Source organism: Pseudomonas sp. P39-UII1 (genome assembly GCF_039672635.1).
Lineage (GTDB): Bacteria > Pseudomonadota > Gammaproteobacteria > Pseudomonadales > Pseudomonadaceae > Aquipseudomonas.
Genome location: NZ_JBDFPP010000030.1, coordinates 1 through 52,993, shown reverse-complemented (window position 1 = coordinate 52,993; position 52,993 = coordinate 1). Strand labels below are relative to the sequence as shown.

Sequence of the window (52,993 nt, the reverse complement as noted above, 5' to 3'; positions counted from 1 at the left end):
TCAAGAACCATGCTGGCAGCACGTTGCTTGAACTCGCGGGTATAGGTCTTTCGTTCTTGCATGGAACCTCCTGATTGGGCGAATCATATCGCCCTTAAGAGGTGTCCGGGATCATTAAGCCAGTTCAGCTTGCCCGCGAACACGGGCATAGCCCGTGCCATCCCCAACCCCTCCTGAACAATCGAAAATTCAAACATCACGTATTACCCTGTCCTCTTTTTACCCCCGAGCACAGGCCCCACCTTGACCAGAGACCAACTCGAAACCCGGCAGATCCCGATCTACTTCGCCGCGATACTCGCCGCCATCGCCTTCGGCCTGCTGGCCGCGGACACCGCGCGCCATCTCGAAGCCCTGGTCACACCCGCCATCGCCGTGTTGATGTACGCGATGTTCCTGCAGATTCCCTTCCTCGACCTGCGCCAGAGCTGGGGCAACCGCCGCTTCATCGCCGCACTGCTGCTCGCCAATTTCGTCCTCGTCCCCATGCTGGTGTGGGCGGCCACCCGAGGCCTGGTCGACCACCCGGCCATCCTCATCGGCGCACTGCTGGTGCTGCTGACGCCCTGCATCGACTACGTGGTGGTGTTCACCCACATCGGCAAAGGCGACTCCCGCCTGACTCTCGCTGCCACACCTGTGCTGCTGCTGGTGCAATTGGTGCTGTTGCCGGTTTACCTGGCATTGATACTCGGCGATGACAGCCAGGTAACGATGGCCATTGCCCCGTTCGTGGAAGCCTTCGTGCTGCTGATCGTAGTGCCGCTGAGCCTCGCCGTGCTCACCTCGGCAGGCGCTCGTCGCTCGCGGTTGGTTTCGGGGTGGAACGACGCTTGGGCGTGGATGCCGGTGCCAGCGATGGCAGCGGTGCTGGTGGCGGTGATCGGTTCGCAGATTGGCGTGGTATCACGCGATTTCGGCCGCTTGCTGCCGGTGATTCCGGTGTACATCGGCTTCATGTTGTTGGCCCCGATGCTCGGGGTTGTTTCGGCGCGACTGTTTCGTTTGCCGGTGGCAGAAGCACGCGCCGTGACCTTCAGCGCCGCCACACGCAATTCGCTGGTGGTGTTGCCGCTGGCGCTGGCGCTGCCGGAAGACATGCGCACACTGGCCGCCGCTGCGGTCATCACCCAGACGTTGGTGGAGTTGGTCTTCGAGTTGATCTACGTGCGCGCCGTACCCGCACTACTACGCACGTAACACCACCCCACCACCACAAGCGGCCTTGCGTCGCGAAAGGGCTGCGCAGCAGCCCCAAAATCCCACAGATACCCACCGAGCCTAGCCGCCTTCCCACACTGCTCGGTAGCCTGTTTCTAGCCTACACACCGCTTCACCCGCTTCGTTTTTCATCGCCAGTTTCGCCCTGCAACAGGCTTGTTTTCCCACACTGCTCACTGGCGAGTCGACTGATGATCCGGATCGCCTGATGGATACCCGCCGTGTTTCGGAAACTCAACTGGGGGTTGTGTTCGCACATGAGACTCCAAGTTTTAGTTGGAGCTGCCACGATCCTTCCTACGGGATTGGGTGGCAGCTGTGCATGGGGTAGGAATACCGGGAAACTTGGAAACCCGGCCAGGCCGAAGCCTGCCCACACACAGCCGCCATGACACAGCACGGCTGGCACAAAAAAAGCGCCAGCTGCGGTGCAGGGGGCGCCTAATGCGTGCGCCAAGTTTACCAACGGCTTCCTACGCCCGGTCACGGAATTTGCCGCGACTCGGGAAATTTGTCCCCACAGCTCATACAGAGCAAGGTTCATCGCCGTAGGAAACGTCCTCAAATTTCGTATGAACTAACAGAAGTGCCCGATACCGTCAGGGGAACTGACTCCCAATCTCAGCAATATCAAGCACAACCTGATCGGCTGAATGATCGAACATCGCCTGCTCATGCGCATCCAGCGGCAACTCTATCACCCGCGCAATCCCCTCCTGCGCCAGCACGCAGGGGACGCCCATGGCAATACCGGTTCGCCCGTATTCGCCCTCCAGCACCGCGACCGCTGGCAGAATGCGGTTTCGCCCATGGGCGATAGCATCCACCATCTGCGCAATCGCGACGCCCGGCGCATCGCAGGCACTGCCTATCTTCTTCAACCCGAGAATCTCACCGCCACCCTTGCGCGTGCGCTCCACGATTCGCTCAATCTGCTCATCGGACAGGAAGTGCGACAGCGGCACCGAGCCGATCTGGCAGTAGCGCATGAGCGGCACCATGCTGTCGCCATGCCCGCCCAGCACCAACGCCGTGATATCCCGTGCAGAAAACCCGGTTTGCTCGGCGATGAAACACTTCATCCGCGCCGTATCCAGCACCCCCGCCTGCCCGAAGACCTTGTCGCGCCCTAGCCCGCTGACGCGCCAAGCGCGGTAGGTGAGCACATCGACCGGGTTGGACACCACCAGCACCGTCGCTGTCGGCGCGTGGTGTTTGATATCCGCCATGATGCTGTCGAGGATTGGCAGGTTGGTGCTCAATACATCCTGCCGCGACTGGCCGGGCTTGCGCGGCACGCCCGCCGTGATCACCACCAGCTCGGAACCCTCCAGCATCTCGGCTTTGGCCCCGCCGTGAACATGGGTATCGGAACCTGAATCCACAGCCGCCTGCCAAACGTCCAGCGCCTTGCCCTGCGCCAGTTCACCCTGCACGTCCATCAACACCAACTCACGGCACAACTCATCCCGGGCGATGATCTGCGCCGCCGCCTCGCCGACCAGGCCGGCACCCACAATCGTTAATTTGTTCACCAGACACCTCCCAGCGGCGCGCGCCACCAGGAACACGCCTGCGTATAGAGAGAAGTATTGCCTGCCGGGGCTAAATGGCCACCCAAGACGATGCGACGACCTTCACTTGACAGTATTCCACGCCAGCGCAAATACTTTGGCCAGATTCATATAGATGACCATACAACAAGGTGAATCAACCGATGACTACACTGCCCAAGTGCCCCGTCGCCACACCTCCGCCCGTCGGCCTCAGCGCCACGCCTCCCTGCTGCCCATCTTCCGTTACCAGGCGACCGCCAGTGAGCGGCAGCTAGCGCAAAGCCGCGTTCCCTTCCTCGAAACCGTAGCAGCAGCCCCAACGGCAGCCACCTGGGCATGCCCCGTGGAAACGCCCGTTACGCCTTCAAACCCTGAGTGCAGCCCGAGCGCCAGCCCAACCGAGACTCCTTGAATGACCCCCTTGGATATACAGCTATTACTGACGGCACTGGCCAGTGTTCTGGTGCTGGTGGCGCTCATCGTTTCGCGCCTGAAAATGCACCCGCTACTGGCCTTGCTGGTGGTGTCCATAGGCGTGGGCTTCGCGACGCATATGGCGCCAGGCAGCATCGTCGCCCACCTACTCACCGGCGCCGGCAAGACACTGGGCGCAGTGGGGGTGGTGATTGCGCTGGGTGCGATGCTCGGCAAGATCCTGGCTGACGCTGGCGTCACGGAACAGGTCGCGGATGTCATCCTCAAGCGCACCTCCGACCGCATGATCCCTTGGGCCATGATGCTGGTTGCCTTCGTCATTGGCATCCCCATGTTTTTCGAAGTCGGCCTGGTGATCATGCTGCCGCTGATATTCAGCGTGGCGCGCAAACTGGAAAGCAAGGCGCGCTTCAAAGGCTCGGCGTATGTGTATGTAGGTGTGCCGGTCATTTCGGCGCTTGCCGCCATGCACGGCATGGTACCGCCGCACCCAGGCCCCCTGACCGCCATCGCCGTGCTCAAGACCTCGGTTGGGCCCACCATGCTCTATGGCTTCCTTGCGGCTATGCCGGCAATGATCCTGGGCGGCCCGCTGTATGGCATGTTCATTGCGCCGCGCATGAGCACGCGGCCCGACCAGGCTCTACTCGACCAGTTCACCCTGACTGAAAAAGCCGACGGCCAACCCTGCCCCGGCGTATTGATCGGCATGCTGGCCGCGTTGCTACCGGCGATCCTGATGCTGGTGCACGCGGTCGCCGAGATGGTGCTGCCCAAGGGCAATGCGATTCTGGAAATGGCCAGCTTCCTAGGCAACCCGCTGATCGCCATGTTGCTGGGCGTGCTGTTCGCCGGTGCGAGCCTGGTACTGGCGCGCGGCGGCGACGCAGATCAGCTGCGCGATGCGCTGGGCAAAAGCCTCAAGCCTATCGCCTCCATCATCATGATCATCGCCGGCGGCGGCGCCTTCCAGGAGATGCTGACCAGCGCCAAGGTTGGCGATGCCATTGTGCACCTGACCCAGCAATCTGCCTTCCCTCCCCTGATCCTGGGGTGGCTGATCGCGATGTTGCTCTCGGTGTCTACCGGTTCCGCCACGGTGGGTATCGTCGGGGCTGCCGGCCTGCTGGCGCCGCTTGCAGGTGCAGACCCTAGCCTCAACCTGCCTTTGCTGGCCTTGTCCATCGGCTGCGGTTCGCTGTTCTTCAACTATGCCAACCATGCAGGCTTCTGGATGGTGAAGGAGTCCTTCGGCATGACCATGGGCGAAGCGACCAAGACCATCTCGGTGGTTCAGTCCATCGTGGCAGTGGTTGGCTTGATCGTGGTGTTGGTGTTGAACGCGGCGATTACAGTGGGTTGAACCGGATGCCCGGCGGGAGCTGGCTTGCCGGCGATGGGCTGCATAGCAGCCCCCTGCCGCCTCACAGTTTCTCTGCTACCAGGGCGTAACACATGGGTATCTGCGCCTCTCCCTGCGTGTAGACGTCGTAAAGATCCTCCCGATTGGAATGCGCGTATTCATTGAATGCGCAAAGCCTCAGCCCCGCACCAACGACACCCATGAGCTGATCGCTCAGCCGGTGCACATGCCAGTAAGACTGCTGCCCGTTCGCCTCGCCCTTGCCTTCGTAGACAATGGCGACGGACTCGACCAGCGGCTCGGCCTGGAAGTAGGACGTGCTGATGCGCCAAGGGTCGCTGGCTTCGGGATCGAGCATTTCCAGAAACGGGTGCGTCTCGTATATCACCAACTTCCCGCCCGGTTTCAGCGTCCTGGCAACGTGGCTGAAGAACAGACCGAGGTCGGGCATCCAGTTCACAACACCGATGGTGATCAAGGCGACATCGAAGCGTTCGTTGAGCGTTGCCGGCAACTCGTGAATATCTGCCTCGACGAACTCGGGTGAATACTGGGATCTCTCGGCCAGCTCATGCGCCTGCTTGAGAAATTCCGAAGACTGATCGACACCCATCACTTCCAGTGCGCCGAGGGCAAACAGCGATAGTGCTTCGCGGCCATTGTTGCAGCCCAACTGGATGACGGCCTTTCCCGTCAGGCCTACTTGGTTCAACTGTTCAGTAAGGGTCGAATCGAGGCAGGAAAAGCCCTTGTCCGCCACTGCGTCGGTTAGTCGAGCCCACTCAGCGCTGCGCCGGTGATGGTCGGCGGAGGCATTCCACGCGTCACGGTTGCTGGCGATGACATCCTTGTGCGAAACCATCTTGAACCTCAGCTTTGATTGTTGAGGTGTCTGACATTAGCAGCTGCGCCAGCGCTTGGCTGGCGGCAGCGGTGCCTGCTTCAATCGGCTGGATCACACACGTCGTTGGGATCGATCATCTTGCCGCATTGCTCACTGGCCAGCCGGCTGATGATGCGGATCGCCTGGTGAATACCTGCAGTGTTGCGGAAGCTCAGGTGCGGGTTATGTTCGCACTCGAGCATTTCGTCGTGCTGTACCAAGGCCTCGCCGAGCAACTCTAGGGTCCACGCGTAGCTCTGGATTGTGGATAAGCGTTCGAGGTCAGTCATGGGGCACCTGCTTCGGTGGGCAGGTGGGACGGGATGGATCGTAAATGGGATAGAAACGGTGAGGCTTGGGCGCCGGCGCGGGACGGCGGCGGAGAACGGATGCGAGGATCCTTGATAGCCTTACGATAAGCATGCATGAGGTCCTTTTCGGTTAAAGCACCACGCTGACCGTCGCCAAACGGTTAGGGTGGCAGCTGTACGCAGGTTGGCGAACCGAGGAAAAGGAACCCGGCAGACCCGAAGGTCTCCCACGCACAGCCGCCATTACACGAAACTGCGGACGCAAAAAAAGCGCCTGCAATCGTGATCGGGGCGCCGTTGCGCCTTTTCGTACGGATCGCCAAACCCGGTCGCAGAATTAGTTGCGACCTGGAGAATTTATTCCTCTGAGCCTCATTCCGCAAGTTTCTCCGCCGTCCGAAAGAACATCACGTGCCGTAGGATTGATGCCAAGGTGGCCAGTGGTCACGACGGTAGGTTCATTTGGGCAACAAGCCCACGATGCAGGCCATGTGATAGCATCTGCGATGCCCCAGGAGGGGTAATTATCGACATCCGCAAGGAATAAGCCCTGTGAAAGACTTCGTCATCAGCGTCAACAACACCGTCCTCTACGTCTCCCTGGCCGTGATCTGGCTTTTCGCTTTCATCGCCCTGTTCACCAGCGGGTTCCTACCTGCTTTGGGGATTTTCGTAGTGGGCAGCTTGAGTTGGTGCATCGTTTCGGGCTTCTGGTTTGTCCAGTCGGCCACCTATGAAGAGCTACGCAAGCTTAACGCCAACAAAGGCTGAACCATCAGGGGCGGTGCCGGAAATGCGCCGCCTTTTCTGAACGCTTGGCTTCGTAGCCTTCGTAGTCACATTGAAACAGCTCGCTTCCTCCCGGGCTTCGCGCAAAACAGGGAAGTCATTATCTGGAAAAATTTTGGCTTCCCCCCCCGTAAACGTTAGCCAAAACCGAATCAACAGATAACCACTATCTAAAAACCGCGCAACATTAAGTGGAAAACCTGGTTCCTTTGAGTCAAAAGCACGCAGATGAGCGGGGAAAAAACAGGTACAAAAAAACCCGCACAAGGCGGGTTTCTCTGTGGAGCCAGCAAGCGAGAAATAACCCGCTGGCCAATCTGTATGGTGCGGAGACAGGAATCGAATCGACACGAAAGGCTCTGAATTCAATAGGTATTATTCTTCAGGATACAGCTCTTTATCTCTAATATTATCCTCAGCCTATTTTCAGACTCCCGAGCATCGTGAAAAAAACCGACAAGATGTTGGGAGGTGTTGAGCCATACACTCGCCAAAGTCAGCCTATGGCTCTTCTGGAAGATGGCAGCTATCCACCCATACCGGACTTCACGGATGCCTGCTTTCAGCCAAAAGGGGCCAGTCGAAGGTATCCTGGAAATCAGGGGCAATTCATTCTGGTGAAGTCGTTGAGGCCAAGGGCGGCAACCAAAAAATACGAACAGACTGGAAAGCCCAGTCCGAGGCACAGGAAGTCGAGAGCTGGCTGGCTCAGTGCGACCTTCGAGTGCAAACGAAGGGCTCCTCACGGGGCCTTTTTATGCAACAGTGGCAGCAGGGAGCTAGATAGTCGAAATGACACATAAAGTTTTGGATTGGCGCAACCGACGCGCCTGGTTACAACACGTCCGGTCATACGCAAAGCCTTTGCTGACGCCGAGTCTGGCAAAGGTGTTGGAGCAGTGCAGCCCTCAGTGCTGGTCGGACGTCATGGACTGGCTCCCGAATCACGATGACCTGGTACCAGAGTTCTGTGATCGGATGTCCGCGTTCTATACCCATTTCAAAGCATTTCACGGCTGCCGACCTGAGTCGCTTTCGAGCTACTACGAACATGGGCTTCGGGGACAGAACGCCGACTCTATAATTAAGAAATTTCGACAGCTTTTTGCGGATCTACCACCGACCAGTCTCGACCAGGCCATCGAGAAGATGAAGCACCGTGAGTCAAGTGAACGGGGCAAGATTTGGCTGTCCGTGGATGACCGCCAGATGGTAAGGGAATTCGGTCACTACATCATCAACGGCAGCGAATACCTCCTGGCACTGGCAGCGAAGCTGGGCGGGGGACGTTACGACGAGGATTACAGGCTCCGGCTGCGGACAATTGGCATTCCGACCGTACTGGAAGTGGATGTTCCGATCGAGCTCATTACACCTGCACAGAAGCTGGATGTAGCGAAAATTATCCTGTCGGAATGGGGGCAGCTTCGAACAAAACGCCCTTTGGGCATATCGTCGTCACCGAGCTACGTGGTTCGCTCAGACATTCCTGCAGAGTGCATCAAAGCGCACTACCATCCGGCAAAAATTCGGGACTTCCATCACGACATCCCTACCTATATCAACAAGGCTGTGCGATGTGATCACTGCCCGCCAGCCCCCGAGCCTGCCTAGACCGGGACCCCAATCCGCTCACAGATCCTGGCCCCAGTACCCTGGCAGGATTTCAGAGCCTACTTAGCTGAGTAGGCCTGATCGTGAAGGAACACGATAGCTGAGGCCGTCAGGTTCATCGCATACCTAGCGATATGCTCAGGCACAACCTTCGCATTTTCTCCTGCGCCATGGGCTGAACTCAGCTTGTTGCGAAGCGTGCCCACAAGCATCAGCGGTGTCTCCCAAAAGCCCTCCATCTGTGTCTGAGCCATGATGGTTCTCAAAAGTTTTCCAGTGCTATCGCCCTCGCTGTAGCCGAAACGCTTCTGGCCGCAGATCACTTTCATGACGCTCTCATAACTGGCGTTGCACTTGGTGATACAGTCACCGAATTTCAGGTGCCTGTAGTCCTCAAGCGCGGCCATGAACTCGGTGTTGGCGTAGCGAAATGCGGGCTGCCGGAGCAACTCAAGTGCTGGCTCAATTGCCGTTTCATGGATCACCTGGCTGTCCTTGGGGATCACCTTTGATTCTTCGAGAAGCCTTATTGTCTGGCTACCGCGAAAATCCTCGCCCTGCCAAGGCTCCCAGACCTGCTTGGTGACAAAGTAAGGCAGGTCATCGACGCTCAAGAACTCGTTCAGTCGAGTCACGACGTCCTCTTGCCGCCCGCCCAAGCACATATGTGCGTCTGACTGCAGGATGTACTCCACTGCATCGAGAAAGTGGGCATCGCTGCACGTGGTAAGGAAATGCAAAGTATCGTCCTGAGGAGACTGGCCCTGACGTTGGCTCAAAGAGACTCGGCCCACCAAGTAGGTCAGTTTTCCATGAAGGTGCTCAAGAGCCGGAAGAAGGCTCCCACCACCAGCGTCGCGCAGCAGCATGAGCGTCCGTTGCCTGAACCCTGGCGTCAGCGGCTTTCTGACTGCTGCCTGGTTTTCCTTCCTGCGGGAAAAAACGTTGAAAATGTTCCCTATCACATCATCTTCCTGTTACTAGTTAACTGAAGAACGTACTTCTCGCCCGGTAGCCGTACCTCAAAGGCAATTAGGTCAGCCAGGAATCACGCGACGGATGCAGCACCGTCCACCGACCGCCGCTACGCGATCAACTGAACTCCCATCCACCTGGCTCTCATCGCGGCGGTCACTTCACGATAAGCGTCTCTTTCCCTGTCTCAGGATCACGAGACCACTTAATGTCACAAGGGTCGTCATTCCCGACCTGGCAAAATAACGAAATTACCTCGTCGATACTGATGAAGTAGAGGCATTTATCTTTGTCGAGATCTGAGCTGAAGAATGCACCGATCAGTCCGCCACCCTCCGACATACAGGGAGCGAATACGAAGCTATGAATGATCCGCCCGCACACAAACATCACGTCTCGCCCTTCCTGGCCGGCCTTGGAGAGGTCGTAGAGCTCATCTAGGCGATGGTTGTTACGCCATGTCACCCGCTTCAGGTTTGGGTGCTTATGAAGAGGGATAGAACGGTGGCGGATCTTGTCGGTGATCTTGGCAGGAGCCTCTAGGAGCTTCCTGACCGAGTAGAAGCCAATAAAAATGTCGCGCTCGACCTGAGCAAGCTCTTCATCAGACAGTGCACTGGACGTTTTGAGGTGCTCAAGACGATCTGCCATCTCTAGCAGCGGTTGTTTCCAATACCAGCTCTCCCAGATCATCTTGTGAGCCTTCTTAAGTCACTTCGATTTCTTGATCAAATAGCTGCTGACCGAGGCGCATAGGCCAACTACGAGCTCTGCGTCTTCGAAAGAAGGCTCACGCCATTCCTGGATGTGCCGCCCGAACTCCGAGGCATACGCCCAGGTTTTGATGACAGCCTGATCCAATGGCGCTGGGATCAGTGCTCGGGAATCATTCATGATCTTCCCGAGGGTCGCTTGTTGGTCGCCAGTGACCTGCCGAGCGACGCACTCCAGCGAAGCCATGGCATGCTGTATCGCCCCTGTCGGGTCTGGAGACGGTCGGCGTGAGAGATCAGCAATCGCCTGGTGCAATTCCTTGCTGGCCGTGACGTGCCCATGTTGATGCTCTGTTTCTTTCGCCGAGGTCAAAACCTGCTCAAAGGATTCAGAGCCACGCATTTCAATGCGGCCACCCAGCAGTTTCCAGCCGATGCCGTGCTCGATGAAGAACTCGTTCAGCTCAGTCGCAAAATGCTCGTACACGTCGCCGTCGTAATTGCGGTTGCCGAAGTAATCATCGAGCCGCTCAATGACGTCATACACCTTGAACCACTTGCACTGCTCAAGCCGCTGAACGTTTTCCTCGTGAATATTGGGCCTCTCACTCCAGTTCTGTTTGTCGGGCAAGACCTTCAATGTCTGGCAGATGATTTGGCGCAGTTCTGAGGGCTTGAGACCACAGTCGTAGCTCATTTGAATCAGGTATTCCCGCAGTGCTTGCGGTGCATCTTCTCGTACGGTGATTTCGGCTTCATCGACCTGCGAGAAACCGTGACGCCTTGAAAACGAATCCTTCATCCTGACTCTCCGCCTCACCTAGGCAACTGGCAAATCGCCATAGCGATCCGGCTCGATAATGCCTGACATTCTGGGCTTGGGATAGGGAAAGAGAATCGACGCTCGACCTGACCTGAAGACTGCGCATTCAGTTCCGTCAAACGGGTCGTAGCAGCCGGCCCGGAGGCCGTGGGTGACCACCATGCCTCCTGCGCGCGCCTAGGCGATCAGGCAGTTGGCCAGGCTGTTCGCTCGGTCGATATCCTGCAGGCGCCTGAGCAGCGCCGCCTCATAAGCCGCCGGCAATAACAGCCTGGCCGGCAGGTCGATGCCGTTACGCATAACGCTCGCCCGCGTCACCGTGCAAGCCGACGGCCACAGCCTCGAAATAGTCGCCGGTTGCGGAAATTTCCTGCACCGCACCTTCCAGCACCGTGCCGTCCGGCAGCGCGACCACCGCGCTGGTCAGGTCAACGCCCATGGGCAGGTCCACGCCAAGGTAGCGACCGACCAGCTCCCGAGTTCCACTATGGGCCTCGGTCATTAAAGGCTGACTTACAGGCTCGCTATTGGCTAAACCCCAGGCGCATAAGGCAACACTCCTTCGTGCAGGCTTGTTTCCATTGACGCCAGATGACACAGCGAAGTTTGTGCCTGCCTCTGGCTAACACTTCCCCTTGCCGGGTGTGTAGAGGGCTTCCACCTCCAAGTCACCAACGAGGCCACCACAGCCAAGCTGGTTGCACTAACGCGCAACGCGCCATGCCTGGCGCACCACAAAAAGGCCCCGCATCTGTCGATACGGGAGCCTTGAGTGAACATAAATCATCTTATCGACAGGATCCCGGCAGCGGGACTCACCCGATCGGCTTCGGATCGACGGGTGCACCGTCCTGCGTCCAGCCCAGGGTATGCAGCGGCCACGGCGAGCCATCTTCGGTAGTACCCGGCGTGGTTCAAGCAGACCCCGCTGGCTTGTAAGAACCAACTAAATCCTATCAATTCACTCAACTATTAAAGTTGACAAGTGGACATTTCTTAATCAGTACGAACTATTTATGACAAGCGCAGCGGAATTAAGTTGCGCGAGTTATCAGTTTTTGTAAGAATGACTATAGGTACGTGCCTTCACGTACCTGACTAATCGCCCGGCGAACGTTCACCGGGCAATTAATTAATCAGCCTAAGAGGCATGAGTGATGAAAACCCTACTGCAATTCCTAATCCAATATGAGGTGCCTAATGGCCAAGACGCAGAACGCTACACCCGAAACCGCCGCTAAAACCCCGCTGAAAATCGAGTTCCACCCCCAGCGCGCTTTCAAAGAGCTGGAGAAGGTCCCCGAACGCCACCGCGAACGGTTCGTCAACAGCTTGTACCTGATGATGAACCACCTCGACCCCGCGTGCGATGTGAAGCACCTGGGTGAGTCGCTGGGGCACGGCACGTACGAGCTGATCATCAATGGCAGCCCGGCGTGGCGCGTGATCTACACCACCACAGTGAAAGGCAAGATCGTGGTGCTGCACGCGACCGAGAAGACCACCAACGGAAGCGATCGCCAAATCGCCAACGTGGTGAGAGAACGCTTGAAGACCTTGCGCCAGGCGGACGCAAAGGAGAAGAAGCAACAGTAATAAGGCTACTTTCAGGCGATGGCTTTTACAGCATCGCCTTTTTTAGTGTCATGCGCAGGGGCTGCTCGGGCTGGTCCGGCACGAAGTCCGTTTCCAGCTTGTATCCGATGCGCACGAGCATTTCTAGTAGTGTATCGATGGAGAATTTCTCCAGATAACCCTTGAATAGGTTGCTCATGCGTGGCGCGCTAACGTGCAGCTCCCTGGCTGCGTCAGCTTGTGACCACCCTTTTTGCCTGATCAATGCGATTAACGACATGAACAACTGAGTTTTCAGGTGCTTCATGTTGTATTCAACTGGATCGGTTGTGAATAGTTCGAATAGGTTCTGATTCATAGCTTGACGTCCCTCTGCGAGGCGGAGGTTACGAACGTGTAATGATACGGGAAGCACTACGCTTCACTAACGGGAAAACCGATGATCCCTATGGGGCATGCATCCGGCTTTGAAGCCTACAGAAAAGAGGTTATCAGTTTTTGTAACCAATGCAAGCGTTTACTCCGATCTTTTCCACCACCTATCGGGTTGATGTTTCGGTGGACCACTACAGATTGTGGTTCGCTTCGGTCATAGCAGGGCTTCTTCTTCATCTTTACCAACCTCTCCTTCGGCGCCTGCAAACACGATCCTAAGCTCGTTGATTTGGCCGTGTAGCTTCCCATATCGATAGCGTCGCACACCTGGCTGAACGTTGGCCCGTCCCAGATCCCCGTTCGGAGCGGCGCCACTTAACGAATTCCTGCCACCGATCACAGTGTGCCTTCACCGTGCCGTAGTGACCGCCGCCGAACATGTCTTCCAGCGCCTGCGGACCTGCGTAGCTCAATCGCCTGCCATAGCCGAAATTACGGCCATCGCGTCTACCCACCAATGCCATGTCGAATCACCTCATCTACCGTTCTCCAATCCTCGCCCCACGTCATCCCGCCAAGAATGCTGAGTGTTTTCAGGGATCAAGGCCCCTGCGACCTGTGGGGAATGTCCACTACGCGGGACTGGCGGCTCCTTACATCCGGGAGCAAGGGCATCTCATGATCAGGCCTCCTGAACACCGTTGCCGGTGGGCGGGTGGAGGCAGTGCTGGCTGACTAAACCAGCGCCTGAAGATCCTGAGCCGGGTGAACGCAGCACTGCGATGACCGGGGCATGCCTGACTGTCAGTCAGGTGCAGTCCATTCCTTGGTCTGCGGCACCATCATCTACATGGCTGTTGCTGGTGAAATCGGCGTTTGTCAGGCCGATTGTCACGAGGGGGATTGCCGCAAAGCCATGTGCGATCAGGGCTGCAGCAGTGGTAGAAGTGCCCGTCTCTTTCCAGAGAAAGAGACGGGCACAGGTTGGCGCAAAAGTCGGCCAAGCGGATAGGTTGCTGCAGGGCAGCTGGGTACGGTGTATTGGCGCACGAGCGCCGTATGTGTAAGAGCATCCATCACATGGGTAGTGACCGGGCGAGCTGCCGGATGCGAATCGCCCTTGGGGAAAACCACCGCGGGAGCGGCGTGACCTTGAAGGCTCGGGTCACCTGGGGTGCTGTCAACGACAGCCTTTGCACTGTCTTTTCTACGCCCGCAATCCGAGAGGGTCAAGCGACTCGCCCGCAGGATTCTGTGGTTGAAAATGGCATTGGGCGTGTACGGAATCCCGTGGTTTCCAGTAGCCGATTGGGTGCTTTTGATTTTTTAGGTGAGGTCCATCCAAACAGGGCGGCTTTGCAGCCCTGTTTGGATGGACCCGTATGGAAAACGGATCACCGAAGCTTCAAAGCCGTGCGCTCACTCGACCGCGCCACACCTTGCTCTTAGGCTAGAAACGTTTGCCCCGGCCTGATTCGCGAACTCATGCGGCGAGATATGCTCCTGCCGGTTTGCTTCGAGGTAACGGCTCCACCAACTCATGATCATTCGCCGTTCCTCCAGGAACTCAGCCTTGTGGATATACGCCGCCCGAACGTTGTTGCGCTCCCTGTGGCTCATCTGCCGCTCAATAGCCGTCTCTGACCACAGCCCGGATTCGACCAAAGCACTGCACGCCATGGAGCGAAAGCCATGCCCGCAGATTTCGGTCTTGGTGTCGTAGCCCATGTTCCGCAAAGCGCTATTGACCGTGTTCTCGGACATAGGCTTCCACGAGCGAGCGTCACTGGTGAACACCAGATCGAAGTACCCCGTGATCGCGTGAATCTGTTCGAGCAACGCCACCGCTTGCGGTGACAGAGGGACCAGATGGATGTCGCCCGCCATCTTCGTCCCTCTGGTCGAATACGGAACGCCGTCCAACGCGGGCCGCGTGTCAGGTATCTCCCAGATACCCCGCTTCAGGTCGAACTCACTCCAGCGCGCGAAGCGCAATTCGCTGGAGCGGACGAACACATGCAGCGAGAGCATGACGGTCAGCCGAGTGAGCGTGCGTCCCTTGTAGTGCTCGATGCGGTCCATCAACTCGGGCAAACGAGAGAGCGGGAGTGCAGGCCGGTGCGTAACCCGTGGCGCGCTGATGAAGCCCTCAAGGTCATATGCAGGGTTCACCGTGATCAGCCGCAGCCGCTTCGCCTCACGCATGATGCTCTGAAGGTAGTTTTGTACCCTCAACGCCACATCAATCGTGCCGCGTTTTTTGATCTCTTCCAACGGCTGCATGAGGTCGAAGGTATCCAGATCAACAATGGCGCGTGCGCCGAGCAGCGGGAATACGTGAGTCTTCAAACGACTCAGCACGGTCCTCGAATGGCCAGGCGCCCACTTCACGGACATTTCCTTATGCCAGTCCAAAGCAACGCGTTCGAATGTGTGGCCTCTGACAACCGCCTCGGCCTTGGCCTGCTGCTTGGACGCAATCGGATCAACGCCTTCAGCCAGCATCCGCTTAGTCTCCAGACGCTTCTGCCGAGCATCTGCGAGGCCGATAACGGGATAGTTGCCAAACGAGGTCAGCCCCTCCCGCCCATCCGGTTTCACATACCGGAAGCGCCAGCCTTTGCGGCCATTGGGGTAAACGAGGAGGTAAAGACCGTCGCCATCGAAAAGCTTGTAGGGGCGGTCAGTAGGTTTGGCCGAACGGCAGGCGGTGTCGGTCAAGGGAGCAGTAGTACGAGCCATAAGGGTAAACCCCTTTATCGAATCGACTTTATCCCAAACGTTACCCCTAAATCGGCTGGCAGCTGTCGGAATCCGACGGAACGCCATAACGAAAAAACCCGCCAGAAGGCGGGTTTTACGGGGGTTCCAGAGATTTTTCTGGCCTTCGCTGGAACCTGAACTGGTGCCGGAGACAGGAATCGAACCTGCGACCTTCGCGTTACGAGTGCGCTGCTCTACCGACTGAGCTACACCGGCGTGTAGCGCAACGTACCACTGCCGCACCCGTTACGCAAACCCCTGTTTCGCTTGCTTATTGCCCTACCCTCACGCCCCTTTGCAACCGCTCGGGGCCAGGTCTTCTTCGATCGTGGTGGTGCAGCTCCAGCCGGTTGCCGAACGGGTGAGGGTTACGGCTTTGCCGACCACGTTGGCGGGGGCGTCGACCAGGGTGCAGACGATGCTGCCGGTGCCGCTGGCCGCTGTGCCTTGGGCAGTGATCGCGCAGTGGGTGGTCGCGGGTTGGCCGCCGAGGACCGCTACATCCGCCACGTCCTTGCCTTCGTTCAAGCGCAGGTCCATCGCTGTCTTCAGCGCGGTAATTTCCAGCAAACCGGCAGCCGCTTTGGTGCGTGACTGGTGGTTGGTGTACATCGGTATGGCGATGGTCGCCAGGATGCCGATGATCGCGACGACGATCATCAGTTCGATCAGGGTGATACCGCGTTGCCCTTTCATGAACGGTTCCTTTTTCACACGTATTCGTTGAGGTCGCTTCGACCCCGGCTGGCAGCGGCGCAGTAGGCCTGAACAGACACCTTTTGTCACCCCTGCCCGTCAGGGCGTCATCATCGCTGAACTACTCTAGTGAGCATCAGCAACGCGCGCCCCTTCATGGGCACGGCAAGCTGTTTCCAGGCTTGTCGCACGGGCAAAAAAGGACCTTTGCATGAACCCTTCGAAACACCTCTATGCCTGGCACGGCACCGATGCCAATGGCGCGGCGGTCAGCGGGCAGGTGGCTGGGCGTAGCCCGGCTTATGTACGTGCAGGCTTGCAGCGCCAGGGCATACGGGTTGCCGGGTTGCGGCCTGCCCGCGGGATGGCGTGGCGGCTACCCACAGTGCGCGAGAAGAGCGACCCTGCAGGTTTCAGCCGGCAGTTGGCGACGTTGCTCAAGGCCGGTGTGCCGTTGCTGCAGGCGTTCGACGTGATGGGGCGCAGTGGTTGCAGCGCTGGGCAGGCGGCGTTGCTGGCGCGATTGAAACAGGATGTGGCGGCGGGCCTGGGGCTGGCGGATGCGTTGCAGCGCCATCCGCTGTGGTTTGATGGGTTGTACTGCAACCTGGTGCGGGTGGGGGAGCAGTCGGGCACGCTGGACCGGCAGCTTGAACAGCTGGCGGGCATGCTGGAGCAGGGGCAGGCGCTGCGCAAGCGGGTGCGCAAGGCGATGCTTTATCCCCTGCTGCTGTTGCTGACCGGGTTGGGGGTGTCGGCGATCTTGTTGCTGGAAGTGATCCCGCGCTTTCAAAGCTTGTTTGCGGGGTTTGATGCGGCATTGCCCGCGTTCACTCAATGGGTCATCGACTTGTCCACAGGGCTGGGTCGGCATGCGCCAGCTTTGTTGATAACTGCCATTGTGCTGGTTTTGGGTGTGCGGGAGCTTTATCGGAAGCATGAACCTGCGCGCCTGTGGATATCTTGCCAGGTGTTGCGTTTGCCGGTGTTCGGCAAGCTGCTGGGGCAGGCAGCGTTGGCACGTTTTGCCCGTAGCCTGGCCACAGCGTACGCCGCCGGGGTGCCGTTGCTCGATGCGTTGGGTACGGTAGCGAAGGCCAGTGGTAGCGACTTGCACGAGCAGGCCATTGTGCGGCTGCGCCAGGGCATGGCCAATGGGCAGGGGCTTAACCAGGCGATGGCGGTGGAGCCGTTGTTTCCGCCGTTGCTGGTGCAGCTGACGGCCATCGGCGAATCGAGCGGTACACTGGACCAGATGCTGGAAAAATCCGCCAGCCATTACGAGGAACAGGTCAGCCAGGCGCTGGACCAGTTGACCAGCCTGCTGGAGCCGGCCATCGTGCTGATCCTGGGCTTGCTGGTTGGTGGCCTGGTGGTGGCGATGTACCTGCCGATCTTCCAGTTGGGTAGTTTGATCTGAACATGAATTCATGGACTTTGCTGGCCGAGCAGCCGGCGTACTTCACCGCCTTGGCGGCAGTGCTTGGTTTGTTGTTTGGCAGCTTCATCAATGTGGTGGTGTACCGCCTGCCAATCATGCTGGAGCGCCAATGGCAGCGTGAGGCCCAAGAGGTACTGGGCCTGCCAACCACCGAGCACGAGCGTTTTGACCTGTGCTTGCCCGCTTCCCGTTGCCCGCACTGCGGCCACGCGATTCGCGCCTGGGAGAATATCCCGGTGTTGAGTTACCTGGCGCTGCGCGGGCGCTGCTCGGCTTGCAAGCAGCCGATCAGCGCGCGTTACCCACTGGTGGAATTGGCCTGTGCGCTGTTGTCGGTGGCCGTTGCCTGGCATTCGGGGCCGGGGATGGCAGCCATGGCGCTGCTGCTGTTCACCTGGAGCCTGCTGGCGCTGAGCCTGATCGACCACGATCAGCAGCTGTTGCCCGATGTGTTGGTGCTGCCGATGCTCTGGCTGGGCTTGATCGTCAATGCCTTCGACACGGTGGTGCCTTTAGCCCATGCCATCTGGGGGGCAGTCGCCGGGTATCTCAGCCTGTGGGCAGTTTATTGGGTGTTCAAACTGATCACCGGCAAGGAAGGCATGGGCTATGGCGACTTCAAGCTGCTGGCGCTGATCGGTGCCTGGGGCGGCTGGCAGGTGGTGCCGCTGACCTTGATGCTGTCATCAGTGGTCGGCGCGGTTGTCGGCGTGTGTTTGTTGAGGCTGCGCAAGCATTCGGTCGGCACCGCCATACCTTTTGGCCCTTATCTGGCCATTGCGGGGTGGATTGCTGTGCTCTGGGGTGATGAAATATACGCCTCATACCTGCAACTGCTTGGATACTGATGACCACTGCGGCCTTCACCCCCTGGATTCTCGGCCTTACCGGCGGCATCGGCAGCGGCAAGAGTGCCGCCGCCGAGCGCTTTGTCGAGCTTGGCGTGCACCTGGTCGATGCCGACCAGGCGGCGCGCTGGGTTGTAGAGCCGGGCCGCCCGGCGCTGGCAAGCATCGTCGAGCGCTTTGGCGCTGGCGTATTGCAGGAAGACGGCCAGCTCGATCGCGCGGCGTTGCGCCAGCTGATCTTTGCCGACCCGGCCCAGCGCAAATGGCTGGAACAACTGCTGCACCCGCTGATCGGGCAGGAGATTTTCAGCTACTTGGCCAAGGCCGAATCGCCCTATGCGGTGTATGTGTCGCCGCTGCTGATCGAGTCTGGCCAGTATCAGAAAACCCAGCGTGTGCTGGTGATCGATGCACCGCAGGCGCTGCAGGTGGCGCGCACTCTGCTGCGTGACAACACCAGTGCCGAGCAGGTGCAGGCGATTCTCAAGGCTCAGTTGGCCCGCGATGAACGTTTGCGCCACGCCGATGATGTGGTGGTCAACGACAGTGACCTTGCCACGCTGCATGCGCAGATCGACCGACTGCACCACTTTTACCTGACTTTACGAGGAGGCCAGCCATGAGCCAGCCATTGACCGTCGACTGCCCGACCTGTGGCGCACCTGTGGAATGGAGCGAGAAGAGCGCGTTCCGGCCGTTCTGTTCTGACCGTTGCAAATTGATCGATCTGGGGGCGTGGGCGGCAGAGGAGCACAAGATTGCGGGGTCGGAAGAATCCGAAGATGAGCTGTATTCGGGGGATCTGGAGCCGCGGCATTGAGTTGAGTGCGTTTGGGCCTGCTTTGCAGGCCATCGCCGGCAAGCCAGCTCCTACAAGGGCTGGTGCAACGATTACGGCTAGCGCGGTACTTGTGGGAGCCGGCTTGCCGGCGATGAGGCCGACACAAATTACCGCTCATCATCCTTCCACGGCGCCTGCAAATACCGTGTGCGATTGAAGGTTTCCAGCCATTCCGGGCTGAACACCACCAGGGCACTGATCACCATGCCGTTGATAAACGCCTCCGGGAACATCATCAGCCACAGGTAGCCGACAAAGTCGCTGAGCCACTCCGGCATGGCGAAACGCCCATCGAGCCACAGCAACCCTAACCCGGCCAGCAGGCACACCAGCACGGTCAGTGCCGCGGGAAAGAAGCCCGAGCAGAAGATGTAGACGAACAGGTTACGCGGCTGCGCGCGTTCAACCAGGATCGCGCACACTTCGGTGATCAGCACCGGCAGGCCGATCAGCAGCATGCCGTTGACCCCAAGGGCTGCGAGGTCTTGCCGCCCAAGCGCCAGCAAACCGAGCTGGGCGAGAAAGCCGCCGAGTACCGCCAGTGGCCAGTCCAGCAGCAAGGTCACGGCGGTCATGCCGATGAAGTGGTACGACACGCCGGTGTCAAAATCGCGCCTGACCAGCCACAACGCAAACAGGCAGAACACCGTGCCGAACAGCAGGTGCTGCCGGCGGCTGTCGGCAAACAGTTCCACCCAGCGAGTACGGCTAACCGCCCACAGCAATAAAGGGACATAACCCAGCCAACCCAGTGTGAGGCTGGTGCTGGACAAGACGTGCGCGCTGATCACCTGACGAATGCCCCTGGCTACCCTGTGGACATACCTGAGTCTACACCCATTGGAAAACAGCATCTTATCGTCATGGTTTAGCGTCTAAGCTTGTGTGCATGGATGACTCAGACTACCTGCGCCTGCTCACCATCCAGGCCGAACAAGCCAACGCCTTCCTCTCCAATGCACGCAAATGGGAGCGGGAGCGTTGGGTATGCCAGCGCCTGCTGCAGGGGCTGAACATCCCCTATCGCGGCGAAGAATTTACCCCGGCCGGCCAGGAGCCGCCGGATGTGCTGTTTCGCGATGCGTCGTTCGAGGTGTTTTTCGTGCTCGATGAAGGCCGCCGCCTCAATGATGAGTGGCGTGAAGAGCTGCAGCGTCGGCGCAGTGCCTTTTCCCTGGCTCAGCTGGTGCGCCGCGAGGCCCGGCCCAGGCGCATCGCCGCCACCGAATTGCTGGCGCGGCTGGCGCCGACCTTGCGCAAGAAGGCACACAACTACCGGGAACGCGGGCTGGACCTGAGCGAGCTGGACATCATTGCCTTCGCCAGCCTCAAGCGCGAAGTGCTCGACCTCAATACCCACTTCCCGCCGCCCACCGAATACCTGCGCCAGGGCTGGCGCTCGCTGTCGCTGGTGGGGCCGACCTTTGCCCGGGTGCTGTTCGCCCACCCCGACGCGCCGGATTTCTTGCGCGGCAACCTGGGGCGTAGCATCGTTTTCGACGTGGGCATCAGTCTTTGATCCAGTGCCGAGAGTCTTTGCGATGGCGTACACTCGGCGCCAGGGATAGAAAGCTTTATCATTTGTCTCAAGTACTTGCCCGAACCCTGTAGCGTTCGCGCAGTCACATACGTCTACCTGACGAGGCCCTGCCATGACCAGCCGACTGAACCCGGAAGATCAGCGTCGTGTCGATGAGTACCTGCAAGCCCCTCAGCACCAAGTCGAGCGCAAGCCCTTCCGGCCGTGGCTGCTCCTTGTGCTGGTGCTGGCGGTGACCATCGGGTTGGGCCTCATCAGCCGCCTGTTGAGTGGACTGGTGCTATGAGCTGCCCCGCGCTCGCCCTCCCCTCATGCAGTTTGCGGCCGGCCCCCAGGGCCACGAATTCCGTAAACCTTATGAGATATCCCCATGACTCATCGCATCGTGATTGTCGGCGGCGGCGCCGGCGGCCTGGAACTGGCGACCCGCCTGGGTAAAACCCTGGGCAAGCGCAAGCAGGCCGAGATTACCCTGGTCGACGCCAACCTCACGCACATCTGGAAGCCACTGCTGCATGAAGTGGCCGCCGGCTCGCTCAACTCCTCGGAAGACGAACTGAACTACGTGGCCCAGGCCAAGTGGAACCACTTCAACTTCCAGCTGGGGCGCATGAGCGGCCTGGACCGTGAAGGCAAGCAGATTCAACTGGCTGCCACCCTCGACGAAGAGGGCCGCGAGCTGGTGCCTGCGCGCACCCTGCGCTACGACACCCTGGTAATCGCCGTGGGCAGCAATACCAACGACTTCGGCACCTTGGGCGCGGCGCAGCACTGCCTGTTCCTGGACACCCGCAAGCAGGCCGAGCGCTTCCACCAGCAGCTGCTCAACCACTACCTGCGCGCCCACGCGGGCGACCAGGCCAGTGAAAAGATCAGCGTGGCCATCGTCGGCGCCGGTGCCACCGGTGTCGAGCTGGCGGCAGAGCTGCACCACGCCGCCCACGAGCTGGCTGCCTATGGCCTGGACCGCATCCAGCCCAAAGACATGCACATCACCGTGATCGAAGCGGGCCCGCGGGTGCTGCCGGCACTGCCGGAGCGCATCAGTGTGCCGGTGCACAAGACGCTGGAAAAACTCGGCGTGACGGTGATGACCAACGCCTCGGTCAGCGAAGTGACCGCGGATGGCCTGAAAACCGCCAATGGCGACGTGATCCAGGCGAGCCTGAAGGTGTGGGCGGCCGGTATTCGTGCGCCGGGCTTCCTCAAGGACATCGATGGCCTGGAAACCAACCGCATCAACCAGCTTGTCGTGCGCCCTACCCTGCAGACCACCCGCGACGATGACATCTTTGCCTTCGGCGACTGCGCCGCCTGCCCGCAACCAGGCAGTGACCGCAACGTGCCGCCACGCGCCCAGGCGGCGCACCAGCAAGCGGAAATGTTGGCCAAGAGCCTGAAGGCGCGCCTCGAGAACAAGCCGCTGCCCACTTACGCCTACAAGGACTACGGGTCGTTGGTGTCGCTGTCGCGCTTCTCGGCGGTGGGTAACCTGATGGGTAACCTGATGGGCAGCGTGAAGCTTGAGGGCTGGCTGGCGCGGATGTTCTATGTGTCGCTGTACCGCATGCACCAGATGGCGCTGTATGGGTTCTTCCGTACGGCGATGATGATGCTGGGTAGCAAGATTGGCCGGGGCACTGAGCCGCGGCTTAAGCTGCACTGATTGTTAAAAGCCCAGCTCAGTGAGCTGGGCTTTTTTTTGGGTGTGGCAACTGTGGCAGCTTACTGATGTGGGAGCGGGCTGCGGACTCCGTGGTTTTTTCGAGACAAAAGAAAAAGGGCATCTCTGTCGAGATGCCCTCTTTACATGGTGGGTCGTGTAGGATTCGAACCTACGACCAATTGGTTAAAAGCCAACTGCTCTACCAACTGAGCTAACGACCCTGAAAATGGTCGGGGTGAGGGGATTCGAACTCCTGACATCCTGCTCCCAAAGCAGGCGCGCTACCGGACTGCGCTACACCCCGAGATTGGCTCCGCGACCTGGACTCGAACCAGGGACCCAATGATTAACAGTCATTTGCTCTACCGACTGAGCTATCGCGGAACTGAACTTCGGTACATCTTTACTGCTTCGAAGTCTGTGTTAGCTTCGATCTCTTCAGCTTCTTGGCTTTCGCTTTGTCGCTGCTGAGGCCGGCTATTCTACATTCTTCGTTTTGCTTGTCAACCACTTTTTTTCATTCAACTTACTGATTTCTAAGTTGTTTTGCTAACACCGATGTTCCTGGTGATTCGCTTAGTGCCTGACAACGCGGCGTATATTAGGGGCACTCTTGAAACCGTGCAAGCGTTTTTTTCAAAAATTTCAGCAAGTTATGAAAAAAACTGGCGAGGGCCTGATTTTGCGGGGTTTGGCTGGCCCTCTTCGCCGGCAAGCCGGCTCCCACAAGGGGCCGCGTTGGCTTCAGACACACAGCGGCCATAAAAAAGCCCCGCAGGTGCGGGGCTGATTTTTGCAGCGGATGGATCAGGCAAACACGATTTCTTCGCCTTCTACCTTGGCGGTGATCGCCGAGCCCGGCAAGAATTTGCCAGCCAGGATCATCTGCGCCAGCGGGTTCTCGATCCAGCGCTGGATCGCCCGCTTCAGCGGCCGTGCGCCATACACCGGGTCGTAACCCACCGCGATCAGCTTGTCCAAGGCTTCCGGGCTGAGGTTCAGCGCCAGTTCGCGCTCGGCCAGGCGGCTGCGCAGGCGGCCAAGCTGGATTTCGGTGATACCAGCGATCTGCTCGCGGCCCAGGGGCTCGAACACCACCACTTCGTCGACCCGGTTGATGAACTCCGGACGGAAGTGCGAACCCAATGCGTCCATCACCGCCGCACGCTGAGCATCGCGATCGCCCACCAGTTCCTGGATCTGCGCCGAGCCCAGGTTGGAGGTCATCACGATCACCGTGTTGCGGAAGTCCACGGTACGGCCGTGGCTGTCGGTCAGGCGGCCATCTTCAAGCACTTGCAGCAGCACGTTGAAGACATCCGGGTGGGCTTTCTCCACCTCGTCCAGCAGTACCACCGAGTAAGGCTTGCGGCGTACCGCTTCGGTCAGGTAACCACCCTCTTCATAACCTACATACCCTGGTGGGGCGCCGATCAGGCGAGCCACGGAGTGTTTCTCCATGAACTCGGACATGTCGATACGCACCATGGCCTCTTCGGTGTCGAACAGGAACTCGGCCAGCGCCTTGCACAGCTCGGTCTTGCCCACGCCGGTCGGGCCGAGGAACATGAACGAACCACTTGGCCGGTTCGGATCGGACAGGCCGGCACGCGAGCGGCGCACGGCGTTGGCCACGGCAGTCACGGCTTCGTTCTGGCCGATCACGCGCTGGTGCAGCAGGTCTTCCATTTTCAGCAGCTTGTCGCGCTCGCCCTCGAGCATCTTGGCCACTGGGATGCCGGTCCATTTGGACACCACTTCGGCAATCTCTTCCTCGGTCACCTTGTTGCGCAGCAGCTGGTTCTCGGTCTTGCCGTGCTGGTCGACCATCTGCAGGCTGCGCTCAAGGTCCGGGATCACGCCGTACTGCAGCTCGGCCATGCGGCTCAGGTCGCCTTTGCGACGGGCAGCTTCAAGCTCCTGGCGGGCCTGCTCGATCTTTTGCTGGATCTGCGCCGAGCCCTGCACTTCGGCTTTTTCGGACGCCCAGATTTCTTCCAGGTCGGAGTACTCGCGCTCCAGGCGCTCGATTTCCTCGGTCAGTTTTTCCAGGCGTTTTTTCGCCGCTTCGTCTTCTTCTTTCTTGAGTGCCTGCGATTCCACTTTCAGCTGGATCAGGCGACGGTCGAGACGGTCGAGCACTTCCGGCTTGGAGTCGATCTCCATGCGGATGCGGCTGGCCGCTTCGTCGATCAGGTCGATGGCCTTGTCCGGCAGCTGGCGGTCGGTGATGTAGCGGTGGCTGAGCTTGGCCGCAGCAATGATGGCGCCGTCGGTGATGGCCACCTTGTGGTGCACTTCATAGCGCTCTTTAAGGCCGCGCAGGATGGCGATGGTGTCTTCCTCGCTCGGCTCTTCCACCAGTACTTTCTGGAAGCGGCGCTCCAGGGCGGCGTCCTTCTCGATGAACTGGCGGTATTCGTTGAGCGTGGTGGCACCGACGCAGTGCAGCTCACCACGGGCCAAGGCCGGTTTGAGCATGTTGCCGGCGTCCATGGCGCCCTCGCCTTTACCGGCGCCGACCATGGTGTGCAGCTCGTCGATGAACAGGATGATCTGGCCTTCCTGCTTGGACAGCTCGTTGAGCAGCGACTTGAGGCGCTCTTCGAACTCGCCGCGGTACTTGGCACCGGCGATCAGCGCACCCATGTCCAGCGCCAGCAGGCGCTTGCCTTTGAGGCCGTCGGGCACTTCACCGTTGATGATGCGCTGGGCCAGGCCCTCGGCAATGGCGGTCTTGCCCACGCCGGGTTCGCCGATCAGCACCGGGTTGTTCTTGGTACGGCGCTGCAGCACCTGCACGGTGCGGCGGATTTCGTCGTCACGGCCGATCACCGGGTCCAGCTTGCCTTCTCCGGCACGCTTGGTCAGGTCGACGGTGTACTTGTCCAAGGCCTGGCGCGACTCTTCGGCGTTGGCGTCATTCACCGCCGCGCCACCGCGCAGGTTGTTGATGGCGTTTTCCAGGGCCTTCTTGCTTACGCCCTGGCTCAGCAGCAGCTTGCCGAGCTTGCTGTTCTCGTCCATGGCGGCCAGCAGCACCAGTTCACTGGAAATGAACTGGTCGCCTTTCTGCTGGGCCAGGCGGTCGGCCTGGTTGAGCAGGCGCGCCAAGTCCTGCGACATGTTCACGTCGCCGGTGGGGTTCTGGATTTTCGGCAGCTGGTCGAGTTCTTTTACCAGTGCCTGGCGCAGGCTGTTGATGTCGAAGCCGACCTGCATCAGCAGCGGCTTGATCGAACCACCTTGCTGCTCGATCAGCGCCTGCAGCAGGTGCAGGGGCTCGATGGCGGGGTGGTCCATGCCAACGGCCAGGGACTGGGCATCGGAAATCGCTAATTGAAGCTTGCTGGTTAAACGGTCTATTCGCATGGGAGTACCTTCCTGTAAGGGCAGGTCGGAGCGATGGACAGCACCTTTAATGAAGAAACCTGCCTGAGATGACCTTATAGATAAGGCTGATTCTGGAAGATTCAAGCGTAGCGGGGTTGACCGAGGTCAGCCTGATGGATTAGCGGTGCCCCAATCGCCGGCAAGCCGGCTCCCACAAGAAGGCGCAAACTTCAAGAAAGGTGGGTACTGGTAGGAGCCGGCTTGCCGGCGATGAGGCCGGGCCTGTCAGCGAGGATCCAGCCAGACTAAAGAAGCAAACCGCCCACCCTGCGGGGTACGGCGATAGGAGAAGAACCGCTCATCGCTGACCGTGCAGTAGCCACCGCCATAAACCGCAGTCACACCGCGCGCCGCCAGGCGAATACGCGCCAGCTCATAGATGTCGGCCAGCAACTTGCCCGGCCGCTCACCGTCGACAAAGGCTCTGGCAGCCTCCGGGTGCACCGCCGTGAAGGCATCACGCACTTCCAGGCCTACTTCGAAGGCCTGCGGGCCGATGGCCGGGCCCAACCACACCAGCACTTCTTCAGGCGGCAAGGCCAAGCGGTCCAAGGTGGCTTCCAGCACGCCACCAGCCAGCCCGCGCCAGCCAGCATGCGCCGCCGCTACACGGGTACCGGCGCGGTCGCAGAACAGCGCTGGCAGGCAATCGGCAGTCATCACGGTGCAGGCGATGCCGAGCTGGTCGGTCCAGCTGGCGTCGGCTTCGGCGACCACGGACGGGTCGGCATCCGCCACCACCAGGCCATGCACCTGTTTGAGCCAGGCGGGCTGGATGGCGAATTCGTCGCTCAGGCGGCGACGGTTCTCGGTGACAGCCTGTGGCTCATCGCCCACATGGTCACCGAGATTGAAGGATTCGTAGGGCGGCAGGCTGATGCCGCCCTGACGGGTGGTGACGCAGGCGCGAACCGAGGCCGGGGCGGGCCAGTCGGGGAACAGCAGCGACTGCGCCAGGCCACTCATCCGACAAAGCTCTCGCGGTCCTGGTTGAGCAGCGACAGCAACCAGACGAAATCATCGGGCAGTGGCGATTCCCACTTCATGATTTCACCGGTAATCGGGTGAGCCAACGCCAGGAAACGCGCGTGCAGCGCCTGGCGCGGGAAGGTCTTGACCGCCTCGACCATGGTTGGGCTGGCAGCCGGTGGAATGCGGAAGCGCCCACCGTACGTCTGGTCGCCGACCAGCGGGAAACCAACATGGGCCATGTGCACACGAATCTGGTGAGTACGGCCGGTTTCCAGCTTGACCCGCACGTGGGTGTGGGAGCGGAAGCGCTTGAGCACGCGGTAGTGGCTGACCGCCGGCTTACCGCCGTCGGTGACTGCCATGCGCTGGCGCATACCGCCGTGGCGGCCGATCGGGGCATCGATCTTGCCACCGGCCGTTACCACACCAATCACGATGCACTCATAGATGCGGCTGACTTTACGGCTTTGCATCTGCTCGACCAGCTTGGTCTGCGCTTGCAAGGTCTTGGCCACCACCATCAGGCCGGTGGTGTCTTTGTCCAGGCGATGAACGATACCGGCGCGCGGCACGTTGACGATATCTGGCACGTGGTGCAGCAACGCATTGAGCAGCGTACCGCTGGCATGACCGGCGGCCGGGTGCACAACCAGCCCGGCGGGCTTGTTGATGACCATGATATGTTCGTCTTCGTAGACGATATCCAGCTCGATATCTTCGGCGATCCACTCGCCCTGGGCCTCTTGCTCGGCCTCCAGCGCCAGCAGCGAGCCACCATGGACGGTATCTCGAGGGCGCACGACGGCGCCATCGACCGTCAGGCGGCCCTCTTTGATCCACGTAGTAAGCCGCGAACGCGAGTACTCGGCGAACAATTGGGCGGCGACCTGGTCGAGGCGTTGACCGCCCAGTTCGGACGGTACCTCTGCGCTAAGTTGAATGATCTCGGACATGCTCGATTCGGCGGGCGCACAGCCTTTGGTTTCGGCTGCGAGCTTGTGGTTAAATACGGCTTCTTTTGTCCCGGGGTTGGCCGGGGCGCTCATCATAACAGGACGGCACCGCCCAAGACAGCGGCCGTCAAAGGGACGCAAGCCGCCATGCAAGTGAAACACCTGCTGCTGATCGCCATCCTCGGGCTTACCGCGGCCTGTTCCTCTAATAAAGAGGTGATTGACGAGAACCTCAGCGAGGCCGAGCTGTACCAGCAGGCCCAGGCTGACCTGGACAACTCCAGCTACACCAGCGCCGTGAACAAGCTCAAGGCCCTGGAGTCGCGCTACCCGTTCGGCCGTTATGCCGACCAGGCGCAGCTAGAGCTGATCTACGCCAACTACAAAAACTCCGAGCCGGAGGCTGCCAAATCGGCTGCCGAGCGCTTCATCCGCCTGCACCCGCAGCACCCGAACGTCGATTACGCCTACTACCTCAAGGGCCTGACCTCGTTCGACCAGGACCGTGGCCTGCTGGCGCGCTTCCTGCCGCTGGACATGACCAAGCGTGACCCGGGCGCCGCGCGCGACTCGTACAACGAGTTCGCCCAGCTGACCAGCCGCTTCCCCAACAGCCGCTACGCCCCGGACGCCAAGCAGCGCATGATCTACCTGCGCAACCTGCTAGCCTCCTACGAGATCCACGTCGCTGACTACTACCTGAGCCGCCAGGCTTATGTCGCTGCCGCCAACCGTGGCCGCTACGTGGTAGAGAACTTCCAGGAAACCCCATCGGTCGGCGATGGCCTGGCCGTGATGGTCGAGTCGTACCAGAAGATGCACCTGGACGAACTGGCCGCCACCAGCCTGGAAACCCTCAAGCTCAACTACCCTGACCACCCGAGCCTGGTCGATGGCGAGTTCCAGCCCAAGCAGACCGAGTCTGACGGCCGTGGCTGGTTGTCCAAGGCCACCCTGGGCCTGATCGAAACCGACGCGCCGCTGCCGCCGGGTGAAACCCGCGCCAACCAGGACGTGGTCCGCCAGTTCCAGGACGCCCGCGCCGAGACGCCGCAGGACCTGCTGCCGAAAGACGAAAACGGCGACCCTATCCTGCCGGAAGGCCCGAAAGAAGCCGAAAAAGACCGCTCGTGGTTCAGCTACATGACCTTTGGTCTGTTCGACTGATTCATCGTGGTACGAGAAAGGGAGGCCTTGGGCCTCCCTTTTTTTATGGCCGCGCCCTAGACTGTCGGCTTCTCCAATAGACAAGCTGGACACCATGGTTCGCCTACTTTTCTGGATCGCCCTGATCGCCGCCGCGTTCTGGCTGTGGCGCAAATTCAAGATCAGCCAGCAATCGCCATCCGGGCCGAAACTCGACGCGCCGTTGCAGATGGTGCGCTGCGCCCATTGCGGCGTGCACCTGCCCAATGACCGGGCGTTGCACCGGGGCAATGAGTGGTATTGCAGCCAGGCCCACCTGCAGCAGGGGCCTGGCCAATCGCGTTGATTCAGTGTGGGCCGCTTCGCGGGGCAAGCCCACAGTTGAAATGCATGCCTTCAGCGCGGTGACTACCTCTGGGAGCGGGCTTGCCCCGCGAAGAGGCCCGCGTTGATCATGCGATTAACCCCATCAGCCACTTGTCCCTCCCCGACCCTTTCGCACCATTTACGACCCCTCCCCCTCCGCCAGCATTGACCTACCCTGGCAAAATTCGCTAAATCCTATTTATCCGCATAAATATGAAAAATAGCGAAATGCTCAAACCCAAACGCAAGCGCCAGAAGTTGTCCGACGTGATCGTCGAATCGGTCAAGCGCTCGATCGTCACCGAAGCCTTGCACCCAGGCGACCGCTTGCCCACCGAGCGTGAGCTGATGGAGCACTTCGAATGCTCGAAAGGCACCGCCCGCGAAGCGCTCAAGGCGCTGGAAGTCGAAGGCCTGGTCAGCACCCGCACCGGCCCTGCCGGCGGCGCCTACCTGAACGAAGTCGGCACCGAACCGGCCAGCCGTGCCCTGCGCAACTACCTGCACTTCCAGCACCTGGACGGCGAGCAGGTGTACCAACTGCGCAAGGTTATCGAGGTGGAACTGGCAGTGTCGGTGATGGGGCAACTGAGCGAAACCGACTACGCCGCGCTGCAGGCCAACATCGATTTCTGCAGCGCCCCGGAAGACAGCGAAGAAGGCCAGCGCGAGCAACGCCTGGCAGAACTGGAGTTCCATACCCTGCTGGCCCACCGCTGCCCCAACCCGCTGCTGCGCTTCATGGCGGTGTTCCTCAACGACCTGCTGCGCGACCTGGTGGTGCTGAAGAAGGCCTACCTGCCCAAGCGCCAGCAGTTCGCCGCCGCCAACATCGACTACCACAAGCAACTGTTGCTGGCCCTGCGCGCCAGCGACGAGCCCGCCGTGCGCCGACTGATGCACGAGCACATGTGCGACGCCGAGCACCACATGACCGCGCTGGAAGGCGAGGTCGCCCGCAACTTTTTGCTGGAGTTCCCACACAACCACTGATCCGCCTGGACAGAGGCCTGCACACAGGCCCGGCCGCACCGCTTTGTCATTGCACTCCTGCCTAATAACCACAACCAAGGAGTTACTCATGCAAAGACGTACCCTGCTCAAGGCAGGCCTTGCCCTGGGTGCTTTCGGTAGCCTCCCCTTCGGGGCGCACCGGGCATTCGCCGACGAACCGCTGACCTTCTACGGGCTCAAATCCATGTCTGGCGCCTTCGCCAGCTACGGCAAGTACGCCGACATGGGTTCGCGCCTGGCCATCGCCGAGCACCCGCAACTGCTCGGCCGCCCGCTCAAGTACAAAGTCATCGACACCGAAGGCAACGCCGGCAAGGCGGTGCGCAAGGTACAGGAAGCCATCGGCCAGGATGGCGCACGCTTCTTCCAGGGCTGCACCCTGTCGTCCTCGGCGCTGGCCGTGTCGAAGGAAATCCACAAGGCAGGCGGTGTGTTCATGACGCCGGTCGGTGCCGACGAGATCACCGGCAAGGACTGCAACGCGTCGACCTTCCGTTGGTCGGTGCCCACCTATGGCGCCATCCGCGAGACGCTGATCCCGATGATTCGCCAGCTGCCGCAGGCCAAGCGCTGGTACACCATCACCCCGCAATACGTGTTCGGCGATGCGCTGCTGGACAACGCCCGCAAGGTGTTCGCCGAGTTTGGCGTGGAACACATCGGCAACAGCTACCACTCGCTGCAGGAACAGGAATTCTCCGGGTATCTGACCAACGCCATCGCCGCCAAACCCGACGTGCTGGTGCTGCTCAACTTCGGCAGCCAGTCGTCCAACGCTTTGCGCCAGGCGGTCAACTTCGGCATCAAGGACCGTATGAAAGTGCTGATGGTGTGGTCGGCCGGGCTCGACCAGTTCCAGGAGCTGGGCAGCGACGTGCTCGAAGGGGTGTACCTGGGCGCGCAGTACTGGCACCAGGTCGATACGCCCCTGAACAAACAGCTGGTCGCCGCCACCCAGAAGGCCTATGGCATCAACCCCAACTACCCGCTGGCGGCCGACTACATCGGCACCAAGGTCATGCTCGATGCCATCATCAAGGCCGGCAGCCTGGATGGCGCCAGCGTGTCCGCCGCCTTGCAGGGCATGCGCTTCCAGGGCCCTACCGGCGAAGAGCTGATCCGCCCCGGCGACCACCAGGTGCTCAAGGACTACTACCTGTTGCGCGGCAAGCCCCAGGGGCAGATGCGCGACGAGGACGACCTGGCCGAAGTCATCAGCTCGGGGCGCTCGTTCGTCGAAGTCGACCACACCGGTTGCGCCTTGGCCTGAAGCTGCGGCGTTAGTCAAAACCACTCGTACAGGCAGGCGCAGCGCGCACTGTCGAGGGCACACTCATGCTCGATTTGTACCTGTTCCAACTGCTCAACGGCCTGGGCCTGGGGATGATCTACTTCCTCATCGCCGTGGGCCTGACGATCATTTTCGGCCTGCTCAACTTCGTCAACTTCGCCCACGGCGCGTTCTTCCTGCTGGGCGCGTACCTGTGCTACACCGCCGTGGCGATCACCGGCAACTTCTGGCTGGCCCTGCTGATTGCCCCGCTGGTGGTCGCGGCGCTGGCCTGGGCGGTGGAGCGGTTGCTGATCAAGCGCATCTACCACTTGCCGCACACCTTCCAGATCCTCGTCACCCTGGGCATAGCGCTGATCATCCAGGAAGCCTCGGTGCTGATCTGGGGCCCGGTGGGCAAAAGCATCGCCGTGCCACCGGAGCTGCGCGGGGTGCTGATCGTCGGCGACTTCATCTACCCGTACTACCGCTTGTTCCTCATCGGCTTCGCGGCGCTGATCGGCCTGGGCCTGTGGCTGCTGCTGGAGCGCACCCGCTTTGGCGCGCTGGTGCGCGCAGGCAGCGAGAGCACCGAAACCGTGTCGCTGTTGGGCACCAACATCTTCCGCCTGTTCTCCCTGACCTTCGCCCTGGGCGTGGGCCTGGCCGGCGTGGCGGGGGTGCTGTTCGCACCGCTGCGGGGTGCCCAACCCTTCGTCGGCCCGGAAATCCTCGGCATCGCCTTCGTGGTGGTGGTGATCGGCGGCATGGGTTCGTTCGGCGGCGCGCTGGTGGGCGGCCTGCTGGTGGGTGTGGTGCAAAGCATGATGACCAGCCTCTGGCCGCAAGGCGCCAGCTTGATGATCTACGGCGCGATGGCGGCGGTGATCCTGGTCCGCCCCTATGGCCTGTTCGGGAGAGCATGACGATGAGCGAGAAGAACCCATTGCCCGTGAAGGGCCGCACCCCTGCCCTGCTGTTATTGGTGCTCGCCAGCCTGGTGGCGCTGCCGTTGATCTTGCCGTCGGCCACCCTGGCCACCGAGATCCTGATCTTTGCCTTGGCGGCGCTGGCCTGCAACCTGCTGCTCGGCTACACCGGCCTGCTGTCGTTCGGCCAGGGCATTTTCTTCGGCGTGGGCGCCTACGGCGCGGCGCTGCTGATGATTCACCTCAACTGGGGGATGTTCAGTGCGCTGCTCGGCGCGGCCGTGTTCGGTGCCTTCCTGGCGCTGCTGGTGGGGGCGCTGGCAATCCGCCGCAAGGGCATCTACTTCGTCATGCTGACCCTGGCCTTCAGCCAGATGGCGTACTTCCTGGCGTACACCTTGAGCGGCTGGACCGGCGGTGACAACGGCCTGCTCGACGTGCCGCGGCCGAACATCGAAATCGCTGGCCACGTGCTGGTCGACCTGGCCGACCCACGGCACTTCTATGTGTTTGTGGCGGTGCTGTTCCTGTTGATCTTCGCGGGCGCCCTGCGGGTGATCCGCTCGCCGTTCGGCAGCACCCTGCTGGCGATCCGCGAAAACGAGACCCGCGCCGCCGCCATCGGCTACGACACCCGCCACTTCAAGATCCTGGTGTTCATGATGTCTGGCGCCATCACCGGTATCGCGGGTGCGCTGTACGCGATGCTGCTGCACTTCGCGCCGCTGTCGAACATCGACCTGATGATGAGCGAGAACATCCTGATCATGACCATCGTCGGTGGCACCGGCTCGCTGTTCGGCTCCTTGCTGGGTGCGGGCGCCATCGTAGTGCTGGGCGATGTGCTCTCGGAGCTGTGGCCACGCTGGCTGATGCTGCTGGGGGCGATCCTGATCCTGGTGGTGGTGTTCATGCGTGGCGGCCTGTGGGGCGGCTTGGCCGAGTTGGGCAAGCGCCTGCAACCCGCGCGCACTGACGATGACAAGACAACGGCCAAGACCAAGGAGACCTTGTGATGAGCGATTACCTCCTGGAAACCCGCAACCTGGAGCTGGCCTACGGGCCGTTCAAGGCGGTGGCAGGCGTCGACCTGAAGGTCCGCGCCGGCACCATTCACACGGTCATCGGCCCCAACGGCGCCGGCAAGACCAGCCTGTTCCACTGCCTGACCGGCGAACGCCAGGCCACCAGCGGCAAGATCCTGTTCAACGGCCAGGACATCATCCGCAAACCGTCCCACGGCCGCGTGGCGCTGGGCATGGCGCGCTCGTTCCAACTCACCAGCCTGTTCCAGAACCTGTCGGTACGCGAGAACCTGCGCCTGGCCGCCCAAGGCCGCGATGGCCTGGGCGCGCTGAACTTCTGGCGCAGCGTGGAGCACAAGCGCAGCCACTGGAACACCGCCGATCAGGTATTGGAGCGGCTGAAGCTGACCGCACGCGCCGACACCCTGGCCGGCGAACTGTCGCACGGCCAGCAACGGGTGCTTGAGGTGGGCATGTCGATCTGCGCCAAGCCCACCCTGCTGATGCTCGACGAGCCGACCTCGGGCATGGGCATCGATGACATCCCGGTGATGACCGACCTGATCAGCGACCTGGGCCGCGACCATACCGTGCTGCTGATCGAGCACAACATGAGCATCGTCATGTCGATCAGCCAGCGCATCACCGTCATGAGCCACGGCCAGATCCTGGTCGAGGGCACACCGGAACAGGTGCGTAACGACGCCCGCGTGCGCACCGCCTACCTTGGAGAGGCCGCCTGATGCTCAACGTCGAATCGATCCATTCCTACTACGACAAGAGCCACGTGCTCGAAGGGGTTTCGCTGCAGGTCGGCGCCGGTGAACTGGTGACCCTGCTAGGGCGCAACGGCGCTGGCAAGACCACCACCTTGCGCAGCATCCTCGGCATCGTCCGGCCGCGCCAAGGGCAGATCAGCTTCAACGGCCAGCAGCTGGTCGGCCGCGAAATCTTCGACATCGCCCGCCAGGGCATCGCCCTGGTGCCGGAGCATCGCGGCATCTTCCGCCAGCTCAGCGTCGAGGAGAACCTGAAGATTGCCGTGCGCAAGGAAAGCCGCTGGCAGCTGGAAGACGTCTACACCCTGTTCCCGCGTCTGAAAGAACGGCGGCGCAACGGCGGTTTTGCACTCTCCGGCGGCGAACAGCAGATGCTGGCCATCGCCCGCGCCCTGCTCAATGACCCCAAGTTGCTGATCCTCGACGAGCCCACCGAGGGCCTGGCCCCGGTGATCGTCGATGAGCTGGTGAAGATTTTGCGCGGGATCAAGGGCGAAGGCCTGTCGATCCTGCTGGTGGAGCAGAACCTGATGGTCTGCGACGCCCTCGCCGACCGCCACTACGTACTGGAACAAGGCCGTGTCGCCTACCAGGGCAGCGCGGCGCAGTTCCGCGACGACCCGAGCATCAAGAACCGCTACCTGGCCCTGAGCGCCTGAAAGGAGAATGCCCATGAATACCCGCATCGATCCCTCGCAGCACTTGCTCGGCCAAGGTGCGTTGGTCAGCCGCGAGCGCCTCTGGCAATCGCTGATGGACCTGGCCAGGCTCGGCGCCACCGCCAAGGGCGGGGTGTGCCGCCTGGCCCTGACCGACCTCGACCGCCAGGCCCGCGACCTGTTCGTGCGCTGGTGCACCGAGGCGGGCTGCACGGTCAGCGTTGACGCCATCGGCAACATTTTCGCCCGGCGCCCCGGGCGTAACCCAGCCTTGCCACCGGTGATGACCGGCAGCCATATCGACACCCAGCCCACCGGCGGCAAGTTCGATGGTTGCTACGGGGTGATGGCCGGGCTGGAGGTGATTCGTACCCTCAACGACCTGCAGCTGACCACCGAGGCACCGCTGGAAGTGGTGGTTTGGACCAACGAAGAAGGCTCGCGCTTCCCGCCGTGCATGATGGGCTCAGGCGTGTTTGCCGGTAAGTTCGGCCTGCAGGAAACGCTGGACAAGGTCGATGACCAAGGCCTGTCGGTGGGCGCGGAGCTGACGCGTATCGGCTACGCCGGCCCCCGCGTACCCACGGGCCATGCGGTGGGCGCCTACTTCGAAGCGCACATCGAGCAAGGCCCGGTGCTGGAAGACCAGCGCACCACCATCGGCGTGGTCCAGGGCTGCCTGGGGCAGAAATGGTTCGACCTGGTGCTGACCGGCGTCGAGGCCCATGCCGGCCCAACGCCCATGCACCTGCGCAAGGATGCTCTGGTCGGCGCCGCCGATGTAGTGGCAGCGGTCAATCGTGTGGCCCACGCTCACCAGCCGCATGCCTGTGGCACGGTGGGTTGCCTGACCCTGCACCCCGGCTCGCGCAATGTCATCCCCGGCCAAGTGCACATGACGCTTGACCTGCGCCACCTCGACCCGGCCCACCTCGACGCCATGGTCGCCGCAGTGCGGGCGGCGATCGACGCCACCACGGCAAAACACGGGTTGACCTTCGAACTCACACCCACGGCTGACTTCCCGCCGCTGTACTTCGCCGAGCAATGCGTCGATGCCGTGCGCCAGGGTGCGCGCGAGCTGGGCTTGAGCCACATGGACATCGTCAGCGGGGCTGGCCACGACGCGATTTTCCTCGCCGAGCTGGGCCCGGCCGGCATGATCTTCGTGCCGTGCGAAGGCGGCATCAGCCACAACGAAATCGAAAACGCAGCGCCACAGGACCTGGCCGACGGCTGCGACGTGCTGCTGCGCGCCATGTTCCAGGCCGCCAACCAGGGAGCGCATTGAGATGACCGGCAAAACTGCCATCGGTGAACTGACCGCCGTCGAACTGCTCGAACTTTACCAGCGCCGTGAGCTGTCGCCTGTAGAGGTGATCGATGATGTGCTGACGCGCATCGATCAGCACAACCCGGCCGTCAACGCCTACTGCCATGTGGACGGTGAAGGCGCCCGCGCCGCCGCCCGCGCCAGCGAACAACGTTGGCAACGGGCTGAGCCGTGTGGCCGGCTGGACGGGGTGCCAGCGTCGATCAAGGACCTGACCCTGACCCGCGGCATGCCCACACGCAAGGGCTCACGTACCACATCGGGCGCTGGGCCGTGGGACGTCGATGCGCCCTTCAGCGCATTCATGCGCGGTGCCGGTGCAGTGCTGGTCGGCAAGACCACCACGCCGGAGTTCGGCTGGAAAGGCGTGACCGACAACCCGCTGTACGGCGTCACCCGCAACCCGTGGGACACACGCCTGACGGCAGGTGGCTCATCCGGCGGCGCGGCGGCTGCGGCGGCGCTGAACCTGGGTGTGCTGCACCAGGGCAGCGATGCCGGTGGTTCAATCCGCATACCTTGCGCCTTTACCGGCACCTTCGGCATCAAGCCCACATTCGGCTACGTACCGCAGTGGCCGTCCAGCGCCATGACCGTGCTCTCACACCTTGGGCCGATGACCCGCACCGTCGATGACTCGGTGCTGATGCTCGACTGTGTGGCCCGGCCCGATGCGCGTGATGGGCTGGCCGGTGCAGCCCGCCAGGCGCCATGGCTGGGCCAGGAGCAGGACCTCAGCGGGCTGCGGATCGCCTACAGCGCCGACTTCGGCTACGTGCAGGTCGACCCGCAAATCCACGCGCTGGTGGCGCAGGCGGTGCAGCGCCTGGCGCGGCTGGGGGCGCAGGTGGAGGAAGTCGACCCGGGCTTCGCAGACCCGCTGGAGACATTCAATACCCTGTGGTTTGCCGGGGCTGCTCGGCTGACCAGCGCCTTTACCGACGAGCAGCGGGAGCAGATCGACCCCGGGTTGCGCTGGATTGCCGAACAAGGGGCGCGGATCAGCTTGAGTGAATACACCCAGGCGCTGGAGGCGCGGGCCGAGCTGATTGCGCGGATGAATGCCTTCCACCAGCGTTATGACGTGCTGGTGTCACCGATGTTGCCGCTGGTGGCGTTCGAGGCGGGGCATAACGTGCCGCCGGGGTCGCGGATGGCGCAGTGGATGGAGTGGACACCGTTCAGCTACCCGTTCAACTTGACCCAGCAGCCGGCGGCTTCGGTGCCGTGCGGGTTTACCCGCGAGGGGTTGCCGGTGGGGTTGCAGGTGGTTGCGGGGCGGTTTGCCGATGAGCAGGTGCTGCGGGTGTGCAAGGTGTATGAGCAGCACTACCCGAGCCGGCATTTGCAGGCGCCGGTGGTGAGTTGAAGCCTTAGTTAGTTGCTGGCCCCACCGGCCCAATCGCCGGCAAGCCGGCTCCCACAGGTACAGCGCAGCACTTGAGAGCAATGCTGTCACTGTGGGAGCTGGCTTGCCGGCGATTGGGCCGCCAAGCGGCCCCGGCGATCTCAGCCCAGACGCCCGGCCGGGGCATACGGCGCGGGATCAATGATCGGCGCAGCGCCCGTCAGCAAATCGGTAAACAACTGACACGAAGCCGGCGCCAGCACCAACCCATTGCGGTAATGCCCGCAGTTCAACCACAACCCGTCATGCCCCGGCACAGGCCCGATATACGGGACACCTTCAGGCGACCCCGGCCGCAGCCCTGCCCAGTGCCCCACGACAGTCGCATCCTTGAGCGCCGGCAACAGCTCCACCGCCGAAGCCTTCAGGCTCGCCAGCGCATCCTCGGTCGGGGTTTTGTCGTACCCGGCATGCTCCAGCGTGCTGCCCACCAGGATGTGCCCGTCACGGCGGGGGATCGCGTAACGCCCCTTGGCCAGCACCATGCTCGGCAAGAAGTCCTCGGCGCACTTGAACAGGATCATCTGGCCCTTCACCGGCTCCACCGGCAGCTCAAGGCCTAGGGTGCGCAGCAGGTCGCCACTCCAGGCGCCAGCACTGAGCACCACTTCATCGGCCTGCAGCACGCCGTCTGCCGTCAGCACGCCGGTCACGCGCCCGCTATCCTCAACGAAGCCGGTGATTTGGCAGTGTTCACGCAAAGTCACGTTGGGCAATGCCAGCAGCACCGCCTTGAGCGCTTTCACCAGCCGTGGGTTGCGCACGTTGGCCACACCTGCCATGTGGATGGCGTGCTTGAAGCCTGGGCCCATTACCGGCACTGCGTCATAAACCGCCGAAATATCCACGGCACTGAGTGGCCGGCGCTCGCGTTGCGCCCACGCCAGGGCTTCGGCCTCGTCGTCCAGGTCGAGCCAGTACAAGCCGGTGGTATGCACTTCAGGGTCGATGCCGGTGCTGGCGAACAGGCGCTCGCCCAGCTGTGGATAAAAGTCCTGCGACCAGTGCGCCAGCGCAGTCACCGCCGGGCTGTAGCGCCAGGGGTACAGCGGCGAGACGATGCCGCCACCCGCCCATGAGGACTCACGGCCGACTTCGCCCTGGTCGCACACCACCACCTGGCCGACCTTCGCCGCCAGGTTGAACGCCGTCAGCAGGCCAATCACCCCGCCACCGACCACCACTACTTGCTTGCTCATCTGTCGATCCAACACCTGAAGTAAAACCGCGATGCACGGGCATCATTCAACCTTCAGCTTCCCCAGCAACGCTCGCTGGCCTCGCCGGCACCGGGATTGCTCTGCACGCCGGCCTGGTCGAGCTCAAAGTCGCCACAGCGATCGTCGGCCATCAGGCCATGCGGCAGCCGCCGAGCACGCAGCGTGAAGGTATCGCTGCCGCGCTGGGCCTGCAGGCTGTAATGACGGTTGGCAGTGGGCAACGCCGGGTCGCCCTCGGCGTATTGGCCGGTGCGCAGGCGATGGCGCTCCAGGCGCAGGGCTGCGTCATGCAGCAGGCCAACCACTTCGCTGCGTGCGGCTCGCCTGAGCTGGTCGCTGTAACTGGGGTAGGCAATGGCTGCCAGAATGCCGGTGACGGCCACGACAATCAACAACTCGATCAGGCTCAGGCCTTGCTGCATGTCAGTCTTGCCTCAGTCTTTGCCGCCAGAGGATGCGCCGCGGCGCTTGTGCTTGAGCGGCGGGGATGGCGTAGATCGACTCCAGCACCTGCCTTGATTCAAGTTGCCGGCTGACGGCGGTAACCCTGTACAGCGTGACCGGGTCACCTTCGGGCATGTGCAAGGCGCGGGTGCTTATGCCGAGGTTTTGTAGCTGGAAGAACCCGTCCGCGCTGGCGTGCCACTGGCCTTGCAGGTCGTGAGGATGCGCCGGCGTAAGGCACGCCTGGCACAACCCTGGCGGCGCAGTTTGCAATTGCGCTTCACCGGCCAGCAGTGTGGCCTCTGCCTGTTCCAACGCCTTCAAACCTTCACGCAGGTGACCGGCCATGCGTGTTTCCACCAGGGCATCGCGCAGGGCGGATGCCGCCAGCAAACCCAGCAGCAGGCTCAGGACCAGCGCCAGCAGCAGCACCACCCCGCGCTGACGCTTCATGGCTCGTCCACCGGGTTGCGCAGCGCCACGCTCAAGTTGTAGCGCTGCTCGAGCTGCAAGGCCGGGTCGAATAACGTCAGTTGCACCTCTACCCGTTCGCCGCCGTGCGCCTTCACATGCTCAACGCGCATTTCTCGTACATGATCCACCAACGGCTGAGTGTTGTTACGCCGCCCGAACCGCAGAACGCTGCCGTCGAGCTGGTAATGATGGCGGCTGATGGGAAACGCCAACGGCAGGCCCCCGCCCGGGCCAACACGTGCCTTGTGCACCTGAACCTCGTTCACGCAGTCGGTCAGCAGGGTCCAGTCCGGCGCCCCAGAGTGCCCGGGCAGTTCTGCCACCACGAGGCTCAGGCTGGCCTGCCCCACCTGCAAGGGTTGGGCAAAGGCATCCCGCGCGGCCGGGTCCTTGAAGTCGCCAGGCTCCAGGCGCAAGCAACCGAACATGCCGGCCATACGAATATCCTGGGCCATGCGCAGTAACGCCAAACGGGCGTCTGCCTGCATGCGCAGGGCCGCGTCCTGTAGCCGCCAACTCTGATGAGCAGAGACGAACAGCTGGCCGGCTGCCGTGAGCAGCATCAGCCCGATGCCGAGTGCCAGTATCGCTTCGACCAGGCCGAAACCTCTCTGTTTACCCCTCATGGCTGGCGCACTGTCAGCGTGCCTGCTGCCCTGGTCCGTTCATGCAGGGCATGCTCGGCCAGCGCCCCCTGCACCTCGCGCCGCGCTGCGTCAGTGGCCTGCGATGCCTGGACCTGCAAAGCCGCCGCAGCGAACAGGCCCAAGGCAACCACCACCACGGCCAGCATCACTTCCAGCAACGTCAGGCCCCGTTGTCTTGCGTGCATCCTTGCACCTCCTGCGACATTTCCCGCGACTGCCGAGCACATGGCGACTGTACCGGCGGCCCAGCCCCCGTGAAGCTAAAAGCCAAGCACTTTTGCGGAGGAATGCACGGTGAAGCAACAGGGTGTAACACTGGTACAAATCATGTTTGTACTGGCTGTAGCGATGCTACTGACACAGCTGGGCATGCCCGCCTACGCCAGATTGAGCGACGACTTACAACGAGCGGCGGTAGCCCGTGACCTTGCCCAGGCGTTGCGTAGCGCACGCAGCCACGCAATGCTCCAAGGCCAGGCGGTACTGGTGCAATCTTTGGACAACAACTGGGGGAATGGCTGGCGCGTGCTGCTCGAACACAATCAACAATTGCTGCGCGAGCACCGTCTATCCCGGCCATTGCAGATCAAAGCCAATACCGGAAGCCAGGTGAAGTTCAGCGCACTGGGCGTGCCACTGGGCAGGAACAACAATTTTGCAGGTGGGCGGCTGGAAGTCTGCGAACGTGCTTCTGCAACCAGCCAGCACCGGGTGGTGCTGGCAACCAGCGGCAGGATCAGCCTGCGCACAGGTGAGCCGGAAAGCTCACTGTGCGCAGCCCCCTGATCAGATCAGCGAGCGAACCCGCAGCTCTTTGGGCATGGAGAACGTGATGTTCTCCGGGCGCCCATCGAGCTCTTCGGCGCCAGTCGCGCCCCAGCCCTTGAGCTGGTCGATCACGCCACGCACCAGCACTTCGGGGGCCGAAGCGCCGGCAGTGATGCCGATCCGCGCTGCCTGGTCGAACCAGCTGCGCTGCATGTCCTCGGCGCCATCGATCAGATAGGCCGGTGTACCCATGCGTTCGGCCAACTCGCGCAGGCGGTTGGAGTTGGAGCTGTTGGGGCTGCCCACCACCAGCACCACGTCGCACTCGCCCGCCAGTTGCTTGACCGCGTCCTGGCGGTTCTGGGTGGCATAGCAGATGTCGTCCTTGCGCGGGCCGCCGATATTCGGGAAGCGTGCGCGCAGGGCGTCGATGACGCGGCTGGTGTCATCCATTGACAGCGTGGTCTGGGTGACGAACGCCAGGTGGTCCGGGTCGCGTACCTGCAGCTTGGCGACATCGTCCTCGTCTTCGACGAGGTAGATGGCGCCGCCATTGCTGGCGTCGTACTGGCCCATGGTGCCTTCGACTTCCGGGTGCCCTTCGTGGCCGATGAGGATGCACTCTCGGCCGTCGCGGCTGTACTTGGCGACCTCGATATGCACCTTGGTCACCAGCGGGCAAGTGGCGTCGAACACCTTCAGGCCACGGCCAGCGGCTTCCTGGCGCACGGCCTGGGAAACACCATGGGCACTGAAGATGACGATGACGTCGTCAGGCACCTGGTCCAGCTCTTCGACGAAGATGGCGCCACGGTTGCGCAGGTCTTCCACCACGAACTTGTTGTGCACCACTTCATGACGCACGTAGATCGGCGGGCCGAAGACTTCCAGCGCACGGTTGACGATCTCGATCGCCCGGTCGACCCCCGCGCAGAAGCCGCGAGGGTTGGCGAGTTTGATTTGCATGCTCGGCTCCAGGCTTACAGGGCCTTCACCTCGAGGATCTCCACCTCGAAGGTCAGGGTCTTGCCAGCCAGTGGGTGATTGAAGTCGATGGTCACCTGGTCGTCATCGAACGCTTTAACCACACCTGGCAGCTCGGTGTTGGCGGCATCGTTGAAGATGATCAGCAGCCCTTCGGAAAGCTCCATGCCGTCGAAGTTGGACCTTGGCATGACCTGCACGTTCTGCGGGTTGGGCTGGCCGAAGGCATTCTCCGGGGCCACTACTACAGTGCGCTTGTCACCGGCCTTGAAACCGAACAGCGCGGTCTCGAAGCCGGGCAGCAGGTTGCCGTCGCCGACCTTGAAGGTGGCCGGGGTCTTGTCGAACGTGCTGTCGACGGTGTCGCCGTTTTCCAGGTGCAGCGCGAAGTGCAGGGTGACTTCGGTGTTCTGGCCGATACGGGTGTCAGTCATGGACCGGATCCTCGGACTTCTTGCTCTTGAACATATCCAGCGCCAGCATCACCGCGCCAACGGTAATAGCGCTGTCGGCCAGGTTGAAGGCCGGGAAGTGATGAATATTCTTCCAGTGCACCAGGATGAAATCGACCACGTGGCCCAGCACGATGCGGTCGTACAGGTTACCCAGCGCACCGCCAAGCACCAACGCCAAGGCCACGGCCAGCCAGGTCTCGTTGCGCCCCAGGCGCTTGAGCCACACCACCAGCACCGCACTGACCGCCACGGCGATCAGGGCGAACAGCCAGCGCTGCCAGCCGGAGCTGTCGGCCAGGAAGCTGAACGCCGCGCCGGTGTTGTAGGCCAAGGTCCAGCTGAAGTAGTCAGGGATGACCACGATCTGCTGGTACATGCTCAGGGCGTTGTTGAAATACAGCTTGCTGGCCTGGTCGAGGACCAGGACCAACAGGCTGAGCCAGAGCCAGCCAAGGCGCCCGAAGCGCCCAGCAGCAGGGTTAGGCATAGTGGCGCACCTCACCGGAGCCGGTCAGGTTGTCGACGCAACGGCTGCAGATTTCCGGGTGCTCTGCGTGGCTGCCGACGTCGGCGCGGAAGTGCCAGCAACGGCCGCACTTGGCGTGGCCGGACTTGACCACTTGCAGCTTGAGGCCCTCGACCTCGGTGGCCACCGCTTCGGCCGGCGCTTGCGCGAACGGCACCACGCTGGCAGCGGAGGTGATCAGCACGAAGCGCAGTTCGTCGCCCAGCTTCGCCAGGTCGGCGCTCAGGCCATCTTCGGCAAACAGGGTGACTTCGGCCTGCAGGTTGCCGCCGATGACTTTGGCGGTACGCTGGTTTTCCAGCTCCTTGTTGACGGCTGCCTTGACCGCCATCACGCGGTCCCAGTAGGCACGGTCCAGCTCGATGCCTTCCGGCAGCTCGCTCAGGCCCTGGTACCAACCGTTGAGCATCACCGACTCGTTACGCTCGCCCGGCAGGTACTGCCAGATTTCGTCGGCGGTGAAGGCCAGGATCGGCGCGATCCAGCGCACCAGCGCCTCGCTGATGTGGTACAGCGCGGTCTGGCAGGAACGGCGGGCGACACTGTTGGCGCCAGTGGTGTACTGGCGGTCCTTGATGATGTCGAGGTAGAAGCCACCCAGCTCTTGCACGCAGAAGTTGTGGATCTTCGAGTAGACGTTCCAGAAACGGTACTCGCTGTAGTGCTCTTCCAGCTCGCGCTGCAGCAGCAGGGCACGGTCCACCGCCCAACGGTCCAGGGCCAGCATGTCTTCGGGGGCCAGCAGGTCGCGGGCCGGGTCGAAGCCGGACAGGTTGGAGAGCAGGAAGCGCGCGGTGTTACGGATGCGGCGGTAGGCGTCGGCGCTGCGCTGCAGGATCTGCTCGGAAACCGCCATTTCACCGGAGTAGTCGGTGGCCGAAACCCACAGGCGCAGGATGTCGGCGCCCAGAGTGTTGTTGACCTTTTCCGGCTCGATGGTATTACCCAGCGACTTGGACATCTTGCGGCCGTTCTCGTCCACGGTGAAGCCGTGGGTCAGCAGCTCGCGGTACGGCGCGTGGTTGTCGATGGCGCAACCGGTGAGCAACGACGAGTGGAACCAGCCGCGGTGCTGGTCGGAGCCTTCCAGGTACAGGTCGGCGACCGGGCCGGTGGCGTGGCCGATGTCATGCGAGCCACGCAGCACGTGCCAGTGCGTGGTACCGGAGTCGAACCACACGTCGAGGGTGTCGGTGATCTTGTCGTACTGGCCCGCTTCGTCACCGATCAGTTCGGCGGCGTCCAGCTTGAACCAGGCTTCGATGCCCTCCTGCTCGACACGCTTGGCCACCGCTTCCATCAGCTCGACGGTACGCGGGTGCAGCTCGCCGGTCTGCTTGTGCAGGAAGAACGGGATCGGCACGCCCCAGTTGCGCTGACGCGAGATGCACCAGTCGGGGCGGTTGGCAATCATCGAATGCAGGCGCGCCTGGCCCCAGGCCGGGACGAACTTGGTGTCTTCGATGGCCTTGAGCGCGCGCTCACGCAGCGGTTCGCCAGTGGTGGGCTGCTTGTCCATGCCGACGAACCACTGCGCGGTGGCACGGTAGATCAGCGGGGTCTTGTGGCGCCAGCAGTGCATGTAGCTGTGGCTGATGGTTTCGGTGTGCATCAGCGCACCGGCTTCGCTGAGCTTCTCGATGATGGCCGGGTTGGCCTTCCAGATGAACTGGCCGCCGAAGAACTCCAGCGACTCGACGTACACGCCGTTGCTCTGCACTGGGGTGAGGATGTCGTCGTTGACCATGCCGTAGCGCTTGCAGGTGACGAAGTCGTCTTCACCGTAGGCAGGCGCGGAGTGAACCACACCGGTGCCAGCGCCCAGTTCGACGTAGTCAGCCAGGTAGATCGGCGACAGGCGGTCATAGAACGGGTGGCGGAAGTTGATCAGCTCCAGGGCCGAACCTTGGGCAGTGGCGATGACCGAGCCTTCCAGGTTGTAGCGCTTGAGGCACGACTCGACCAGCTCTTCGGCCAGCACCAGCAGACGCTCGCCAGTATCGACCAGGGCGTACTTGAACTCCGGGTGGATGTTCAGCGCCTGGTTGGCGGGGATGGTCCAGGCAGTGGTGGTCCAGATCACGATGGCGGCAGGCTTGGGCAGCGAAGCCAGGCCGAACGCGGCGGCCAGCTTGTCGGCGTCGGCGACCGGGAAGGCCACGTCGATGGTCTGCGACTTCTTGTCGGCGTATTCGACTTCGGCTTCGGCCAGCGCCGAACCGCAATCGAAGCACCAGTTCACAGGCTTGAGGCCCTTGAACACGAAGCCTTGCTTGACCATCTCGGCCAGCGCGCGGATTTCACCGGCCTCGTTGGCGAAGTTCATGGTCTTGTACGGGTTGTCCCAGTCGCCCAGCACACCCAGGCGGATGAACTCGGTCTTCTGCCCTTCGATCTGCTCGGCCGCGTACTCGCGGCACAGCTCGCGGGTGCGGTCGGCGGTCAGGTGCTTGCCATGGGTGACCTCGACCTTGTGCTCGATCGGCAGGCCGTGGCAGTCCCAACCCGGCACGTACGGCGCATCGAAGCCTGCCAGGGTCTTGGAGCGGACGATCATGTCCTTGAGAATCTTGTTCAGCGCATGACCGATGTGAATCTTGCCGTTGGCATAGGGCGGGCCGTCGTGCAGGACGAACTTCGGACGATCCTTGCCAATTTCGCGCAGCTTCTGGTACAGGCCAATGCTGTCCCAGCGCTGCAGGATCTGCGGTTCGCGCTGAGGCAGGCCGGCCTTCATGGGGAAGGCGGTGTCCGGAAGGTTAAGCGTGGCTTTGTAGTCGGTCATTTCAGGCTCTTCGTTAGCGGTTGAGCGTGCCAATGTGCACGTGCGGCGGCGATATCCGCATCGATCGCCGACTTCAGCGCCTCCAGGGAGGCGAATCGCTGCTCTTCACGCAGCTTGTGGTGGAATTCCACCGTCAGGCGCCGGCCATACAGATCGCCGGCATAATCCAGTAGATGAATCTCGAGGTGCGGGCGGCCGTCACCGGCCACGGTGGGGCGTACACCAATGTTGCCGACACCCGGCCAGGCCTTGCCGTCGATTTCGATGCTGGCCAGGTAAACCCCGGACAGCGGCACGCGGCGGCGCTTGAGCTGGATGTTGGCGGTGGGTGTGCCGAGCTGGCGGGCCAGCTTCTGGCCGTGGAGGACGCGCCCGCTAATGCGGTATGGGCGGCCCAGCAGATGCTCGGCGAGCTCGAAGTTGCCTTCGGACAGCGCCTTGCGCACCTCGGTGCTGCTGACTCGCAGGCCGTCCTGGATCACCGTGTTCGCGGCTTCGACAGAGAAGCCATACTGCTTGCCGGCTTCGATCAGGAAGGCGAAATCGCCGGCGCGGTCGCAGCCGAAGCGGAAGTCGTCGCCCACTTCAAGGTGGCGCACGCCCAGGCCGTCGACCAGGATCGCCTTGACGAACTCATCGGCGCTGAGCTTGCTCAGGCGCTGATTGAAAGCCAGGCACAGCACCCGATCAATGCCTTCAGCGGCCAGCAGCTCGACCTTGTCGCGCAGGCGCGCCAGGCGGGCCGGTGCGGTGTCCGGGGCGAAGTACTCGCGCGGCTGCGGCTCGAAGATCACCACGCAGGTCGGCAGGCCAAGCGCCTGGCCGCGCTCGCGCAGGCGCGCCAGGATCGCCTGGTGGCCGCGGTGAACCCCGTCGAAGTTGCCAATGGTGGCGACACAGCCCCGGTGCTCGGGGCGCAGGTTGTGAAGACCTCGAACCAGCTGCATAACGCGCTTCTTGCTCATAAAGTGGCCGATTATAACCACACCCGGGCGCCGGTGACAGGCAGCAGCGCCCGGGGGTGGCGTGGAATAGGAAAAACCGACGCCTGACCCGCTTTCTATCTCAGTGCAGGGCCTTGCGGGCGAAGTGCCGAGGCCTGAAGCCGCACAGGTACAGGCAACCGAAATAGGTCACGATACCTGCCGCGATCAACGCCCCCAGGCGCATGAACCGTTCAAACATGTTGCCCTGCTCCCAGGCTGGCAGGTAATGCATGCCCACCAGCAGTACCGCCACCATCAAGGTCACCGCAAACACCAGCTTGAGCAGGAACATCATCCAGCCCGGCTGAGGTTGGAACAGCTGCTTGCTGCGCAGCTTCCAGAACAGCAGGCCAGCATTGAGGCAGGCACCCAGGCTGATCGCCAGGGCAAGGCCGGCGTGCTGCAGTGGACCGACCAAGGCGAGGTTGAACAATTGGGTGCAGACCAGGGTGAAGATCGCGATGCGCACCGGCGTACGGATATTCTGCTGCGCATAGAAGCCCGGTGCCAGTACCTTGACCAGAATGATTGCCAACAGGCCTACCGAATAGGCGATCAGGGCGCGCTGGGTCATCGCCGCATCGAACGCGGTGAACTTGCCATATTGGAACAGCGCGACGGTCAGCGGCTCGGCAAGGATAGCCAGGGCCAGTGTGCACGGCAGCACCAGCAGGAAGCACAGGCGCAGGCCCCAGTCGAGAATCCGCGAATACTCCTCACGGTCCTTGTTGGCGTAGGTCTTGGCCAGGGTCGGCAGCAAAATGGTGCCCAGGGCTACGCCAAGCACACCCGATGGCAGCTCCATCAGGCGGTCGGCGTAGTACATCCACGACACCGAGCCAGCCACCAGGAAGGAGGCGAAAATGGTGTTGATGATCAGCGAAATCTGGCTGACGGAAACGCCGAGGATGGCTGGCAGCATCTGCTTGAGTACCCGCCACACGCCGCTGTCCCGCAGGTTGATCCGCGGCAGCACCAGCATGCCGATCTTCTTCAGCGCTGGCAGCTGGTACAGCAACTGCGCCAGGCCGCCGGCCAGCACGCCCCAGGCCAGCGCCATGATCGGTGGATCGAAGTACGGCGTCAGCAGCACGGCGAAGATGATCATCGCCACATTGAGCAAGGTTGGCGTGAACGCCGGGACCGAGAAGCGGTTCCAGGTATTGAGGATCGCCCCCGCCAGGGACGACAGAGAGATCAGCAATATATAAGGAAAGGTGACCCGCAGCAGGTCGGTGGTCAGCTGGTATTTCTCGGTACTGTCGACAAAGCCTGGCGCGGTGGCCCACACCACCCAGGGTGCGGCGAAGATGCCGATCACCGTGACCAGGGCAAGGATCAGCGTCAGCAGGCCGCTGACATAGGCAATGAAGGTGCGCGTCGCCTCATCGCCCTGCTGGGTCTTGTACTCGGCCAGAATCGGCACGAACGCCTGGGAAAACGCGCCCTCGGCAAAAATACGCCGCAGCAGGTTGGGCAGCTTGAAGGCGATGAAGAAGGCATCGGTGGCGATGCCGGCACCGAAAACACGGGCCAGGATGGTATCGCGCACGAAACCCAGCACCCGGGAAACCATGGTGATGGAACTGACTGCAGCCAGGGATTTGAGCAGGTTCATCGAAAAGATTCACGCCAAGGGCAGAGGACGCTGCCAGACAGCGTCCGAATGTGCGATACTCCCGCGCCTTCGCAGGGGAGCCAAAAATTCCCGAGTTTACAGGTCGTGCAGCAGAAAGGAATATTTCCCTCCTGTTGGTGCGCCGCTCGGCGGAACCTTGCAGGTGGCCTTGACATCCGTTCAAGTGATCGGCATGATTCGCGGCCTATTTTGTTTGCTATTTACCTAAAGTCTTTCGAGGAGCTCGACGGTGGCCAACACACCTTCCGCCAAGAAACGTGCAAAACAGGCTGAGAAGCGTCGCAGCCACAACGCCAGCCTGCGTTCCATGGTCCGCACCTACATCAAGAATGTAGTTAAAGCCATCGACGCAAAAGACGCCGATAAAGCGCAAGCCGCTTACGTTCTGGCTGTACCTGTAATCGACCGTATGGCCGACAAAGGTATCATCCACAAGAACAAAGCTGCTCGCCACAAAGGCCGTCTGAATGGCCACATCAAGGCGCTGAAAGAAGCTGCAGCTGCCTAAGCGACGCTTTAGTCGAAAAACCGGCCCTAGGGTCGGTTTTTTATTGCCTGCGATTTATGCACGGGCAACAAAAATGCGGGGCTGCACTTGGCAGCCCCGCTGGTGTATCACCTGGCGATCTGAATCTTCGGCGCCCACTGCAGCCAGGTGTCCTCCGGCTTGTCGAACAGGGCAAAGGTCTGCTGCGGCCGCGCTGGGTTGCCCATCTGCTCGCCGTCTGGCGTGGCGAAGGCAATGCCCCCATCAATGAGCGTTTCCAGCGACTCGGTACGCACGGTGGCACCTTTGAACAAGCCCCAGTCGAAACCGAAGCCACTGCTGTTCCAGAACCGGCTGCCGCCACGCACCAAGGCGGCATAGCGCGGCTCGATCAGGATGTGAATCAGCACGCGATCTGCGGTCTGGCCCAGCTCGAAGCCAGTCACCTTGCCCACCGCGACTTCACGGTAGGTCACCGGCACGCCAGGCTTGATCGAGCCACGACGCGGGGCGCTGAGGGTCAGTGGTAGGCCGACCTCCTCACCTTTTACCTCAGGCGCTTCGGCCAGGGCGATGAAATCCCGCTGCGGCCCCTTGTCCTTCACTGCAGGCTGCACTTCCAGGTACTGCCCGCCAATCAGCGTATCCAGGTTCTCGGTACGCACCAGCCCCAGGGCCGGCTTTACCACCCAGAACTGCGTCCCGGCGCGCGCGATACGGTCTGCCGACTCCGTGATGCGTGCTCGCAGCAGCACTGCCTGCAGGTCCTTGGTCAGGTCGACACTTTCGATACTGCCCACGTCCAGGCCGCGGAAGCGGATCGGCGTGCCTGGCTTAAGGCCATCGGCACGGTCCACACGAATGGTGATCAGCGTACCGGCGCGGTTCACCGCCTCCTGGCTGTCATGTAGGCGGAAGCGCGGGATATGGCGTTTGAGCGCCACATTCGGCGACGGCGTATCAAAGGCGATGCCGCCAGCCATCAAGGTTTGCAGCGATTCGCTCTTTATCTTGATACCGGAGAGGCCTCCCGTGAGGGTAATGCCGCTGACGTTCCAGAAGCGCGATGAGCCATTGACCAGCTTTTCGTATTCTTTTTCGATGTGCACGCCAATCAGGATGCGATTGCTGTTACGGGCAAACTGGTAACTCTGCACGCTGCCGACCTTGACCTGGCGGTACATCACCGGGCTACCGACTTCCAGCGAGCCAAGGGTGTCGGCGAACAGCACCAGGTGCAGGCCTGGCGCCTTGAGGTCGAGCGGCGGCGCCTTGGGCCGCGCCTCGAACTCGCGTTGTGGCGTTGCACCCTTCTCACCCGGGCGAATGGCGATGTAATTGCCCTTGACCAAGGCTTCCAGGCCAGTGATACCCGCCAGGGAAATGGACGGTTTCACCACCCAGAACTGTGTGCCATCGACCAGATAGTCTTCGGTCAGCGGGTCCAGCGTCAGTTCGGCCATGGCGCTGCCGAGGTTGTCTTCCATCTTCAGGGTTTTCAGCGAGCCAACCTGGATGCCCTTGTACATGACAGGCGTTCGGCCTGCCTGCAAGCCTTCGTAGTCGCTCAACTTGACCTTCACCCGGATGCCCGCTTGAGCTGCGTCGAAGTCTTCATAGAGGCGGAACGGCAGGCTTGGGTCCGTGGGCGGGCTGTCCTTGCGGTACTCCGGGGTAGCGAAGGCGATGCCGCCGGCAACGATGCTGGACAGCGACTCACTGCGCACCTTCACCCCGGACAGGCCGGCATCGATGCTGATGCCACTGGCATTCCAGAAGCGCGTGTGTTTGCGCACCAGGCTGGCGTAGGCCGGCTCGATGAACACTTTGACCTCGACAGTGCTCTGGTCCTCCGAAAGGCGGTAGCTCTTCACCCGGCCAACCTGGATCTGCTTGTAGAACACCGGGCTGTCACGGTTCAGCGAGCCCAGGCGCTCGGCCTTGAGGGTGAGGTGCAGGCCTGGCTCGCTGTCAGACAGCGGTGGCGCCACCTTCAACGCGGTGAAGCGCTTGGTGCGCTCACCCTCGCCAGGGCTGACGGCAATGTAATTACCTGACACCAATGTTTCAAGGCCGGTGATGCCCGCCAGGGTGACACTGGGTTTGACCAGCCAGAAGCGCGTGCCCTTGGTCAGGTGAGGCTCGGCAGCCTGGTTCATCTCAATGGTGGCAATAACGCCCTGCTTCTCGCCCTCGGCATCGAGCACCAGGCTCTTTACTTTGCCGACCGGCATGCCCTTGAAGATCACCTCGGTCTTGTTGGCGACGATACCCTCACCGCTTTCGAACCGAACCTCGATTTCCACGCCGGCTTCGCGATAGGCCTGCCAGGCTAGCCAGCCACCAATCATCAGTGCAATCAGCGGCAGAATCCAGATGGCCGACCAATTGGAGGCTGGGCGGGTTTTAGCCGTTGGCATGTCACTCATTGTCGTCATCCGACTCCGTGTTATCCCAGATCAGCCGGGGATCGAAAGTTAAAGCAGCGAGCATCGTGAGTATCACCACAGTAGCGAAGGCGACAGCGCCCAGGTTGGCTTCGACACTGGCAATGCGGCCGAAATTCACCACCGCCACCAGGATGGCAATGACGAAGATGTCCAGCATGGACCAGCGCCCTATGAATTCGATGAAACGGTACATGAGGATGCGTTGCCGCGCCGATAAGGGCTGGCGGCGCTGCACCGAATACAACAGCAGCGCGATCCCCACCAGCTTGAACGTGGGCACCAGGATACTGGCGATGAAGACCACGGCGGCAATTGGCACCATGCCGTGCTTGAGCAGGGTAATGACCCCCGACATGATCGTGTCCGGGCTACCCTGCCCCAGCGTGCTGACGGTCATGATCGGCAGCAGGTTGGCCGGGATGTACAAAATAGAAGCGGCAATCAGCAGCGCCCAGGTTCGTATGATGCTGTTGGGGCGCCGTGCATGCACGAGGGCACCGCAGCGCGTGCAAGCCTGCGAGGTGCTATCGGGGTCTTGCCGGTTAAGTTCATGACACTCATTGCAGACCAGAATGCCTGCATCAATCGCCCGCATGGAGATCCTCCCCCGACAACGCGCTCCATATCTGGTGTGGAGACATCACCACTTCAAGCCACACCTGGATCAACAGCAGGCTGATGAAACAGAACAACCCAAGCCCCACGGTCAATTCGGCCAGATCGACCAGCTTGACGATCGCCACCAGCACACCCATGAAGTAGACCTCGAGCATGCCCCAGTCACGCACGTGGTGATAGATGCGGTAACACAACAGGCCATAGCTGCGCCCCACGTTCAAACGGATGCTCAGCAGTACCAGCAGTTGGCACAGGAGCTTGAGGAACGGAATGGCCATGCTGCACAGGAACACCACGACTGCGACACCGCGCATGTCCGAGTTGTACAGGCCCACCACTCCACTCCACACCGTATCGTCTGAAGTCTGGCCAAGCAGATGCAATTGCATGATCGGCAGGAAATTGGCTGGCACAAATAGCAGCAGCGCAGTCAGTACCAGGGCCAGGCTACGGTTGACCACATTGTGCCGGTGAGCGTACAGCTCATAGCCGCAGCGGGGGCATTGGGCTTTTTCATCGTGCTGCAGTGTCGGCTTGCGCATCAGCAGGTCGCATTCGTGACAGGCGACCAGTTCGTCCAGCGGCAACTGCTCTAACGCTTGAGTTTCGACTGGGTTGGGCATCTCGAGGTTCTGAATAGGTACGTCGGCTCTATTCTAGTGTTCCAGCTCGAAATGTGGGAGCCGACTTTCCGGCTAAGGAGGCTGGAAAGACAAAACCCCTACCTGCTCGCGCAGATAGGGGTTTTGCGAAATGAATCTTGACGATGACCTACTCTCACATGGGGAAACCCCACACTACCATCGGCGATGCATCGTTTCACTACTGAGTTCGG

53 protein-coding genes, 4 tRNA genes and 1 pseudogene are annotated in these 52,993 nt (G+C 61.5%); 24 read left to right on the top strand and 34 right to left on the bottom strand.

Annotated features, from left to right (window positions below):
• Positions 1 to 243 precede the first annotated feature (243 nt).
• Entirely contained in the window at positions 244 to 1,200 is a 957-nt protein-coding gene (locus tag ABEH27_RS23835) for an arsenic resistance protein (protein ID WP_346615922.1), read from the top strand.
• A 620-nt stretch (positions 1,201 to 1,820) separates the two neighbouring features.
• Here the strand turns inward: ABEH27_RS23835 and ABEH27_RS23830 are convergent.
• Entirely contained in the window at positions 1,821 to 2,756 is a 936-nt protein-coding gene (locus ABEH27_RS23830; protein WP_346615921.1) for a malate dehydrogenase, read from the bottom strand.
• 433 nt (positions 2,757 to 3,189) lie between these two features.
• Here ABEH27_RS23830 and ABEH27_RS23825 point away from each other — a divergent pair, with 433 nt between their 5' ends.
• Positions 3,190 to 4,575 (top strand): gluconate:H+ symporter, encoded by a 1,386-nt coding sequence (locus ABEH27_RS23825; protein WP_346615920.1) that lies wholly within the window; start codon positions 3,190 to 3,192, stop codon positions 4,573 to 4,575.
• Between the two features lie 61 nt (positions 4,576 to 4,636).
• On the opposite strand, the gene ABEH27_RS23820 is transcribed toward ABEH27_RS23825, so the two are convergent.
• Together ABEH27_RS23820 and ABEH27_RS23815 are read right to left on the bottom strand one after the other, a co-directional pair.
• On the bottom strand, positions 4,637 to 5,437 hold the full coding sequence (locus ABEH27_RS23820; RefSeq protein ID WP_346615919.1) for a class I SAM-dependent methyltransferase: 801 nt from the start codon (positions 5,435 to 5,437) through the stop codon (positions 4,637 to 4,639).
• Positions 5,438 to 5,517: 80 nt separating this feature from the next.
• Complete coding sequence (locus ABEH27_RS23815) at positions 5,518 to 5,748, bottom strand: hypothetical protein (protein WP_346615918.1); 231 nt, start codon at positions 5,746 to 5,748, stop codon at positions 5,518 to 5,520.
• A 573-nt stretch (positions 5,749 to 6,321) separates the two neighbouring features.
• Between ABEH27_RS23815 and ABEH27_RS23810 the strand changes: the two genes are divergently transcribed.
• Both ABEH27_RS23810 and ABEH27_RS23805 read left to right on the top strand, forming a co-directional pair.
• Positions 6,322 to 6,540 (top strand): hypothetical protein, encoded by a 219-nt coding sequence (locus ABEH27_RS23810; protein ID WP_346615917.1) that lies wholly within the window; start codon positions 6,322 to 6,324, stop codon positions 6,538 to 6,540.
• Between the two features lie 945 nt (positions 6,541 to 7,485).
• Positions 7,486 to 8,172 carry a hypothetical protein gene (locus ABEH27_RS23805; protein ID WP_346615916.1) on the top strand — a complete coding sequence of 229 codons (687 nt, stop codon included), beginning with the start codon at positions 7,486 to 7,488 and terminating at the stop codon, positions 8,170 to 8,172.
• 59 nt (positions 8,173 to 8,231) lie between these two features.
• On the opposite strand, the gene ABEH27_RS23800 is transcribed toward ABEH27_RS23805, so the two are convergent.
• From ABEH27_RS23800 to ABEH27_RS23775, 6 genes and pseudogenes are all read right to left on the bottom strand, one after another.
• Complete coding sequence (locus tag ABEH27_RS23800) at positions 8,232 to 9,041, bottom strand: abortive infection family protein (RefSeq protein ID WP_346615915.1); 810 nt, start codon at positions 9,039 to 9,041, stop codon at positions 8,232 to 8,234.
• A gap of 262 nt (positions 9,042 to 9,303) precedes the next feature.
• Positions 9,304 to 9,840, bottom strand: a complete 537-nt coding sequence (locus ABEH27_RS23795) for a hypothetical protein (RefSeq protein ID WP_346615914.1) — start codon at positions 9,838 to 9,840, stop codon at positions 9,304 to 9,306.
• A gap of 18 nt (positions 9,841 to 9,858) precedes the next feature.
• Positions 9,859 to 10,662, bottom strand: a complete 804-nt coding sequence (locus ABEH27_RS23790) for a hypothetical protein (protein ID WP_346615913.1) — start codon at positions 10,660 to 10,662, stop codon at positions 9,859 to 9,861.
• Between the two features lie 198 nt (positions 10,663 to 10,860).
• Positions 10,861 to 10,983, bottom strand: a complete 123-nt coding sequence (locus ABEH27_RS23785; RefSeq protein ID WP_346615912.1) for a hypothetical protein — start codon at positions 10,981 to 10,983, stop codon at positions 10,861 to 10,863.
• Entirely contained in the window at positions 10,976 to 11,185 is a 210-nt protein-coding gene (locus tag ABEH27_RS23780; RefSeq protein ID WP_346615911.1) for a hypothetical protein, read from the bottom strand. Before ABEH27_RS23780 ends, ABEH27_RS23785 begins: the two co-directional genes overlap by 8 nt.
• Positions 11,169 to 11,297: pseudogene (locus ABEH27_RS23775) on the bottom strand (maturase); the annotation flags it as partial. The gene ABEH27_RS23780 and the pseudogene ABEH27_RS23775, both read right to left, overlap by 17 nt.
• Positions 11,298 to 11,883: 586 nt before the next feature.
• Here ABEH27_RS23775 and ABEH27_RS23770 point away from each other — a divergent pair.
• A complete protein-coding gene (locus ABEH27_RS23770; RefSeq protein WP_346615910.1) occupies positions 11,884 to 12,279 on the top strand; it encodes a type II toxin-antitoxin system RelE/ParE family toxin in 396 nt (131 codons plus the stop codon).
• Positions 12,280 to 12,304: 25 nt separating this feature from the next.
• Here the strand turns inward: ABEH27_RS23770 and ABEH27_RS23765 are convergent, their stop codons facing one another.
• The 4 genes from ABEH27_RS23765 to ABEH27_RS23750 all read right to left on the bottom strand — a co-directional run bounded on the left by ABEH27_RS23765 (position 12,305) and on the right by ABEH27_RS23750 (position 16,092).
• Positions 12,305 to 12,565: an XRE family transcriptional regulator gene (locus ABEH27_RS23765; RefSeq protein WP_346615909.1), complete on the bottom strand. Its 261-nt coding sequence runs from the start codon at positions 12,563 to 12,565 to the stop codon at positions 12,305 to 12,307.
• A 1,487-nt stretch (positions 12,566 to 14,052) separates the two neighbouring features.
• Positions 14,053 to 15,375, bottom strand: coding sequence for an integrase arm-type DNA-binding domain-containing protein (locus ABEH27_RS23760; RefSeq protein ID WP_346615908.1), 1,323 nt, complete (start codon positions 15,373 to 15,375; stop codon positions 14,053 to 14,055).
• 161 nt (positions 15,376 to 15,536) lie between these two features.
• Positions 15,537 to 15,612, bottom strand: a tRNA-Thr gene (locus ABEH27_RS23755).
• A 69-nt stretch (positions 15,613 to 15,681) separates the two neighbouring features.
• Positions 15,682 to 16,092 carry a pilin gene (locus ABEH27_RS23750; protein ID WP_346615907.1) on the bottom strand — a complete coding sequence of 137 codons (411 nt, stop codon included), beginning with the start codon at positions 16,090 to 16,092 and terminating at the stop codon, positions 15,682 to 15,684.
• 211 nt (positions 16,093 to 16,303) lie between these two features.
• On the opposite strand from ABEH27_RS23750, the gene ABEH27_RS23745 reads away from it, so the two are divergent.
• The 4 genes from ABEH27_RS23745 to yacG are packed head-to-tail and all read left to right on the top strand — an operon-like array spanning position 16,304 to position 19,201.
• Positions 16,304 to 17,512 (top strand): type II secretion system F family protein, encoded by a 1,209-nt coding sequence (locus tag ABEH27_RS23745; RefSeq protein ID WP_346615906.1) that lies wholly within the window; start codon positions 16,304 to 16,306, stop codon positions 17,510 to 17,512.
• Positions 17,513 to 17,514: 2 nt separating this feature from the next.
• Positions 17,515 to 18,381 carry an A24 family peptidase gene (locus tag ABEH27_RS23740; protein ID WP_346615905.1) on the top strand — a complete coding sequence of 289 codons (867 nt, stop codon included), beginning with the start codon at positions 17,515 to 17,517 and terminating at the stop codon, positions 18,379 to 18,381.
• The gene (gene coaE / locus ABEH27_RS23735; protein WP_346615904.1) at positions 18,381 to 19,004 is read left to right on the top strand and encodes a dephospho-CoA kinase; all 624 of its coding nucleotides are present in this window, start codon (positions 18,381 to 18,383) and stop codon (positions 19,002 to 19,004) included. Before ABEH27_RS23740 ends, coaE begins: the two co-directional genes overlap by 1 nt.
• Positions 19,001 to 19,201, top strand: coding sequence for a DNA gyrase inhibitor YacG (yacG, locus tag ABEH27_RS23730; protein ID WP_252826628.1), 201 nt, complete (start codon positions 19,001 to 19,003; stop codon positions 19,199 to 19,201). The genes coaE and yacG overlap by 4 nt, the downstream gene beginning before the upstream one ends.
• Before the next feature lie 128 nt (positions 19,202 to 19,329).
• Here yacG and ABEH27_RS23725 read toward each other — a convergent pair whose 3' ends face one another.
• Entirely contained in the window at positions 19,330 to 20,076 is a 747-nt protein-coding gene (locus ABEH27_RS23725) for an energy-coupling factor ABC transporter permease (protein WP_346615903.1), read from the bottom strand.
• A 35-nt stretch (positions 20,077 to 20,111) separates the two neighbouring features.
• On the opposite strand from ABEH27_RS23725, the gene ABEH27_RS23720 reads away from it, so the two are divergent.
• The 3 genes from ABEH27_RS23720 to ABEH27_RS23710 all read left to right on the top strand — a co-directional run bounded on the left by ABEH27_RS23720 (position 20,112) and on the right by ABEH27_RS23710 (position 22,428).
• Entirely contained in the window at positions 20,112 to 20,741 is a 630-nt protein-coding gene (locus tag ABEH27_RS23720) for a DUF1780 domain-containing protein (protein ID WP_346615902.1), read from the top strand.
• Positions 20,742 to 20,874: 133 nt separating this feature from the next.
• On the top strand, positions 20,875 to 21,048 hold the full coding sequence (locus ABEH27_RS23715) for a DUF3094 domain-containing protein (RefSeq protein WP_346615901.1): 174 nt from the start codon (positions 20,875 to 20,877) through the stop codon (positions 21,046 to 21,048).
• 84 nt (positions 21,049 to 21,132) lie between these two features.
• Positions 21,133 to 22,428, top strand: coding sequence for an NAD(P)/FAD-dependent oxidoreductase (locus ABEH27_RS23710; RefSeq protein WP_346615900.1), 1,296 nt, complete (start codon positions 21,133 to 21,135; stop codon positions 22,426 to 22,428).
• 145 nt (positions 22,429 to 22,573) lie between these two features.
• Here ABEH27_RS23710 and ABEH27_RS23705 read toward each other — a convergent pair.
• The 6 genes from ABEH27_RS23705 to rluD form a co-directional block, all read right to left on the bottom strand.
• A tRNA-Lys gene (locus ABEH27_RS23705) sits at positions 22,574 to 22,649 on the bottom strand.
• Between the two features lie 6 nt (positions 22,650 to 22,655).
• A tRNA-Pro gene (locus ABEH27_RS23700) sits at positions 22,656 to 22,732 on the bottom strand.
• A gap of 4 nt (positions 22,733 to 22,736) precedes the next feature.
• Positions 22,737 to 22,812, bottom strand: a tRNA-Asn gene (locus tag ABEH27_RS23695).
• A gap of 423 nt (positions 22,813 to 23,235) precedes the next feature.
• Positions 23,236 to 25,800, bottom strand: a complete 2,565-nt coding sequence (clpB, locus tag ABEH27_RS23690; protein WP_346615899.1) for an ATP-dependent chaperone ClpB — start codon at positions 25,798 to 25,800, stop codon at positions 23,236 to 23,238.
• Between the two features lie 246 nt (positions 25,801 to 26,046).
• Entirely contained in the window at positions 26,047 to 26,787 is a 741-nt protein-coding gene (gene pgeF, locus ABEH27_RS23685) for a peptidoglycan editing factor PgeF (protein WP_346615898.1), read from the bottom strand.
• Positions 26,784 to 27,746 (bottom strand): 23S rRNA pseudouridine(1911/1915/1917) synthase RluD, encoded by a 963-nt coding sequence (rluD, locus tag ABEH27_RS23680; RefSeq protein WP_346615897.1) that lies wholly within the window; start codon positions 27,744 to 27,746, stop codon positions 26,784 to 26,786. The genes pgeF and rluD overlap by 4 nt, the downstream gene beginning before the upstream one ends.
• 147 nt (positions 27,747 to 27,893) lie before the next feature.
• On the opposite strand from rluD, the gene ABEH27_RS23675 reads away from it, so the two are divergent.
• The 10 genes from ABEH27_RS23675 to ABEH27_RS23630 all read left to right on the top strand — a co-directional run bounded on the left by ABEH27_RS23675 (position 27,894) and on the right by ABEH27_RS23630 (position 37,636).
• Positions 27,894 to 28,913, top strand: a complete 1,020-nt coding sequence (locus tag ABEH27_RS23675) for an outer membrane protein assembly factor BamD (protein ID WP_346615896.1) — start codon at positions 27,894 to 27,896, stop codon at positions 28,911 to 28,913.
• Positions 28,914 to 29,007: 94 nt separating this feature from the next.
• The gene (locus ABEH27_RS23670; protein ID WP_346615895.1) at positions 29,008 to 29,238 is read left to right on the top strand and encodes a PP0621 family protein; all 231 of its coding nucleotides are present in this window, start codon (positions 29,008 to 29,010) and stop codon (positions 29,236 to 29,238) included.
• Between the two features lie 248 nt (positions 29,239 to 29,486).
• Positions 29,487 to 30,251, top strand: coding sequence for an FCD domain-containing protein (locus ABEH27_RS23665; protein ID WP_346615894.1), 765 nt, complete (start codon positions 29,487 to 29,489; stop codon positions 30,249 to 30,251).
• Between the two features lie 88 nt (positions 30,252 to 30,339).
• The gene (locus tag ABEH27_RS23660; RefSeq protein WP_346615893.1) at positions 30,340 to 31,542 is read left to right on the top strand and encodes an ABC transporter substrate-binding protein; all 1,203 of its coding nucleotides are present in this window, start codon (positions 30,340 to 30,342) and stop codon (positions 31,540 to 31,542) included.
• A gap of 65 nt (positions 31,543 to 31,607) precedes the next feature.
• Positions 31,608 to 32,468, top strand: coding sequence for a branched-chain amino acid ABC transporter permease (locus ABEH27_RS23655; protein WP_232884943.1), 861 nt, complete (start codon positions 31,608 to 31,610; stop codon positions 32,466 to 32,468).
• 2 nt (positions 32,469 to 32,470) lie between these two features.
• Entirely contained in the window at positions 32,471 to 33,487 is a 1,017-nt protein-coding gene (locus ABEH27_RS23650; protein ID WP_346615892.1) for a branched-chain amino acid ABC transporter permease, read from the top strand.
• Complete coding sequence (locus ABEH27_RS23645; RefSeq protein ID WP_346615891.1) at positions 33,487 to 34,239, top strand: ABC transporter ATP-binding protein; 753 nt, start codon at positions 33,487 to 33,489, stop codon at positions 34,237 to 34,239. The genes ABEH27_RS23650 and ABEH27_RS23645 overlap by 1 nt, the downstream gene beginning before the upstream one ends.
• Positions 34,239 to 34,934 carry an ABC transporter ATP-binding protein gene (locus ABEH27_RS23640; RefSeq protein WP_346615890.1) on the top strand — a complete coding sequence of 232 codons (696 nt, stop codon included), beginning with the start codon at positions 34,239 to 34,241 and terminating at the stop codon, positions 34,932 to 34,934. The genes ABEH27_RS23645 and ABEH27_RS23640 overlap by 1 nt, the downstream gene beginning before the upstream one ends.
• A 13-nt stretch (positions 34,935 to 34,947) precedes the next feature.
• Positions 34,948 to 36,225 carry a Zn-dependent hydrolase gene (locus tag ABEH27_RS23635; protein ID WP_346615889.1) on the top strand — a complete coding sequence of 426 codons (1,278 nt, stop codon included), beginning with the start codon at positions 34,948 to 34,950 and terminating at the stop codon, positions 36,223 to 36,225.
• Position 36,226: 1 nt separating this feature from the next.
• Complete coding sequence (locus ABEH27_RS23630; RefSeq protein ID WP_346615888.1) at positions 36,227 to 37,636, top strand: amidase; 1,410 nt, start codon at positions 36,227 to 36,229, stop codon at positions 37,634 to 37,636.
• Positions 37,637 to 37,776: 140 nt separating this feature from the next.
• Here the strand turns inward: ABEH27_RS23630 and thiO are convergent, their stop codons facing one another.
• From thiO to ABEH27_RS23605, 5 genes are read right to left on the bottom strand one after another with little or no spacing between them, the layout of a single operon-like run.
• Positions 37,777 to 38,874 carry a glycine oxidase ThiO gene (thiO, locus tag ABEH27_RS23625; RefSeq protein ID WP_346615887.1) on the bottom strand — a complete coding sequence of 366 codons (1,098 nt, stop codon included), beginning with the start codon at positions 38,872 to 38,874 and terminating at the stop codon, positions 37,777 to 37,779.
• A 53-nt stretch (positions 38,875 to 38,927) separates the two neighbouring features.
• Positions 38,928 to 39,317 carry a type IV pilin protein gene (locus ABEH27_RS23620; protein WP_346615886.1) on the bottom strand — a complete coding sequence of 130 codons (390 nt, stop codon included), beginning with the start codon at positions 39,315 to 39,317 and terminating at the stop codon, positions 38,928 to 38,930.
• A 1-nt stretch (position 39,318) separates the two neighbouring features.
• The gene (locus ABEH27_RS23615) at positions 39,319 to 39,792 is read right to left on the bottom strand and encodes a hypothetical protein (RefSeq protein WP_346615885.1); all 474 of its coding nucleotides are present in this window, start codon (positions 39,790 to 39,792) and stop codon (positions 39,319 to 39,321) included.
• Entirely contained in the window at positions 39,789 to 40,439 is a 651-nt protein-coding gene (locus tag ABEH27_RS23610) for a prepilin-type N-terminal cleavage/methylation domain-containing protein (RefSeq protein WP_346615884.1), read from the bottom strand. Before ABEH27_RS23610 ends, ABEH27_RS23615 begins: the two co-directional genes overlap by 4 nt.
• Entirely contained in the window at positions 40,436 to 40,645 is a 210-nt protein-coding gene (locus ABEH27_RS23605; protein ID WP_346615883.1) for a prepilin-type N-terminal cleavage/methylation domain-containing protein, read from the bottom strand. Before ABEH27_RS23605 ends, ABEH27_RS23610 begins: the two co-directional genes overlap by 4 nt.
• A 109-nt stretch (positions 40,646 to 40,754) precedes the next feature.
• On the opposite strand from ABEH27_RS23605, the gene ABEH27_RS23600 reads away from it, so the two are divergent.
• Entirely contained in the window at positions 40,755 to 41,246 is a 492-nt protein-coding gene (locus ABEH27_RS23600) for a GspH/FimT family pseudopilin (protein WP_346615882.1), read from the top strand.
• On the opposite strand, the gene ispH is transcribed toward ABEH27_RS23600, so the two are convergent.
• The 6 genes from ispH to murJ all read right to left on the bottom strand — a co-directional run bounded on the left by ispH (position 41,247) and on the right by murJ (position 48,582).
• On the bottom strand, positions 41,247 to 42,194 hold the full coding sequence (gene ispH / locus ABEH27_RS23595) for a 4-hydroxy-3-methylbut-2-enyl diphosphate reductase (RefSeq protein ID WP_346615881.1): 948 nt from the start codon (positions 42,192 to 42,194) through the stop codon (positions 41,247 to 41,249).
• Positions 42,195 to 42,208: 14 nt separating this feature from the next.
• Positions 42,209 to 42,646, bottom strand: coding sequence for an FKBP-type peptidyl-prolyl cis-trans isomerase (gene fkpB, locus ABEH27_RS23590; RefSeq protein WP_346615880.1), 438 nt, complete (start codon positions 42,644 to 42,646; stop codon positions 42,209 to 42,211).
• Complete coding sequence (gene lspA / locus ABEH27_RS23585) at positions 42,639 to 43,154, bottom strand: signal peptidase II (RefSeq protein WP_346615879.1); 516 nt, start codon at positions 43,152 to 43,154, stop codon at positions 42,639 to 42,641. Before lspA ends, fkpB begins: the two co-directional genes overlap by 8 nt.
• Positions 43,147 to 45,978: an isoleucine--tRNA ligase gene (gene ileS / locus ABEH27_RS23580; RefSeq protein ID WP_346615878.1), complete on the bottom strand. Its 2,832-nt coding sequence runs from the start codon at positions 45,976 to 45,978 to the stop codon at positions 43,147 to 43,149. Before ileS ends, lspA begins: the two co-directional genes overlap by 8 nt.
• Complete coding sequence (gene ribF / locus ABEH27_RS23575) at positions 45,975 to 46,925, bottom strand: bifunctional riboflavin kinase/FAD synthetase (RefSeq protein WP_346615877.1); 951 nt, start codon at positions 46,923 to 46,925, stop codon at positions 45,975 to 45,977. The genes ileS and ribF overlap by 4 nt, the downstream gene beginning before the upstream one ends.
• Before the next feature lie 118 nt (positions 46,926 to 47,043).
• Positions 47,044 to 48,582: a murein biosynthesis integral membrane protein MurJ gene (murJ, locus tag ABEH27_RS23570; protein ID WP_346615876.1), complete on the bottom strand. Its 1,539-nt coding sequence runs from the start codon at positions 48,580 to 48,582 to the stop codon at positions 47,044 to 47,046.
• Between the two features lie 250 nt (positions 48,583 to 48,832).
• Between murJ and rpsT the strand changes: the two genes are divergently transcribed.
• A complete protein-coding gene (gene rpsT, locus ABEH27_RS23565; RefSeq protein ID WP_016484776.1) occupies positions 48,833 to 49,111 on the top strand; it encodes a 30S ribosomal protein S20 in 279 nt (92 codons plus the stop codon).
• A 107-nt stretch (positions 49,112 to 49,218) separates the two neighbouring features.
• On the opposite strand, the gene ABEH27_RS23560 is transcribed toward rpsT, so the two are convergent.
• The 3 genes from ABEH27_RS23560 to ABEH27_RS23550 are packed head-to-tail and all read right to left on the bottom strand — an operon-like array spanning position 49,219 to position 52,781.
• Complete coding sequence (locus ABEH27_RS23560) at positions 49,219 to 51,519, bottom strand: MlaD family protein (RefSeq protein ID WP_346615923.1); 2,301 nt, start codon at positions 51,517 to 51,519, stop codon at positions 49,219 to 49,221.
• Positions 51,512 to 52,135, bottom strand: coding sequence for a paraquat-inducible protein A (locus ABEH27_RS23555; RefSeq protein WP_346615875.1), 624 nt, complete (start codon positions 52,133 to 52,135; stop codon positions 51,512 to 51,514). The genes ABEH27_RS23560 and ABEH27_RS23555 overlap by 8 nt, the downstream gene beginning before the upstream one ends.
• The gene (locus ABEH27_RS23550; RefSeq protein WP_346615874.1) at positions 52,122 to 52,781 is read right to left on the bottom strand and encodes a paraquat-inducible protein A; all 660 of its coding nucleotides are present in this window, start codon (positions 52,779 to 52,781) and stop codon (positions 52,122 to 52,124) included. Before ABEH27_RS23550 ends, ABEH27_RS23555 begins: the two co-directional genes overlap by 14 nt.
• Positions 52,782 to 52,993 lie beyond the last annotated feature (212 nt).

Excerpts from the sequence above, each read along its gene's own strand:
- ABEH27_RS23825 (WP_346615920.1), top strand. The coding sequence starts at position 3,190 with ATGACCCCCTTGGATATACAGCTATTACTGACGGCACTGGCCAGTGTT.
- ABEH27_RS23820 (WP_346615919.1), bottom strand. The coding sequence starts at position 5,437 with ATGGTTTCGCACAAGGATGTCATCGCCAGCAACCGTGACGCGTGGAAT.
- ABEH27_RS23815 (WP_346615918.1), bottom strand. The coding sequence starts at position 5,748 with ATGACTGACCTCGAACGCTTATCCACAATCCAGAGCTACGCGTGGACC.
- ABEH27_RS23805 (WP_346615916.1), top strand. The coding sequence starts at position 7,486 with ATGGACTGGCTCCCGAATCACGATGACCTGGTACCAGAGTTCTGTGAT.
- ABEH27_RS23800 (WP_346615915.1), bottom strand. The coding sequence starts at position 9,041 with ATGCTGCTGCGCGACGCTGGTGGTGGGAGCCTTCTTCCGGCTCTTGAG.
- ABEH27_RS23795 (WP_346615914.1), bottom strand. The coding sequence starts at position 9,840 with ATGATCTGGGAGAGCTGGTATTGGAAACAACCGCTGCTAGAGATGGCA.
- ABEH27_RS23790 (WP_346615913.1), bottom strand. The coding sequence starts at position 10,662 with ATGAAGGATTCGTTTTCAAGGCGTCACGGTTTCTCGCAGGTCGATGAA.
- ABEH27_RS23785 (WP_346615912.1), bottom strand. The coding sequence starts at position 10,983 with ATGCGTAACGGCATCGACCTGCCGGCCAGGCTGTTATTGCCGGCGGCT.
- ABEH27_RS23780 (WP_346615911.1), bottom strand. The coding sequence starts at position 11,185 with ATGACCGAGGCCCATAGTGGAACTCGGGAGCTGGTCGGTCGCTACCTT.
- ABEH27_RS23770 (WP_346615910.1), top strand. The coding sequence starts at position 11,884 with ATGGCCAAGACGCAGAACGCTACACCCGAAACCGCCGCTAAAACCCCG.
- ABEH27_RS23765 (WP_346615909.1), bottom strand. The coding sequence starts at position 12,565 with ATGAAGCACCTGAAAACTCAGTTGTTCATGTCGTTAATCGCATTGATC.
- ABEH27_RS23760 (WP_346615908.1), bottom strand. The coding sequence starts at position 15,375 with ATGGCTCGTACTACTGCTCCCTTGACCGACACCGCCTGCCGTTCGGCC.
- ABEH27_RS23750 (WP_346615907.1), bottom strand. The coding sequence starts at position 16,092 with ATGAAAGGGCAACGCGGTATCACCCTGATCGAACTGATGATCGTCGTC.
- ABEH27_RS23745 (WP_346615906.1), top strand. The coding sequence starts at position 16,304 with ATGAACCCTTCGAAACACCTCTATGCCTGGCACGGCACCGATGCCAAT.
- ABEH27_RS23740 (WP_346615905.1), top strand. The coding sequence starts at position 17,515 with ATGAATTCATGGACTTTGCTGGCCGAGCAGCCGGCGTACTTCACCGCC.
- coaE (WP_346615904.1), top strand. The coding sequence starts at position 18,381 with ATGACCACTGCGGCCTTCACCCCCTGGATTCTCGGCCTTACCGGCGGC.
- yacG (WP_252826628.1), top strand. The coding sequence starts at position 19,001 with ATGAGCCAGCCATTGACCGTCGACTGCCCGACCTGTGGCGCACCTGTG.
- ABEH27_RS23725 (WP_346615903.1), bottom strand. The coding sequence starts at position 20,076 with ATGCTGTTTTCCAATGGGTGTAGACTCAGGTATGTCCACAGGGTAGCC.
- ABEH27_RS23720 (WP_346615902.1), top strand. The coding sequence starts at position 20,112 with ATGGATGACTCAGACTACCTGCGCCTGCTCACCATCCAGGCCGAACAA.
- ABEH27_RS23715 (WP_346615901.1), top strand. The coding sequence starts at position 20,875 with ATGACCAGCCGACTGAACCCGGAAGATCAGCGTCGTGTCGATGAGTAC.
- ABEH27_RS23710 (WP_346615900.1), top strand. The coding sequence starts at position 21,133 with ATGACTCATCGCATCGTGATTGTCGGCGGCGGCGCCGGCGGCCTGGAA.
- clpB (WP_346615899.1), bottom strand. The coding sequence starts at position 25,800 with ATGCGAATAGACCGTTTAACCAGCAAGCTTCAATTAGCGATTTCCGAT.
- pgeF (WP_346615898.1), bottom strand. The coding sequence starts at position 26,787 with ATGAGTGGCCTGGCGCAGTCGCTGCTGTTCCCCGACTGGCCCGCCCCG.
- rluD (WP_346615897.1), bottom strand. The coding sequence starts at position 27,746 with ATGTCCGAGATCATTCAACTTAGCGCAGAGGTACCGTCCGAACTGGGC.
- ABEH27_RS23675 (WP_346615896.1), top strand. The coding sequence starts at position 27,894 with ATGCAAGTGAAACACCTGCTGCTGATCGCCATCCTCGGGCTTACCGCG.
- ABEH27_RS23670 (WP_346615895.1), top strand. The coding sequence starts at position 29,008 with ATGGTTCGCCTACTTTTCTGGATCGCCCTGATCGCCGCCGCGTTCTGG.
- ABEH27_RS23665 (WP_346615894.1), top strand. The coding sequence starts at position 29,487 with ATGCTCAAACCCAAACGCAAGCGCCAGAAGTTGTCCGACGTGATCGTC.
- ABEH27_RS23660 (WP_346615893.1), top strand. The coding sequence starts at position 30,340 with ATGCAAAGACGTACCCTGCTCAAGGCAGGCCTTGCCCTGGGTGCTTTC.
- ABEH27_RS23655 (WP_232884943.1), top strand. The coding sequence starts at position 31,608 with ATGCTCGATTTGTACCTGTTCCAACTGCTCAACGGCCTGGGCCTGGGG.
- ABEH27_RS23650 (WP_346615892.1), top strand. The coding sequence starts at position 32,471 with ATGAGCGAGAAGAACCCATTGCCCGTGAAGGGCCGCACCCCTGCCCTG.
- ABEH27_RS23645 (WP_346615891.1), top strand. The coding sequence starts at position 33,487 with ATGAGCGATTACCTCCTGGAAACCCGCAACCTGGAGCTGGCCTACGGG.
- ABEH27_RS23640 (WP_346615890.1), top strand. The coding sequence starts at position 34,239 with ATGCTCAACGTCGAATCGATCCATTCCTACTACGACAAGAGCCACGTG.
- ABEH27_RS23635 (WP_346615889.1), top strand. The coding sequence starts at position 34,948 with ATGAATACCCGCATCGATCCCTCGCAGCACTTGCTCGGCCAAGGTGCG.
- ABEH27_RS23630 (WP_346615888.1), top strand. The coding sequence starts at position 36,227 with ATGACCGGCAAAACTGCCATCGGTGAACTGACCGCCGTCGAACTGCTC.
- thiO (WP_346615887.1), bottom strand. The coding sequence starts at position 38,874 with ATGAGCAAGCAAGTAGTGGTGGTCGGTGGCGGGGTGATTGGCCTGCTG.
- ABEH27_RS23620 (WP_346615886.1), bottom strand. The coding sequence starts at position 39,317 with ATGCAGCAAGGCCTGAGCCTGATCGAGTTGTTGATTGTCGTGGCCGTC.
- ABEH27_RS23615 (WP_346615885.1), bottom strand. The coding sequence starts at position 39,792 with ATGAAGCGTCAGCGCGGGGTGGTGCTGCTGCTGGCGCTGGTCCTGAGC.
- ABEH27_RS23610 (WP_346615884.1), bottom strand. The coding sequence starts at position 40,439 with ATGAGGGGTAAACAGAGAGGTTTCGGCCTGGTCGAAGCGATACTGGCA.
- ABEH27_RS23605 (WP_346615883.1), bottom strand. The coding sequence starts at position 40,645 with ATGCACGCAAGACAACGGGGCCTGACGTTGCTGGAAGTGATGCTGGCC.
- ispH (WP_346615881.1), bottom strand. The coding sequence starts at position 42,194 with ATGCAAATCAAACTCGCCAACCCTCGCGGCTTCTGCGCGGGGGTCGAC.
- fkpB (WP_346615880.1), bottom strand. The coding sequence starts at position 42,646 with ATGACTGACACCCGTATCGGCCAGAACACCGAAGTCACCCTGCACTTC.
- lspA (WP_346615879.1), bottom strand. The coding sequence starts at position 43,154 with ATGCCTAACCCTGCTGCTGGGCGCTTCGGGCGCCTTGGCTGGCTCTGG.
- ileS (WP_346615878.1), bottom strand. The coding sequence starts at position 45,978 with ATGACCGACTACAAAGCCACGCTTAACCTTCCGGACACCGCCTTCCCC.
- ribF (WP_346615877.1), bottom strand. The coding sequence starts at position 46,925 with ATGCAGCTGGTTCGAGGTCTTCACAACCTGCGCCCCGAGCACCGGGGC.
- murJ (WP_346615876.1), bottom strand. The coding sequence starts at position 48,582 with ATGAACCTGCTCAAATCCCTGGCTGCAGTCAGTTCCATCACCATGGTT.
- ABEH27_RS23560 (WP_346615923.1), bottom strand. The coding sequence starts at position 51,519 with ATGAGTGACATGCCAACGGCTAAAACCCGCCCAGCCTCCAATTGGTCG.
- ABEH27_RS23555 (WP_346615875.1), bottom strand. The coding sequence starts at position 52,135 with ATGCGGGCGATTGATGCAGGCATTCTGGTCTGCAATGAGTGTCATGAA.
- ABEH27_RS23550 (WP_346615874.1), bottom strand. The coding sequence starts at position 52,781 with ATGCCCAACCCAGTCGAAACTCAAGCGTTAGAGCAGTTGCCGCTGGAC.